Origin of the sequence: Roseivirga seohaensis subsp. aquiponti, assembly GCF_001267955.1 — a bacterium.
Classification (GTDB): Bacteria; Bacteroidota; Bacteroidia; order Cytophagales; family Cyclobacteriaceae; genus Roseivirga; species Roseivirga seohaensis.
The window spans coordinates 346,028-395,322 of record NZ_JSVA01000004.1 but is presented as its reverse complement, the minus strand read 5'-3'; the positions used below and the strand labels follow the sequence as shown (position 1 = coordinate 395,322).

Genomic DNA, 49,295 nt, shown 5'->3' with positions numbered 1-49,295 from the left:
CGAAGCTTCGGAGTGAACCCGCACCACCTATAAGCCTTACGTGTTTATTGGTTCTAATTCCTTAATTCAAATGCTGATTATGATAGGCCTAAAAAACAAAAACCCCACAGTAATGTGAGGTTTTTGTACCAGAGGCGGCTCCGAAGCTTCGGAGTGAACCCGCACGACCAGATGGTCACAAGATTTTAAGTCTTGTTCTTTTCAGTCCCACACAGTCTCATACAGTCCTAAAATGTGTTCTAATGCTGTTTTTAGGACATTAAAGACTGAATGATTTTGGGTAAAACCGAAAAATGTTGTACCTATGTTGTACCTAGATTTTAGGTACAACATCATAACCATGGCATCGATCTGTCTAATACTTCGTAAAAAATCCAATAAACATGGAGAGTTTCCTATTGTTATAAGAATTACAAAGGACAGGAAATCATCTTTTGTCTACACAGGACAATATCTTCACCTAAAGGATTGGGATGAAAAACAAAAGAAAGTCAAAAAGTCGCACCCAAACTCTGTTCGCTTAAACAATCTGCTTCTAAGAAAACTATCCGAGGCAAATGACAATCTTCTGGAGTTAGAGAAGGGGCCAATATACAGTTCGGCAAAAACTATAAGGAAGCAATTGAAAGGAGAGTACGGGAATAAGTCTTTTTTCGTTTTAGCGGAATTATATTTAGATGAACTTGAACAGCAGGGCAAGTACAATAGGTTCTCTGCCGAAAGCCCAATGATTAAGCATTTTTTTGAATTTACTAAGGGAGATATAACATTTCAGGAGATTAGTGAGACACTTCTTAAAAGGTATCAGGCCTACCTTTCTGCCACTAGAAATATAACCAAGCGCACTGTTGTTAATCACCTTGTTCCAATTAGGACCATACTGAATAGAGCTATTCGTGATGGTTTAGTGGATAGAAAGTTCTATCCTTTTGGTAAAGGGAAAATTGTTATCAAGTTCCCGCAGAGCCTGAAGATTGGGTTGACCGAACAGGAAGTAAAGCTATTAGAAACGACCAATCTAAAGATGGAAAGCCCACAATGGCATGCAAGAAATGTTTGGCTCTTTTGTTTTTATCTAGCCGGTATGCGAGTGTCCGATGCCTTGCGGATGAAATGGGGAGACATTGCAAATGGTAGATTATATTATGCCATGGGAAAGAATGACAAAGCTGATTCATTGCTCTTGCCGCAAAAGGTATTGACAATTATTGAGGAATATCGGATCGATGGGTTGACCAGTTCAAATACACTGTTTCCCGAACTTCGAGACACTGATTTCGGAGACAAGGCATCATTGCAAAAGCAGATCAGAAATGCAGATAAAAAGTTTAATAAGCACCTTGGTTTGATTGCTGAACAGATAGGCTTAGAAAAGCCTTTGAAAATGCATATAGCTCGACACACTTTTGGGAATATTTCTGGTGACAGGATTCCGATTCAAATGCTTCAAAAATTATACAGGCATACTGCTGTAACAACTACCATAGGTTATCAGGCCAATTTTATACACAGGGAAACTGATGAGGCTTTAAACCAGGTGATCAATTTTTAGAAAAAATCGTTAGACTCATAACCCAAAGGTCACAGGTTCGAGTCCTGTTCCCGCTACAAAGAAACCCTCTGATTTTCAGAGGGTTTTGTCATTTTAAGCCTTTCCTGATCTACTCATTTCAACTTGTAAAAACAACTGTGGATTTTGAAGGTTATCAGATTTGGTTAAAAATCAGAAGCTTAAATATTCATATGAGTCATGCTCAAAGCTTGGTACCATTTCATCCGAGATTGTCAAGGAGCGATAGAGGATTACAATAAATCGTATGATAACTGGGTTGTGTTAGATGTTGATAGTGCCTTCCCCGACTTAAAGCTAATTCTATTAATAGTTGGTTTCCTTTTGTGAACTAGCTTGGATGGTTATGTGTTCGGTTTAGTATTGAATTAAAGGTTTATGATTAAAGATATTATAGAGTCCTTGACTGATGATAGCCTGTCACTGGTTGGCCCTCTTCTAAAAGTAAAAGTACTTGCATCCAGAATAAAGAACCGTGAGCTTTTGAATTGGGTGTCAAAAGAATTGAATGGATATAATATCAAAGATGAAGACTTGCCAACCTATAGAATTGCCAAGGCATCAGCAATCGGAGACCTTCGCCAAGGTTGGAATGAATCAATAGGGGTTACATTACCAATAATGATCTTTGGAGATAAATTTGCTAAAGCCCTTATTCAAATGCGTCTCTATCAGGGCGTGAAAGCATTAGAGGAAATAGCGAGTGGCAAATTTGGGGACACTATGGCTAAGAGTTACGGTGCTGATTTCTGCGCCTTTCTTACCAGTCAGGCGGCTGAGAATGGTCAGAATATTATAGTCGCTAATGCCAGAACGGTGTGCCAGATTTCAGAGGTAGTTCAATCTCTTTCATCAATTAGAAATCACCTTCTCGACCTCTTGTTAAAGTTGGAAGATGAGTTTCCAAGTTTAGAAGAAGAAATTACATCAAATGAGATTGATAAGTCTCAAGTTAACCAAGTCATTTATAAAGTTATGAACACATTTAACACCTCCGGTGATGGTAACATCATCAACACTGGAGACAAGAACACTATCAACGCAGAAGTCACCGTATATAAGGGAGAAGTAGATCAACTAAAATCTGAGTTGAGAAAGATCAATGTACCAGAAGAAGACATTGAGGAAATTGAGGCTATTGTTTTGTCTGAAGAACCGAATCTTGAAGAAAAAACCTTAGGACCAAAAGCCATAGGCTGGACTCAAAAGATGCTTGGCAAAGCCATGAATAAAACCTGGGATATTGCTACTGGTGTTGCGGCAGGATTGTTGACGCAAGCATTGAATGGTTTTTATGGTATTTAATTGAGTTCCTTTGTTTAAAGGAGGTTCGTATAACATTAAATTCTAAATCAATGGATATATAAATGTGTTGCCCAAAACACTGATTTTGGCATATTCGATTGGCTCTATACTTATATGATCCCTGACTGTATGCCAATTGCTCTCCAATGCCCAAAGTGGATGAGTAGATCTTATTTTGAGTGTTTGATACACTTTACGACATTTTCTTGGAATAGATTTCTCGATGTTTTCTTTAACAAGTAAAGTCAAGCGGAATTGAAGCTCAGTATGCGTTCCTAAACCGAGTCTTAAAGATCAAAAGAGACAGGTTCAAATAGTAGAACTAGAGAAGTTGAAATATTTGATTTTATCTTCCTATTTTACATGTTAATGTTACATCGTATTGTCCTTTTCAATTCGGCAATTTATGCCAAAGCAGATATTCTGATCAGTGATGCAAACTCCGTTCAGATAGTAGGCCCTAACAATATAGGGAAGAGCACCCTGATCTATGCTTTGAATTTCCTCTACATTATTGATGGCAATAAAATGGTATTTAGTGGCAAACGTAAAGGTGACCTCACCACTATTAACCACTACTTTCCTACGCTCAACAAAAGTTTTATTGTCTTCGAAATCTATAAAAGGAAGTATTACTGCATACTTATAAAAAAAAACACTGAGGGGAAGCTTGAATACTACAAGATTGATTCTACTTTTCAAGAAGCGCACTACATCAGGCAGCACGACAGTTCAGATGCTCTACTGAATTTTGATGAGATCATAGCCAATTTTACAACAAGTGGTGTGGACTGGAAAAAGTTTACCCATAAAAGGGAGGTATTCGGTTTTGTTTATCAAAAGGGGAAACGTAATGATGGGGTGGTGTGGATCAACGACCAAGTAACGCAGGATGCCGGTGGGTTGAGCAATAATTTTTCCATGATCTATCGTTACCTGATCAATCCTGAAATGATCGATAATCAAACCTTGAAAGAATCACTGATCATTGCCGACAACAGGGAAAATGAAAAGGTACAGTTTACTAGAAGGAACCAGCAGGACATAAAATACTTACTCAAGATCAACCATGAGCTTAAAGTGATCAAGAGCATAACAGGCGACTTTGAGAGCTTTAAAAAACTGGTAGATAACTACTGGGGTAAACGACAAATTCTGGCTGAGTTGCGATACGCCTTCGAGCAACGTTACATTTTAGATTACAGTCAATTAGAAGAGAAGCGAATAAGGGATAAGCAAGAGCATGAAAGACTAAAAAAGGAATTGACCGAGTATCTGAATCCCACTTTACAGCAGCATAGCAAAGATTTAGGCAAGCTTGAAACTGATTTGGGGTATAAATCAAAGGAACTATTAGAGCTTGAGTCGCAATTAGAGCGGATCAGGCAATATGAAGACAAACCTTTTCTGGAACAGATGCTGGAAAACCTGGATAAACAGCGTAGGGATATTGAGGGCAACATCACCTATTTGGAGAACCGGCAGCTTAAGCCGGAAGACCTGAAACACAAGATTACTAAGGCTGATGAAGAGATTGAGAGGCTATCCGCTCAAATTAACAACTATGCCAACCAACTGATCCATGCATTAGCCGACCAACAAGCAAATAAAGAAAAACTCAATGCCATTCTCTCCGACCGGATTACCGGAGCGTCCAAAGACCTTGTACAGCAAAAGATCACGAAAATAGAAGATGTAATGGCCATGTTTGACGGGAAGATTCGGTTGCCCTCAGATTTAAAGGCCAAACCGATACCTTCTTTAGACGAACTGAAAGCTAGGCACAAGGAGTTGGAGCAAGAACGCAAGACCAACAGGAAATTGCTACCCTTGGCTGAGGATATAGAAACCACGAATAAAAAGCTCAGGCAGATTCTGGATAAAATAGAGGAGGCTAATCGAAAAACTGGGGCTATAGATAAGCTGCCCGAACTCAAGATCCAACAGGAATTACTTCAAAAGCTAATGGACGAACTAAAAACGTCCAAAGAAGAAACGGAAAAAGCCATAAAACTTACTCAAGAAAAGATTGAGAGAGCAAATGATGCGGTGGAACTGTTAGCCGAAACCATTAGCAATACAACCAACCGAATTGGGACTATCCAGAACTGGAAACAGGAAGTGGAAGGTTTGGATACACCAGCCACAGAATACACCTCTGAAGACAATCTGGACACCCTGTACAAAAGAATAAAGACTACCGAAGCCGAACAGAACAAGCTGAGGGAAAGAAAGAACTCACTTTTCGCAGAATTGAAGAATAAAACCGAACGGACTGAAGCTGATGAGCAGGACTTTATACGGTATATGGATTCCGAAATTTTATCATTAAGGGACAAAGAAAAGAGCATTGAAGGATTGCTGAAAAGTATTTCAAACCAGTTTGCAGTACCCTGTAAAACCCTTTATCAACGATTTGAAGAGTTTAAAGCCTTTGTTGTTAATCAGTTCAATTCCAAACTGCGTAAGATTCGCATATCCGACATTGAAGGCTTGCATATTGAAATAACGGACAACGAGCGATTGATCGTAGATGTGATGAAGATCATGCGAATAACAGATATCACCAATGCTACTTTATTTGACGATCAGTCGGAAAACCTGAATACACTCAATGAATATTTGGACACTCAGAAGACCATAGCCTTTCCTGACCTTTTTGATATCAAGTTGCACCTCAATAGCAAAGGAGAGCACAAGGTGGTGGACTTAAAAAGTCAGATCGAATCAGATGGTACCAACCGTATGATCCGGCTGGTCATTATCCTCTCCATAATTAACCGTTTGGTGGTGGATGACGCTGACAACAAGGTTATTTTGTTCATTGACGAAATAGGTACGATTGACGAGGCTAACCGGTATGAAGTATTGAATTTTTGTAAAGAAAACGGTTTTGTCCCGATCTCAGCTGCCCCTTTGCATCCCTACGATGGTTTCGATAGGTATTATCTTATTCGTAATAGCTCTGGAAAACTGGTAGTGAGCGAAAAGAACGGTAATGTGATCACCGCTAAACGTACTTCCGTATGAAAGAAACGGATTATCATACCTATCATCGTCTTCTTATGGGAGAGGCCATATCCCACTCTGTGCTGCCTTCTCGTATAAAACACTCTTCCATTTTTAAGCAATTGCTTGAATCTGGCATTGTGGAAAAGACAAAGGTAGGTCGTGGTTTTTGTTTCATGGTTTCCGATACTATGAACTACCGTGATTTTTTCAGTACCACTTTCCCCGAAAAAGACACTTCTATAAGCAAGTCAGGAAATATTCGCCAATTCCGCGATTCCAAGGCCAGAAAGGTGGCTACAGAAGCGGTTTTCTTTCTAAGGGGATTTAGTGCAATCCGCTTAGAAGATCAAACCCTAGACTTAGGACACTACACTCAAAATTTTGGTTTGTTTGCGGTAAAATCACCCTCCTTAGAAACAAAAAAGATTTGCTTCGTAGAAAACCTGCATCCATTTTTGATGGCGGAAAACTTGTTAGGAAACGACTATGTGTATATCCACAAATATGGACGTATTGGGGCCAAAAGCATCAAGCCGTTTAAGCTAGGAGAAGCCCTGGTATTTGTAGATTATGATTTCAATGGCTTGGACGAATACCTCCGCATTAAATCGGTATTTCCACAAGCCCAGCTGTATATTCCAGAAAATTTTGAGACACTATTCGAGCGCTTCGCGAAAAGCCTGAAAGGGAATAAAGCTGTTGCATCGGCCCAAGTTAAAAGTTCTCTTCTTCCAGAGGTGGTCAAGATCAGGAATCTAGTAGAACGGCATCATCGGTTTTTAGAACAAGAAATCCTCTTCCATGATTAGAGCCGAACCCAAAAGCATCCTTGCCTTTCTGGTCAATCACTTCGACCTGATTGCCGAACTTTTTGATACCCAAATTAAAGACGATATCATTAGCCGGGGCAGTTTGCAAAGCATTCTCGAAAACTACGATAGCGCTATAGAGCCTCAACTTTACGAGTATAAGATACTTAGTGGTAAGGGTGAAGATTATGTGATCCACGATCCCTACTTTAAGCTTTTGGAGTTTGTACTACAACAGTTTAAACCATTGCTTCCCGAACAGATACAAAAGTACTACCACTCCATACGCAATCTCTTTCAAAAACTAAAACAAGATGCTTATACTACAGACAAAGAATTGACCATTGCTCGTATCGAGAAATTGTCAGAAGAGATTACAGCCTTCGTCAACAATGTAGTCTACAATACCCTGAGCCTACTCAAAGAGTCTCGTGCATTGAAGGCTAACACCCTTCAACTGGAATACCATGAGAAAGTGCGTAAAGCCAGATACTGGATCGAAAATTACATTCAACCGCTCAATACCATTCTGGACATCGATCATGCCCAGTCCATTTATAATGAATTGCTGAATATCTCACAGTATGCCAATACCCGAAGGCTCGATTATTCCCATGAAGGTCTTCGCAGGCAGTTTGAGCGCCTGTACCAGCAATTGAACGATGCGGAGAGGCAGATACAAGAAGAATCGATTTTGCTTACCAAAGAGCTTTTACCTCTACTAGACCGTATTAAAACCGAAAGTGAGATATTATCTGGAATGCATCTCTACCTGACCAATGGAGATTGTTATAAGAAGAAATACGACCCACCTCCACTATTCGTCACTGGTCGAGATCAGTTATATAATCCTCACATCCTGATCAAGACCCGTGAGTATTTTGACCTTTTTAAGGGCGAGGAAGAGGTGGTGATAGTGGAAGAAAGCAGCAGCCATACCTTTTGGTTTTTTGATCGGCAGGCCCATAAAGAGCGACTGGATACAGCCTTGCCGGTAATTGATTTTTTCAACTGGTGCCAAACGGCCTTTGAACAAAACCCGGACGACCTTTCCGTAGAAAACTATTTTCAGGTAACAGGACTGCTGTTTGAAGAAGGATACCGGGTAGATGTGCTCGATGCGAAAGCAGAGATACTACAGTTTTCTAATGGCACCAAGCTATCCATGCCACAGCTCAAAATTACTAAAACCAACTAAATGACTTATCCTGACCATCACCGTAAAATTGTTACTGCCTTAATGGAAGGAAAGTTCATCACTTCTTCCGAAACGCGGCTGTTTGATACCTTGCAGGAAGAAAGAGATTTTTACACTTCGTTTTTTGAAACTTCCTTCGGCTATGAGTTGGTCATTACCCAAGATTATGCCCACCTGATCTCTTCAGAAACCAATGAAAATACCTCCAGGGACATCAGTATCTTCTTTTCCATTCTGTGTTTTGAGCTAGACAAACATGGCAAGAATTTCTTGGACGAATTGAGCTACAATACCTTCGGCATGGCAGAAATTGCTGAGTATTTCAGGGATTCTTCTTGGTCGGAAGTAATCAAAGCCAATAAGTCATTAAACTCTGAAGAAAATCTGCAAACGTTTTTTAGAACCCTGGTCAAACGAAATATTGCAGTAAAAGAGTCCAGCGATGAGTATGTTTTCACCAAGGCCTATAAGCTGTTTACTGAGTTTGCGCGAGAGTTGATACAGAGAGAAATAAATGAAAATCAATCTGAGAAGAATAAGGATGAAAGATGAATTTGTAGGGTGTATTTTGAATGGTAATCAAGTCAACCAATGTCGGATATCAAACTGAAAATTTATCCGGCTCAAAACGGAGATAGCTTTTTGCTGAGTGCCGGAAACACTTACCTTCTCATTGATGGAGGATATGTAAACACGTATGAAAACTTTATTCTCCGGGATTTGAAATCTCTGGCTGATGCTGGAGAGGCTTTATCTCATGTAATTGTGACTCATATGGACCAGGATCACATATCCGGTTTACTCAAACTCTTTGAGCAGAATAAGGCAGAGGATTTTATCGGGATCGGAAACGTTTGGCACAATTCCTACCGCCATATAAATCCTGAACAAGAGGAAGAGAAAGCGATAGTGAAAAATGAAGAGCTAGAGGAGATAAAGGGAGGAGCATATCTAAAGAAAGTTTCTAGTGATGAAGAAACGCCTATAGGTGCGATACAAGGTTCTTCTCTGGCCGCATTTTTATTGGAGGGTAAATACCCTTGGAATGCCGAGTTTGGTGGACGGGCTGTAGCCACGGATAATGGGCAGCACATCCTCCTAACTGAGGATATACGTTTAACACTGCTTTCCCCTAATATTGAAAAACTAAGGAAGCTGGAAAGAGCATGGAGAAAAGAACTTATTAAAAAAGGGTATTTGAACGGATTATCAGAAACCGGGTATTATGATGATGCTTTTGAGTTTATGGTAGCCAAACACCGGGAAAGACCACGATACAGGGAGAAAAAAATTGCCAAAGCAACACCTGACATTGCGAACTTAGCCAGTCAATCTTTTTTGGAAGACACCACTGCTGCCAATGGTAGTTCAATGGCTTTCATCATTGAGTATAAAACCATCAAACTATTGTTTTTGGGAGATGCGCACCCGGGAATTGTAGCTGAAAATCTCAAATCACTTTACAAGCCCGAGGATTTTCCGGTAAGATTTGACCTGATCAAGACTTCTCATCACGGCAGTTGGGCTAATAATAGTCCGGAATTGTATAGTCTCATTGATTCACCCTCTTACGTTTTCTCTACAAATGGTCTGGGCCACAACCACCCTGACGATGAAACCATCGCCCATATTGTTTCGAGAAAAAGTGAGTACACCCGTAAACTGTTCTTTAACTATCCACTTGAAAAAGCCAAAGCCTTCGATGAATCCTCTTTAAGGGAGGAGTATAATTATGAAATTATTCAAGCCGATGGGGAAACCCCATTAGAAATAAGTTTTTGATGGAAAGTATAATAAGCACCCAACAATTAGAAAACTGCTCATTTCAAATAATATGCGGCACAGACCAAGGTACTGGTTTTCTGGTAGCAGAGCATCTTCTGTTGACCGCCAGGCACGTCATACTCGATTGTCTTGAGGAAAATGAAAACATAACAATAGGTGATGCGCAATACAGTCGGGATGATATTGTCAAAGAAGACAAGCACCTAGACTTGTGCCTGATTCGGTGGAAGAATAAGGCAGAAAAATATCTGCCCCTAACAAAGGCTAAACTCAGTTTTAATCAACCTTGCGCTCTATTTGGCTTTCCCTATGTAGAAAATAATCATGGGTTTCACCTAGGGACAAGAGTAAATAAAATAACTGTAGAAGCTCACTGGGACTTTTCCGTTAGCGATAGTGCCATCAATGAAGATATGAACTACGAAGGGCTCTCCGGGGGAGCAGTAGTTTCAAATGGCAGGGTCATAGGCATAAGCCTGATGCAACAAGGCAGATCAATTTTGGCCATCAGTGTAAGCAAGGCTTCGGAATGGTTGCAGGAAGCAGGAGTTCAGGTGAGTGACGAAGAGAGTTTAAACAAAGTCCCCGAGTCCTTGAAAGAACAAGTAAACACCTCCACCCCCAACTATGCAGTGATGGAAGCGTTGTCCAACAAACTGGGTAACCAAAGAGGATGGTTCTTGTGCTATGGTTCACCGGGAAGTGGAAAAACCACGCTGGTGGCCGCATTTAATGCAGACAACGATGACATAAAGGTATGCGGTCGATATTTCACGAAGGTGCCACAGGACAAACGGGGATCATTAAGCCGGACATCACAAAAAAGTCTGATCTCATGGATTGAAGATTCCGTTACGGAAGTGCTGGACATGCCGGTAGATGCTCTGGACAAAATTGAAGACCGGGTCGAAAGAATTCCGATCCTGTTAGATCATATATGTCGTCAGAACCCCAATATCAACCATACTTTTTTTATTGATGGATTGGATGAAGTGGACGATTTAGATTCATTCCTGGGAATTTTCCCCAATGACCTACCCCCCAACCTGTCCCTGGTCTTATCCTGTACGGCACAAGACATCCTTCCGAGTAATGTCAAGGAGAAATTATTGGAAGAAACTATTGTTGAGGTAACCCCTTTGGATATAGGTCAATGTGAAGTCTACATCAGGGAAGAGCTGCAAGGGAAGGAACTTACTACGGAAGCGATACAGCAAATAGCTCATAAATCAGAGGGGCATCCTCTCTATTTGCAATACCTGATCAATTTTCTTAAAACCAATCAGATCAATAAGGGTGAACTAGAGCATTGGGTAGAGGAGATCCCGGTCATTGGTGGAGAAATTAATAAATATTATGAAGCCATCTGGCAGAAGTTTTTTCAGGAAGAAGACAAGCTCTGGATTGTCCTGATCTTATCTCAGTTAAGAGGTACTATTGATCAGGAAACCATTACCAATATGCTTCCCGATGAGTATCGTTTGGGCTTTTATTCACACTTCGGGCCCATTAGTTACTTACTTAAGAAAGAGGCCCATTTAGAACTGTATCATGCTTCATTCAAGCAATTCATCACCTCTAAGGTGCCCGCGTTTATTCCATTAGCCAACGACTCAATATCCAGGTTTTGTGAGCAGCAAAAGGATCATCCATACACTGTAGATAACAAGTTGTATCATCTGACTTTGAGTAGTGATAAGCAACAAGCCGTAATACTTTGTGACCAGGAATGGGCTGATTTCAGCGCTACAAAACATGTTCATCCAGACCTCATTGTTCAGGATATAAAAAGGGTGATTACCATAGTGTTGGATCAAAAAAACAGCAATGAACTTATTCGCTTACTCCTGTTATTGCAGCGCATAGAGTTCAGGTACGAAAATGTTTTAGCTGAGAATGCCAAGCCAATGGCTGCTGCCCTGATCGCCATGGAAGAATATGGAGCTGCCATGAAATACCTGGTTCGCGGTAATAACCTCCTGATTGATGATGATGCCGTAATTGACTTCCTTCAGTTACTTTATGAAAATGAGGCGTTTGAAGAAGGAGACGTTTTGTTAAATGCTTTCAATACCCGTTACAGGCATTTTATTCAGGAAGAATTCCGAAACCCTGATGGTTTTTCCCTTGCTCCTTTCTACAAAAAAATATGTGCATCAACCCTTTCCATACTTTCGTTGGGTGAGAGAGGGATACAGGAGGTTGAACATACCTTTCGTTCTCTCAAGGATTTTCAGAACATGGCTGAGAAGCATAAAGAAATGGAAGCTTATCAGGCTCTGTATAGTACAAGAGAAATGGGAACTTCCTGGCACAATGGTTTTGCCATGCGCCTATTTGATGGATATGTGAATGTCAAAGAAAGATCAGAGATATCAGGAGCTGTTTTGGATAATAAATGGGCAAGAATCATTGCCTTATCTCTAATACACTTTGGAGAGCTTAATCGATACAATGTTGCCTATGTTGATCGCACAGACTCTTACTTTAAGAGTATTGAAGATCTGGAGTGGCTCATTGACAATCACGGTTACGATGTTGAGAACAAGACTCACCGTATTTTGATCCAAGCGCTTATGGGTGACAGTAAACGACTTGATATTATTGAACCATTAATTGAAAAGCATCTCCTTTCAGAGGCTTCCCAAACACTTGATATACGAGAGGATAATGGAGTTGATTTGAATTATAAGTCTTTACACTCTTCGTATTTCAATGCCATTTGTAGAGGTTACAATATGGCAATTGACCAATTACCCAAATTGCCGGAGCGCTATTCAAGGCTTTCCAATTGGGAGCAATACTATAAAGAACTAATAGAGCATCTGGGTTTGCTCGAAGGGATGCTAAATAGGAAAAAAGTGTTTGAGGAAGATTATAGTGAGTTATTGGAGCACCTGAGCAATCTGTTAGAACTCAATGAGCTGAAGCTGGAAGAACGATCTCATTTGGAAAGGAGCTATTTGATTCCGGAGGATTTGGTTCCTTTCATTTTCATGAAAATAGCAAAGCTCTTCACCTCATTTTTTCGTGAATCCATTGATACATTAAGCAGTTTTATAGAGCAAGGTAGTAAAGATCAATTAGGCGTATTTACCGAAGGATATAGAGAAACACTTGTTTCGGTCATTGAAGAGTTGATTAAATATGAGGAAGCTGATCCTCAAACGCTTTCACTGATCGAATTACTCGAAGAGCACATCGTAAAGCACGTTCAAAACCGATGGGAAAGAACTCCCGGATTGATCCGGGTGGTAGAGTTCTATGGTTTGATAAATAAAAAAGAGCGAGCTAAGTCCGCTTTTCAGGAGATGCTCAAGACATCTATGGGGCCGTCCTGGTATAAAGAAGCACAGATGCAACTACTCAATGCCACCATGAGACTAAAGTCTGATCAAATCAGTTCTGCTGATTATTCCTGGAAGTTTGCATCCCTGTTGGACTATGCCTCCGGGGAGATGACCTTTCAGCGATCTATTCGCAATGAGAAAGAAAGTTTTGTTGGAGATTTAATTGCCAAAGGCTATCTGGATAAGGCTATTGAATACCTGAAATTTGAAACCATTCCTCCCGCTCCAGTGATCATTCAGAATGCTGAGTACTTTACCGTTGATGCCAAATCCTTAGGGAATGGTTATGCATTGGGGGCAAGAAATATCACCATTCAGAATGCAGTTTTGAAAATACTTAAAGAATGTCAAGATTTGTCACCTTACATCAAAGTTGGTCTATGCAGTATCTTCACGGTCAATGATGATGTTTTTAGGTATGTAGATGATTTTGCCAAATACATTGCAGAAGCTTTAAACCATATTGAAGATCCCGATCACCGTTTGCAGATTTTTGATCTGATTATTGATATCATTGAGGCAGATGAGATGAAGGATGAAAGGGCACGGTATGTTAGTCTGCTGATGTCAAATTTGAAAAGCAATATATATGAGGAGTTAAAGAAGGCTGTAATGGCCAAAAAAAGCTGGGATTTCCCGGATAAAGATGAAGAGCCCGAGCCTGATATTGAAAAAGCAGGAGATCCAAAAACCGACAGCTTTGATGAATTCAACGAACTATGTGAAAGCAATTCAAGAAGAATATCAAAGGATCAATTAATCCAACAAGGTACTGAGGCATTCGCCAAAGAACGTATTAGTATCTGGTACGGAAACTGGTCAAAATCACATACCAGAGCCAAAGAGAACCTAAGAGTATTATTAGAAAACGCGGAAGAAGTAGTGGAAAAACTGGCTACATCCGTTCAAAATACGGGTGTAGAAGCCTGGACAGTAGTGGACGACCTCCTATGGTTCCTGGACGGCAAGATGACCCAGGATCAGGTTGATAAGATTTATGAAGACATTACTGACCATTTTGAGCTACTTATTAGGCCGGAGGATTTTGTTTATCAAAAATACGATTGGATCAAGTCTTATGAGAATGGAGCTTCTACTAACCATCAAGTAATCAGGTTTATCCTTTGGTTGCTTAGTCACCCATTAGATTGGGTCCACAACGGTGCTTCAAAAGCTATTCAGTTTTTGAAGCATTGTATCCCGGATAATATAATAGTTTTGTTAGTGGAGGAGAGTATTTCAAAAAAGCCATCGGCATTATCAGAAAAAAGTGCTGCACTTCTTTTGGATATCGTCCAAAATATACCGAACAAACTTCGGATAGTATTGGAAGACAACCCTGACTGGATCAGCGCAATAGCCGAAGTGCAACACTTCACTATTTTTAAGCATTACCTTGAAATGGGAAAATTATTAAGTGCAGAAGGCTATAATGATCTTGGGGATAAGCTGAACAGTCCATTGCCTGAGTCCATTGCTGGACAGCGTGAGGTAGCGTTCGATGATCAAATGTTGACACCTGTTCAGGAAGAAATTGATGAATTAAATGATATGAAAATCCTCGATCGGGAATTTTGTGAAAGTATGCTGACCTCAATAGAGAAAGCCTGTGGATCAATGCCCTGGCAGGATATATTAAAGGCGGATAAGTACCTAAAGAGGAGCTATCATGAAGCTCAATATACTTATGAGGGCAACTATCATGAATTATTAAAATATGCTTTGAATCAGTCCATAATGCCGCGTGTGGCAAAAAACAACGTAGATCAGATTTTTGAAATTATCAACCCTGCCTGAAAATGTTTGAACCCAAAGGATACCATATCAAAAGCAGAAAAGAGTTTGAAAGAAATTTGAATACTACTGCTGAGCTTTCTCGGAGAGGTAAAGTGCAAATTGGCATTCAGGCCAAAAAATCTGTAGATAGCCTTGTGAAGGTAAGGTCTCTGCCCAATAAGAGAATTGATTTGTCTACTGTAAATGAATTGGTAAGAGCTTTTACAAATTTAATGGTTGGAATGAATAATAGAGCTAATTCAGAAGATGATGAAACCTGAAACAGGTATGCCCACCCCTTCTACCCGAAAGGAGTTTGAACAGAATGTTGGGGTATTGTATGAAGATATGCTAAAGGCCTTTGACTCTAAGAATCGCGATTTGATTCGGAATAAAGTATGGTCAACCGGTCAGCATTTGGAGAAGGTGAAAGTACTTCCAAACGGAAGGCTTCATTTAAGTACAATTGATGAAAGAATCCGGCTTCAATCCAACATGATGGATTGGATGAAACGGATGCCTCCACCGGATATAAGTAGTGAATCTTCGTAAATTCAATAATGATGAAGAATGCACTACTGAGTTATGCTTTCCCCAATTGATGTGCCTTCACTACCGCTTTCTTAAGTCCACCCAAATCCAAATGGGAGTTAGTGTTCTTACGATAGAATTTATAGAAGTGGGTACTGACCAGAAAATGCCTTAAAGAAGGTTTCTCTATTCGTTTTACCGCAGCATAGCCAGTGGAAACCACTAAGGGTTTACCTACATAGGTTTTAAAACCTTCGAAGACACCTGTTTCCTTTTTAACAAATTGCGCAAACTGGTTCAGTACTTTCCGGTCTTTCTCTGTTAGCTGATAGATACTGTTTTCAGAATCTGAACTCTTAACCTAGATCAGCATAATATGCCAGTAACCATTTCTGCGTGCCACCGCCATTACATCGGCCGGGCTTTGACTACCTGGGGAGATAAATGCAGCATAGCTGGGAGTTAAAGCCTCCACTTTTCTTTTAATATATTCTTCAGCCTTATCTCCGTATGTTCTGTTAGCCAGTCCCGCCAAACCATGCTCAGACAAAAGGGTTGTTTTCTCCGCTCTCCATTTGCTTACTATGTGTTTTACAAAGTCTTCGAAATCTTTCATAAAATCTCAAATTGGGATGGTTTTGCCAAATAATACAAAAAAGGCTGTCAAGACTCGATTCTGAACTCTTATTCTACCTAATATAATAATTAATAAGATGGCGCTGCTCATTTGATTCTCAACCAATCGATTATTAGTGGTAAAAATGTTTTATGGCTTTGGATCTTTCAGACATACAACCTTTCGTAGACTGAGCCCCTGTTTTATTAAGGCCAATAAGGTTCAAATGAAATTGCCAAGGTCAAATACCTCTTTTCACATTATATGCCTACATATTGCCTACATCTTCTTCAAATTCATTTTATTTCAATCAGTTATTTCAAGAATCAGTCCAATCCATCATCGGGGCAACGGAAATATGCTTGTGCTTGGAGTTTCCCGCTAAAGCGCTTGAATACTGGGGTTTTTGAGCCATTTTGATCTTATCCGTTTTCATACATTTTCACACATTTTAGTACATTTTCTTGACAATTTGCCTACATATTGCCTACAGTAGGCAATGTAATAACCGCTAATTGAGGAAGGAAAATTAGCTAGTGCCGTACTTTAGTGTTTCTCCTCGAAATGGTAAATATTGTTGTCAGGTTAGATGGATTCAACCCGAAAGTGGTGAGCGTAAATCCAAAAACAAGACCTTCAAAAATAAGGCTTCTGCTAAAGCATGGGGAAAGCTTCAAGAAGATTTGATTGAAAAAAGCATTTCTCAAGGTCAAGACTTCTCAAACATTCACACATCATTATTGCTTCTTAGAGACCTATTGGAAAAATATCTATCTGATGAACACGTAAGTATGGGGCGTTCTAAAAGATACTCTTTGGAAGCAATCAAGGAATTTGATATAGCGAATACAAAGCTCTCTAACCTTAAACCAAAGCATATTGTGGACTTCTGCAAGGAAAGAAAATCGGGTGGTGCATCGCCAGCTACCATTGCTTGCGATATAAGTCATATTAGAGCCGTTTTGAGATCGGCAAAGGCGCTCTATGAAATCGATGTTAATACCTCGTCAATCGTTGAAGCTATGCCAACCTTAAGGATTCTGGGATTGATTGGGAAGTCAAATATAAGAACAAGAAGGCCATCAAATACCGAGCTTCAAAAGCTCAAAAAAGGATTAGTTGAAAGGCAGGATCATACCTATTCAACTATTCCCTTTACTGACATTCTGGACTTCTCCATTCTCTCATGTATGAGAATATCTGAAGTATGTTCGATTGTATGGGAAGACTTGAATGTTGAAGAAAGCTGGGTTTGGGTACGCAATCGAAAAGACCCTAGAAAGAAAATTGGCAATCATATGAAAGTACCACTTTTAGGAGATGCTCTTAAGATCGTGCTGAGACAGAAAAGAAATAAAAAGGATAATAGAATTTTTGCTTATAACCCTCGCTCAGTAACGGCTGGATTTCAGAGAGTTAGGAATGAACTTAAAATCCCAGATTTGCGATACCATGATTTGAGGAGAGAAGGGGCATCAAGACTGTTTGAATTAGGATATTCTGTTGATCAGGTAGCGCAGGTCACTGGTCATAAGGATTTAAACACTTTGTGGCGAATTTATACAGACCTCAATCCAGATCGTTTCATTGAGAAATAGTACCGACCCATTCTCTTTTTGCTTCACTAGAGTTTTTTTCAATAAAGGAAGCCAAGTCTTGGATATTTATCATCCAAGGTAATTTTTGAGATTTACCTAGCCTGAATGCTGGGACGGGCAGGGTTCCGGATTTAGCTTTTTGTTTTGCCGTGTTTTTACTACACCCAAAATACGCCTCGCATATTTTTTCAAGAGGAACAATTGGAGATTCGTACTTCATTAGGAGCATTAATTCTGTCTTGTTCATCTTTTACCCTATCTTAAGTTAGATAGGATCATATTCCTATATAGTCTCTTTGTCAACATATCTGCTGAGACGTTTTTCAAAAAATGAACTCAGTCTTTATTCGATCGACAAGAATTGAGTCTTGTAGGTTTCTTAGAGAGTCTATAAAGACAAGTCACACTTGATTCTTCTGTTTTTCTCGGAACCATAATCCTAGAGGTTTTAATTAATCAAGACTTTGTTCTGTAATTGCTCTACTTCACGCCTATCGTTTCTAAGTCCTAGAAATCTAAGTGACTGCGGTGAAGAATAAGTAGTTTAATAGATAATGTATGCTAAACAAATTGAATTAATAATTATTTTTATTTCAATAAATTATTCTCATTATTAATTCATATGAAATTAACAATAATTAGACCTTCAAGAAGAAAGCAAAGCTCTAAATATATTGTCCGAATAGCGGCTATCATGTTGCTACTTTTCTTTCTATGTATTGGTCTCTGGTGGTTGATTCCAATACAGCTATTAATGTATTTGTTTTGGAGAAAAATTCAAAAAACCGATAAAAGACTCTATTCACTAGCGTTGACTTTATTCTTTTCAATTCTGGCCCTATTAATAAGAATTTTTGCTGTTGGTTTTTATTATGTCCCATCAGCCTCAATGGAAAACGCAATATTGCCAGGTGACATTATTTTGGTTAGTAAACTTAACTACGGCCCTAAATTACCCGATTTTATTCCAGGAGATTATAGATTAAATGGGACTCAAGATATCAAATCTGGAGATATAGTCTCATTACTTGCTCCAAGGGATCAGATTGTTTTAATAAAGCGTTGTATAGGATCTCCTGGGGACACTCTTGAAGTTAAAGGAGGGTATGCATATGTTAATGAGAAATTGACTCCTGAATCATCACTCATCAAGTTGCCATACAGCCTTACATTTAAAACAAAAGATGATGCGAGGACTATAACAGACCAGTATGAATTTCTAAGAGGGGAAACTATAGCATTTAAAAACGAATTATATGTGGTTAAAGCCTTGCTTACAGGAGAACAAGCCGAACAACTGAAGGTTGCTTTTTTACATCGACCAATTGAGCTTCAAAGAGAAATGAGTACTAAAGAAAGCTATAGAATAGCTAGCCCTGACCGAAAATCATGGTCAGAAGACTTCTATGGACCTGTTATTGTACCAAAAAAGGGTATGGAGTTTTTAATTGATAATGATTTCTTTGAGCTATATACCAACCTTCTTAGACAATTTGAAGGAGTTAATTTAATAAAAAGGGATGGCCTCTTTTTTATCGACCATAATGAGACTCTCTCATATTCATTCAAGAACAACTACTTTTTTGTCTTAGGAGACAATAGAAATTTTTCCGAGGATTCTCGTCATTGGGGAATGATACCAGAAAAAAACATTACAGCTAAAGTCATGGTGGTATTATTCAACAGCGATCATAATGCGGATTCAAATCGAATATTTAGGACTGTTCAGTAGTCACATTAATGCCAATCGGAATTCATTATTCGTGTTTTATAGTTATTTGAAATCACAAAATTCAAACTAGTGATCATATTGTATCTATATCTATTAACTATATGTGTTCACTTTAATGAATGGATACTGTTCATCATATAGTTTAATTTTTTATATATAAATTTTTGGTTTTTGATAAAACATAGATAACTTAATGGTGAATTTTAAATTTTTAATCATGAAAAAGAAAAAATTCCTTCTACCAGCTCTCGCATTTTTTGCGATATTGCTTATCAACTTTGGAGCAATAAACTTCAATGGCCAGAATAGTAATGATGGCAACTTGTTTATGGCTAACGCTCATGCGAATGTGAATCCAAAGGATTGTTATGACCAGGTTGAAAGAAACCACGGGGATCCTATAATCGACCCCGTTATTGCTTGTGACTTATCAGGATATCCTTCCTGTCTCACGGTCAATGATGCAACATTTGCAGATGGACTTAATCATTGTTAACTATTATTTACTTTAAAAGACCTTAACAAGCTGATTGTGTTCTACTATTTTAGAAGAATATGTCAGCTTGTTTTAAATACAATTCATTTTTTAATAAGAACTGTCACAATTTTGTAACAAAATCTATATGACAAAAATTGATTTTTTAAGGAAGGCAATTTTTATCCCTTTCTTCATTTTAACATGCTGTCAGGTCTCGAATGAGAATGACGATCTAGGTTTGATAACTGACGAGTCTTTCCCTAAGACTGTTAATTTAATTTCTAATATTGAAGTAGACTCCATAAAAATCCCAACAGATTTATTCAGAGTAAACAGACTGTTATCAACTAAAAAACATGTAATCGCTTATGAAAGCAGTAAAAAGGACACTCTCTTTAGAGTCTTTGACTCGACAACGGGTGAATATTTAGGAGGGTTTGGTTTTTCCGGCCAAGGGCCATTAGACCTCGAGTTTGAACAAATTGTTCAAAGTAGTATCTCCGTACTTGATGATGGCCTTATAGTGGGAGATCTAAAGAAATTAAGAAAATATGAAATATCTGGGGGAAAAAATGATTTTTCAACGAACAATATTAAACTAATGGAAAGTTGGAAAATACCAGGGGGACTACTTCCATATGGAGGAGCAAATGTACTTGGCGATACCTTGTTAATAGGAAGGGTCGCATTTTCTAACAAGCATTTCGTCACATATAATATAAACAATAACCAAATGACAGATGTTCTCGAGTTCCCAAATAATAGGCCTGAAGTCCCAGCAACAGCATCTTCAGCACTTTATCTAAACACCTACAACTCAAACATTGATAGAACCAAAGTGGCTATCGCCTACCGCTATTTCCCCCAGATTAGAATTTACAATTTCAAAGACGAAAAATTCAAGGATATATATTTCAGTCCAAAAAATGAGCAGATTAAGAGCATAGAAGTCGACCAAAAGAAGAGCATAAAAAGTTCATCTTTGTTTAGCTATTATGTGAATATTGAAGTCTCTGATAAAAGTATCTATGCGCTTTATAGTGAAAGAGTCCGTCACTCTAATCAAGGCTCTCCCTCAACAACAGAGTATTTCAATGAGCCTGAAATTCATAGATTTGATTGGAATGGTAAGCCAAAAACGAGAATAATATTACCTCCTAATGCATTTTTATACTTTACTGTCACTCCAGACGATTCGTATCTGTATTTTGTCAAGTTAGAGGTGTCAGATTATATTTTTAGGTATAAAATAAATTGAGTCATATGTTTAATTTAACAAAAAAAAGCATTGGATGGTTCTTGGTCATTGTCTTACTAGTGGCTCTCAATATATACTGGGTATCCAAGTACAAAGTAATTGAGAATAAGTCATCTGAACTTCAAGGTACAGTTATAACACAATCTCAGAGTTATACGAATGAGATAGATTTCCTTAATCGATACATTGAATCAATTACTCTGAAATCAAAACTCTCTCTAGAAACTAAAAGAGAATTGGCAAAAAAGGACATTGAGCTTATCAAGCAAGCAGAAGCCGGGTCTAAACTATTCTTTTTCTACAAAAAAGATGCATGTGGAGCCTGTTTAGCTAAAATCTACCAAGACTTATCGATACTTTCTGATAATATTGGTGCAGATAAAATACTTATTCTTACTACTTTGGATCTAGAAACAAATTTAATTGATCCAAAAAAGGAAGGCTTTGAAGTCTTACCTATTGATACCCTAGGATTGAAGTTTGAAGAGTTCAACCAGCCATTTCTTTTTGTATTGGATGAGAGTTTGGGTGTTCATTTTTTATATGCCCCAGAATTATTTGATAATTTCAGAAATGAATATTTCACGAAAGTTCTACCAGAGTACTTTAATAATATGTGAATCTATTCTTCAGGTCATATGATCGTAATCTGAACGGATTTCTTGGCCAATATTGTCTTCTTCGGCAATCCCTTATAAAAGTAAGAGTATGGGGAGTAAAACAAATATCTAAGCGATTTGATCGCCTTAGACGTGATGTCTGTAAGTAAAATGAAGCGGGATTATATTCCTATCCACAGGTGCAGATTAAGGTCAATAAACTTATGAATTGGAGCATAAATTAAGATCAACCACCTCATGAAGTGAGCTGTAAAAGAACCCTAAATAGAACCACTTGATAACAGTCAATCATCTCTAAATTTCACAACTGTTCTTTGTCAACAAAGGTGTAAAAGTCTAGGCCGAAGGCCTCGGATCTACGGCTTTGGTAAAGGGTTGCTGGGCATGCATAGCTCGGCAAAAGCTTTGTTTGTCCCTGCTAGATTATCACTTCGGAGTGGTTGAAATTTAAGGATGATATGTGAGGCTTATGATCGCAAATTTTATGGATTTTTCGTGAAGAGTTTCCTCTCCCTTGAAACATCATACAGGGCCGTGACTTTGATATGGTAAAGAGCCCCACCTTTCACTGTAGAGGGTGAGTTAAAAATCAATTTGGGGATGTGGTCAAAGTATTGGTCAATTAAGCATTGACCAATACTATTTATGGCATGTGTCCATCGTTCGCCATTGAACAATAGCCTTCATCAGTAATTATAATGTGGTCAGAAACTGTGATATCCAGAAGTTTGCCTGCCTCGGAAAACTTCCTCGTAATCGAGATATCGGCTTGACTTGGTTTTAAATTTCCTGAGGGATGATTGTGCGACAATATAATTGAAGAACACCTTCTTTTAAGTGCCATTGCAAACACAATTTTTGGATCAATAACAGTTCCTGTTGTGCCGCCTTTGGATATTGATGAAATCGACATAAGGCGAAGACGGTTGTCCAAAAAAAGAACTTTTGCTTCTTCAAGTAGAGAGATTTGATCATCGTCCCATGAAGCCCTGAGTATCTCATAGGCTTTGTTTGCATTAGTGATCTGAGGCCTGTCCTCTGCCCTTGTTTTGTTCTTGTAAACAAGACGTACTTCTTCAAATTTATTGACTACATCTTTACATTTCTTCGACATTGTAAACCTCCCAACTTCCGGTGTTCTTGATCTCGGTGTAATTACTGCCGCATAAATTTCTTGCGATCTCTTCTGCTTCTTCCTGTGAATTGGCCTTGATGCTCACCTGTAAGTAGGTGCACATTTCGGCTTTTGCTATATAGGTTTTCATTGTGGCTTCCTTTTGTTGGGTCTAAAAAAGTGTGAGCTGTTCTGTATTTTAGTTGGGTTGTTTTTGAGGCGTTTTATCGAACTCGGGCGTTTCTGGCTTTGGCTTTTGCATTGGGGCTTCGCTCCATATTCGGGACTGCTCCTTTTCGATTGGAAGAATGCCAAGGCCAGATTGATTGATTTGCCAGCCTCCGAACCATTCCATGCTCAGGCTGTTCATCCATGCGACTTCTCCCTTTAGCCCGTTCAGAAAGAAATTGAGGGTTGCCATCTTGGCGCATGTATTACTGCTGTCTGCTCCAAAGAAATAATTCCGTTGGTTGATCTTTGCCGCTCTTAAGAGCATTCGACCAGAGCCACATGCGGGGTCTAAAACCCTTTTGCCATCACTCTCGGCATCTTCAATGTTAATGACCGCCATAAGCTCACAAACGGGCTCAGGCGTGAAATACTGTCCATTCTGGCCTCGTGTGATATGGCACATAAAGAACTCACCAAGAATATCGGAGTAGGGTTCATGGTAGACATTTAACTGTAAGATGCCCAAAGCTTTGCTCAGTTCTCTCAGGTCGTCCTTGGCGTAAGGCTTTATAGTTTCAAAATAGAGGGTCTCGTTTTTCTCGTCCTTTTCCTGTAACAGGCTTTTAATATTGGTGGAGTGAAAGGAACAAATACCCAAGGTCAAAAGATCATTGAAAACCCGAGCAAGGTCATGCCTTCTACCCAATGTATTAAGGTGTTTTGTTAGTTCATTGAAATAGTTTGTCATGGCTGGGGCTCTCCCCTAGCCATTTGATCGAGATAATCAACGGCCTTGGCTGCCTGTGCCGATGCCTTGAAAATAAAAGTCTTGTCGTCCTTCAATGCCCTCAACCAACTCTTGATATAAAGGGCATGATTGAGTGGGCGGCTCTGGGCAATACCATGGTATGCACATAGGAAGGCCGCGCCAAGTTCAGCAACCAATTCCTCAAAGGCATATTTTTCGCGCTCCTTTTGGTTGTGGGCCAAGTCGCGCTCAAGCCTGTGCTTCCCTCCTGTCCAATGGGTCAATTCATGGAGTAAGGTTGAATAGTAATTTTCTGTTGCGGTGGATTGTTCAGTATCTAAGAAAAGCCTCGTTTCAGGCATTTGGATATAATCTTCCATGGGGTCGAAATAAGCTTCATCACCTCCGTGGTGGATGTCTGCTCCTGTTCCCTTGCAAAACTCATCGACCAAGGATATACGCTCCACATTGTCGGTTTGGAGATCTACTGGAGTCGTTTCCGGCTCAAAATTCTCCACTTGGTTTGCATTAAAAACAGTGTAGAGCCTGAGCATCGGAATTTTATGGGTCTCAGTTTCACCCTTGCTGTTTTCTTCTGTTTTGATCAGGCTTTTGTAAAAAATGATCTGTGTGCCTTTCTCGCCTTTCTTGACATTTGCGCCTTTATCTTTCCATTGTTTGAAGCTCGCCCAATGGTTCGAGTTGAACTGCTTGGCTTGCTGGTTAAACCAGAGATTTAGGATGTTGATCCCTTGGTAGTGGTTTCTAGTGGTTGGGTTTACCGGCAGGCCTTTGGCTGCAAGGCTGGCAAATGGCGGCTGGTAATTGTTGAGGTCAACCTGATCGAGCAGGCTTATGATCTGATCTGTGACCTGCTGGTGAATATCTGTTTTGTTCTTTGCATAGGACATGAATGCGCTCCATAAAAAAAGAGGGAAAGCCTATTGAGATGACTTTCCCCTTTAGGTTTAGGCTGGTTGGGGATTTGTTTCTGCGGCTTGGCCTTCATCAAGGACTTGATCGGTCTTTTCTTTCTTCAAGACCACTTTGTAGGCGAATGTGGTGACGGCTGTATCCTTGTAGCCTTCGACCGTGTCGATGGAACGAGAGCTGTCTTCTCCTTTGATATAGACCCAATCTCCTTTCTTGAGGTTCTGGGCTATGGCAAAAGCATCTTTGAGATTGCTTGAGACGATGATGTTGAAATAGTTGGCCATGTTCTGGACCTGACCTTGGGAATCCAGAAATTCCTTGTTGGTGGCAATTCTGAATTTGGCAAATTTTCCATCACCGATCAGTTCGGCATCCTTGACCAGATGGCCTGACTTCATACTGATATTGGTATCAGCAAAAAGGTTTTCTAATGATTGTGTTTCGTTGGTTTCAGTGTTTGACATATTTTATCTCCTTTATGTCGTTGGTAAAAAAATCCCTTTAGAAAAGGGTTATGGGGTCGCCATAACCCCTGCCATGTGGCGAACAGGGGGTGAGCAAAGTGCAAGGTCAAAAAAACAACATGGGGGATCACCCGCTTTGCACAAACGAAGTGCGGAAAAGTGGGGAAATGTTTTTTTTGCTGTTAAGAAAACCTTGCGCTGCGCGAGGAGGAACGCCTAAAGCAATGCCTTGGCCTTTGTCAGTCGTCTGCTCTTGAATGGTCCATGCTGTTGGCGGCCATGGAGATCATATCTGCCATACATGGTATTCGCCCATCGGTCATAGATTTCAGAAGGGTTCTTGAATAATGATCAAGGGCTTGTGACCAGTCGATAAAATGTTCTCCTGACAGATCCTCCAGGCAATCGAATACCCGGCCTGCATCGGCACATACATCACAGATCACGTCTTCCATGGACATGCCATGGTCATTAAGCCAGCTATTGTCGTTTGAATGATGGTTGATTGAATATAGCCTTCCAGCTATACGGGCCACTATCTGGCCATAGTAGAGTGTATTTTTGCTCATCCTTATTGTTCCTTCCACACATGAGTTACACAGTTATTGGTTGTAGGAAAATAATCCTACAGCCAATTGCAATCTGGGGTTGTAACAACATCAATTACTGGAGTCAAGATAAAAGATTCACCCTTTGTTCTAAGGGTGAATCAGCAGGGCAAATAACGGGTAAGTAACTCTGTTGTAGTGAAAGATTGGGCATATGCCATTCAATTATTGACAATATTTGAATAATATTGTAAGTTTAAAGTATAGATAATGAGGTAGGCCATGAACAAATCCCATTCACTGAACATTCCTTTGACCGATGAAATGAAGCAGTTTATTGCTTCTCAATCGGGTAGCGGCACATTGTATTCAACACCAAGTGAGTATGTGCGCGACCTTATTCGCCATGACAGGGAACGGCAGGAGGCCTCTAAGCTCAGGGCTTCAATTGTTGAGGGCTATCAGGACATTGTTCACGGACGGACTAGAAAGTTCTCAGGTGACTTGCGCAAGGATTTGAAAGCTTTCAAAGGTTCAAAATAGAATGGCGCAAATTCATTTAACGGACAGGGCGCTTCTTGACATTGAGGATATCTATGGGTTTTCTGTAGAAAACTGGGGTGAAAAAACGGCTGAACGTTACCTTGATCAGATACAGGACTCATTGCTTTTGCTCGAAGAAAACCCCAAACTGCTTCTTCAGAAACCTGAAATTTCTAATCGTTTTAAGCTTTATCAAACGGGTGCTCACTGGTTGATCTGTGATGTGGTGGACAATGACATTTTCGTTCTCACTATCAAGCATCTGTCCATGAACTTGCTCGATCGTTTGAAAACCTTAGAGCCAACGTTAGAGGAAGAGGTCAGTTTCCTCTACCAAAAAGCCTTAAAGAGCAAAAAATAGGACGTTTCAAAGTCCTTTGAAGAATTCTTCCAAAGTAATTTTGTGAATATTCAGAATGTCTAAAAGGGTATTCAGTCTAATATTCGCACCTTTTTCAACCCTCCAATATTGTTTTCTATCTAGTGAGTTAGCAACAGCAAAATTCTCATAGCTGGTATATCCACCATCAATTCGGAGTTGTTTGATTTTCGCTCCAACCTTTTCTGCCGCTTCATCTAAAGTGTAAGGGTTCATAGGCCTGAATGACCTAATTCTATTTAAACAAATTTACGGCATATTTGCCTCATATTTTTTGATTCACTATATTGAGGCATATTTGCCGCGTTTCTGATTTTAACATTATTTAAATCATAAATAGAAAAACCATGAAAAAAGTAAAATGCACAATGTGTTCGGGGACCGGAAGTGTGATCAGTACCAAAAGTACTGGTATGACAACATGCCCTGATTGCCAAGGCAAAGGATACAATTATATCTAGCCTTTAAAAGTAAAGGAGGGGCACATACACCCCTCCAATCTTTCATATACACACGATTTGTTAAAATATTAACTCAAGTTAAGTATTTGATTGATAAATAAGAACAATTAATGATATAAATAAAAGGTATTAATAGGATAAGACCATGAAACCAGCAAAGAAAATAGCAACAGGTATTGCCGCATTAGGGTTAATTTTCTCCCTGAATTCCAATGCTCAAAACACAGCGAATGACAATCGTGTGGCGTTTAATTACGCTTCTGGTAAGTCCAAGGTTGAAGCCGCCAAAGAACAAATCATAAACTCTCCTGTAATTTTCGCGGGAACTGCCGGAGATGCGGTATTGGCATCAGATAACAAAAGAATGTCAATTCATATCATCGGACGGAATGAAGGTAAAATGTCAGCAGAAGAGTATGCAAAGGTTTTGGCCAATGCTTTTGCTGATCGAAAATTTACGGACAAGCCGATGTATATAACTGTCACTTATGAAAGTGGTGACGTACCTGGCAATACGGTTGCCGCTATATTTATGGATGGCGTTCGCTATAAGACCAAAGAAGGCTACAACCTCTTTACACCAGAGCAAATTGGTGGTGCTGGCGCTATTCAGACATTAGGAAATATCTTTGTTGAAAAGCATGGAGATAAAAACGTTCTTAAAGAAGGCATTAGCCCTACATTGATCGTTGGTTTAGATTAATTAAACGCAGAAGGTGTAATGCCTTTTTGACCAAAAGCACCCAAATCTTCCTCATTCTCTACCCCTTGATCAAATTCAGAAACTGGTTGGGGTGCCGCCTTGTTAAACTCTGCGTTAATATTCAAGGATATTGTAGCGTCATAACTAATAGCACGTAGTCCTTCAAACCCGTTGCCAACTGTTTCTTCTTTCAACATTTCATTAAAATCAAAGCCCAATGCGGCAGCTTGATATTTAAGCCCCGCTAGCTTCTCCATCTCAGCTTCAACAAGCGCAGGGCGTTCCTGACCCAGTTCTTCTGCTCTTTCCTTGTACTCTAGGGCCAATTCTCTGATTTCTGCCCTAAGAACAGCTTGTGTGTCCAATTCACCTTGATTTCGTCTACTGGCCTCATCAAGCAAGTCTTCTCGGCTCATCGCATGAACCTCGTCAGCATCCATGTGATAATCATTGATAAAGATTACTCTCAACGTATCAAAATCCCCATTCTCAACACTGCCATTCATGCGTTTCTGGCGGTCACGGCTCTGCCTGTACTCGTCCATCTTCTCTTTAATGTCACCAAGAATATCCCCCATTTGGTTCTGGAGACCTTGTATATATAGCAAGTCCATCAATTCTTTTTGCTTTTTCTGTTCCTTGCTTTCGGCAAGTGCGGCTTGACCATCCGCGGCAGATCCCACAGACCGAACACCAGCATTGTCAGCCTCCCCTTTCAAGGTAAGGTCAAAGCGGTGCCGGTTATCGTGTTCGGCCTCTAAATGAACTTTGTTAATCTCTTTGTCAGACACGGTTTACCCCTTTAATTGCCCTCAATTGCCTCTTCAGACACAACAAGGATAGCAAAACAGGGTAAATACGGATTTAACTTTAGATAAAATTGTATATAGTTTTCAATGGTTTACAAAAGGTTATTAAAGCAGGGTATTTGTCTAAAATTTTATCTATTGCTCAAATATTGAGGTTTGTAAGCTCATGGATGATCCTGCTATAATTCTTTAATGGTTCTAAACTTATATTGGGATGTGGAATGAGAGAATATACTTCAATTTCAACCGAAGTTCGGGAGTGGATTTTATCCGAGATCAAGCGCACGGGAATAGGGCCGCAAAGGATTTTGAAGGGCAATAAAGAAGCCCGTGAGCTTGGTCTAACTTCTGGAATTATCTATCGGCTCACAGGACAGAACGGAAAGGCCGATACGGCCAGAGAAGAGCATATCAGGTTGGCTTTGAAGCTATGGCAGGATACACCAGATAAGAAGATAAAAGAGGCTAAGCCTAAAAGCTCAGAATTTCAGAAAACAGAACCAAAAGCTCTTTATAAGTCGCCATCATACGGCTATGAACCAATCACAATTGAGTTTTTGGACATTCTGAAAAGGGAAGAGCTGCGAACTGGAGTCAAGACCGAAGATTTGGTCAAAGAAGCTAGAGTTGATGTCAAACCACATGTGGTGAAGGCTTGGAAGAACGGAAAGACGATGAGTGCCGATCCAGAAATCATGAAGGTGGTTTTGGAAGCATTCACGGAAATTGTGGGATGATCATGAAGACCGAACTGACCAAGGGCGTTTCTTTCTAGTCGTTCCTAGCGGAAATAATTCTTAACCCCAAATCCGTTTTGCTCGATAAATATGGTTTTAAAGGCTGCCAGGTTATTTTGTTCATAAAAGAGCAACATGGCCTTTTTGTAATCCAGTGAGTCCACACTACGGTAAGATAGTGGGCAGGCACCATCTGCAATGAGCAGGGCGTTGCTGATCATACGGCCTGTGCGTTTGTTTCCATCCTCAAAAGGCTGTATATAAGAAATCAGGGCAACCGCAAGCAGGGCTTTTTCAAAACCATTGTCTTTGGCATTGATCAGGTCGCACATGAGTTCCAAACATTCCCTGATCTGGTGTTCATTGTCCAAAGGCTTATAGGCTGTTCCGGTGATGCCAACGGTGCGGGAGCGGATGTTGCGCCCCACGTTCAAATCCTTGATCAATAGGGAATGGATTTCCTCCAGTGTGCGCAAATCAAGGGTTTTGGCAAGGCCTTTATGCTCCATGAGGTAGGTAAGGGCATCCTTATGATTGAGCAACATAATGGCTTCCTCCTTGCTTTTGTTGTCGGCCTCCTGCTTTTCCTTAAACAGCCTTTCCGTTTCCAGCAGGGAATAGGTATTTCCCTCAATCTGTGAAGATTTCCAGCTCAATTCTATCGTCAGGCGCTCAAGTTCTTTTTGATAAAGCGTTGGTGAAAGGCTTGTCACATTGGCCCGGTATTCCTCTTTTAGTTTCTGGAGATCAGCCAGTTCCTGGTTTGTGAAAATCGGGATGCCATTTAAAGACTGGAGCAATTCATGGTTGAATGCGGTTTTAGCCCGTCTCTGATCAGGATCGAGATCGAAATAATCCGATGCATCGATCGGAGAAAACAGCTTGTAATATGGCGCTACCATATAGGTAGTGGACCGTCCTGCACCTAGCTTTATCAGGCAGTCTGCCTCAACAAGTCTGGCCATGTCCCTGTTAAGGGTAGGGATACTGGGATCGTTGGCAAGAAGCTCTTTGATTTTCGAGATAGATGCCTCTCCTTGTGCATCTATAATATCAATGATTTCTTTTTGGCGTGGGGTAAGGTTCATCATTACATTTTTTTCCTATCACAAAGCTAGCTTAATCCTATCATGTATGATAGGAAAAATAAAGAATAATGATAGGATTAGTTTTTAGGGAAAACAGGCCAAACGATTGACATGCTTTTACTGTTCGGGCAACGGGAAACCACCTTGAGCGACCGGTTATTCAACCCATGAAATTCACACTCCCCCATTTTCTTTCCTTAGGCCGCCAATTGCTAAGCACAAGAAATAAGCCAAGAGGAAACGGAATAAACATGCATGGCCTTTTTGAGCGTTGGCTTTATGCCGTAGTCTCTTGGTGTTTACTTGGGCGGGGCTAGCTTTGCCTATTCGGAAAGAAATAGGTCTTCATTTTAATGAGGATCGTAAGGACTAATAAATCTTAAAGCCTTAAGATAAAATTTCACTTATTTTTTCTAAATTGTTCTAAACAGAGTATAATTTTGAGAAAAGATGGAAATTATGGGAATTAAGCCAGGTCCAAAGAAAATTGCTAAATCAACAGGAAAACCTGACAGGCGTCAACGAGACAATAAGGATACTCCTGGGAATACACCCTCATTGAAGCCGCATAAGCATAAAAAAGGGGACTAGAAAGAACCATTCTAGAGTTAGTCCTTATATAAATCGAGCGTTAGGGATAGAGCCAGCTACCGTGTAGCGGTGATAGCCCGACCCGAAGGGGAACGCCCAAAAGGGTTTGTTTCTAAGCTTGATTCAACCTTATAACTATGTCGTTTTTACTCCAGAGTTGCCTAGGTATTGATTTTATTACCCTTGTGGGCTGTTCATTCTCCTTATTGAAGAGCGCGAACTGATCCAGATAGCGTAAGAAAATCATCTATTGCTCTTTCCCTTATCATGTTTGGCCTTTTCAAAATTGTGTTTGAATAGACTAGGTTCAGGCTGTTTGGATTCAACAAACTCTTTTAATAAGCTATGATTGGAGTTATAGAATGCCTTTGCTTTGGCCGTAATGTCATCTCTCAATACTTGGTCTTGGTGCTCATAGCTCAACTTGATTTGCTCATACGGAGAGTGCTGTAGGCCATCTTGAATTCCCATTGAATAGTTCAGTCCTGCCGTATTGCGATCCTCTTCGCGCTTTTGAAGTTCTTCGATGTATTCTTTCTCTATTTTTTGAATGCCGAACGATTCATCTGGAGTCCGGCTATATTTTTTGACCAAATCCATTTTGTTGCGCAACTCATGATCGCTCAAACCTGCCTTCTCAATTTCCTTATTGTCATTAAAGGTGGGTATTTGTGTTGGTGCTAGATGATCCTCTTTTTTGTCTTGGTTCTTTTTCATGGTTAGAAGTTAAAGTGATTACTGCATAAGATTTTCTCCTTCGAGCGTGATATTTTCTATATATACCGATGACTCTCCATCATCCTTTCCGCAAGGGTGGATTTTGATGAAGGTTAGTACTTCCTTGGACAAGGCTTCCTCTATGGCGGACAGCCCTCTACCGGAAACTGTGATTTGAACCTCATAGGCTTTAATGATTAGTTCCTGGTTATTCTTCAGGATAAAAATGGGAAGAAGAGAGTAGGGGATACTGTACCTCTCGCCACTTCTCATATGAATATGGAAGCGCTTGACTAACTCGTCAGAATGGGCCACTGCGTAGGGCTGATAATCCTGATATGAAACCGAATGCCCATTATTATTCATGTCCTTTTGGTTTTGGCTGGTTTGGAATACCTGGTGAAGCCCATTGTGTTCTTCTTCTGGTCTGCTCATGTTCCCTTATCTTCTCATTGAGAGAACGATGGTGATTTCTTTGATTTCTCACCAAAGTTTGTTGCTGTTCTCGCTGTGCTATTTCATGTGCGCTTATTCGTTGTTCGCTTTTGGCTATTGCCTTTTTCAATTCTGCCTTATCAGATGTAAAGAGCTTCGCGGAATGCTTTCCTCTGCTGACTGAAACATACAGACCTTCTCTTGATAAATTTCCGTTTGAAGGATCAACCGAAATAAGAACATGGTCGGCATCTTTTCCTTGGCTTGCATGGCTCGTGTCACAGGCAGAATAACGGATATGCCCTATGTCCTTGGATAATGTTTTTCCATTGGAAAGCTTGATATCGCCTGTTTTGGTGAAGCCCGCGACAGAATACGATGTACCGTTCAAGGCCTTCGACCCTTGTTGAGTCCGAGTGTTTATCGTGAGTCTGATCTGGTCATTTTTTGCTAAATGGATTTTTGATTGCTGGTAGACTTCAAACCTATCCGCATGTTCCAAGGGTAATTTCTTGACGGTAGCGGTCTTTCTATCCCTGACCTTTAGTTCATTGGGTTTCTTGCCCGATATGACTTCAAATTCAGCACCGGCACGATAATCCCCCTTACTATTCGAAATAAACCTCAGAACCATTCCCTGCTCGTAATTGGCCTTTTCTTTTTTTTCATCTTCGGTGAAGGATAGGGTCTGTAGTCTGTTGAATTCACGTTCTTTTCCTTTAATGAACCCTTCTTTTTTTAGTTTCTGACGGATGATGTTATTCACCTGATTGACCTCTTTATGAGTTGGGCTGATTACAAGGCAGGATTTCTTGGATTTAATAGTGTCTAGATAAGTTTCTGCCAGCTTATCCAGCCTTTTATCCTTATCAGGCTCTTCAATAATACCTCCCAACTTGTCCAGCTTTTTGAACCCTTCGTAGGTTCTATTCTTGGCGAGGGACTGTACAACCGAGCGATAAGGCTCGTTTTGCTGACGGACAATTTTATTGACCGTAACAGTGTTGACCTTTGCTTTCTCAATCAAATGCCGCATAGCATCGCCATACTGAGCAGGCGGGGCATGCTGGGAAGTATCTCCGGACATGATCAATCTGGCATTCTTTTCTTTGGCTATGGCTAGAATTTGATTGGTGACTTTGGTGCCACACATTCCCGCTTCGTCAACTAGTATTACCTGTCCAAATACTTTCTCTTGAAGAGCTTTGTTCTTGAGGAATCCGGCAATGGTCTCTGCTTCGAAGCCTTTACTTTTAAGTACAGAAACGGCATGTGAGGAGGGGGCAAGACTACATAATTGCTTGCCTTTTAGAGCTACTGCATCCCTTACTTCAGTTAACAATGATGTTTTACCTACACCGGCACTCCCTTTTAAGACGGTTATAAAATCCCTTGAATTGAGGATCTGCTTGATCGCATTAACCTGCTGGTCGTTCAATTGTGATTGTTTGGGTGAGTAGTTCTGAAAGATAGGAGCAAAAGTACCCTTGCCTTCATTGGCCCTTAAGACGAGTTCGGATTCCTGTCTGATCATCTCCTTTGTTGTTAGAAAAGGAACGGTGTCAATTTCAGCTTTGATAATGTCATTTCTTCTCCCTAGAGCTGACTTGACATCTTCGGGCAGTAAAGTGCCGTAGCCCAATTTGAGGGCGTATGTCAGGACATCACTTTGCTTAAAGGCGGAGTTTCTTTCACAATGGTGTTGAACTGATTTTTCAATCGCTAGATCAGATGAAATGCCATCTCTTTTTTCAATTGTCTGATCCTTTAACCTGAAAAGTGCTTCAAATTCCTTCTCGCTCAGTCGGCTCTTCCAATGGTCATATTGTTCTTCTTCTCCGACTACTTTGGCTTTGGCATTTCTGGTTAGTAGTGCGAGTTTGGACTTGTCTGAAATTCCATTTTCCAAAGCAAACTGATCTATAGTCTTGCTTCTATTCGAAAAAAGCATGATCTGTTCGCGAGTGATACCAACAAGTTCGAATCTATCTCGGGTGATCCTGGTCCTAAAACCTAATTTTTCAAGGTTTTTTGCTAAATGTGAGTGGTAGGCCGCTTCGAAATATTTGGCTTGTCGATGGACTGAATTGCCTAGCTCAAGGGCTTGAAACCGATTGTTGATATGGCTAAATGTACAATTCGGAATTAGGCAATGTGTATGTATCTGAGGATCAGATATATACATTGATTTTCCATTCTTTTTGACTTCACAAGGCCTGCTCAAAAAATGGTCAAAATTCGCAATTAGAAGCTCACCGCAGGTCTCCCACCCCCTCTCTGTCGCTGAATTGTGCTGGGTCTGGGCGTTTGCCTCAATCTCGCTTAAAACAGCTTTATAGGCATCAATATGGCATTGATGGATGGCTTCATTCTTGGTTAATCCAAAAAGCAATGATATGCTCTTAGGGGCAGAGAAAGTGAAGTCATAATAGCTTCTAGCATTATCAACCTTTCTTACTTTGAAGCTGATATTTGAATTTGGGACTTGTCCTCTGCCAAAACTTATAAAATCTGATTTTTTGACCTGGACACCGTCATAGCCAATCCGCTTGCTGATTTTTCCAAACCAAGTCGCCTCAACCACATTCTCTAAATAGTAAGCACTTTCATGGGAAAGGTTGATATAGTAATCGGATGCAGATTTCACATCCTTGAAAACATTAATTCCAAGCATCGTTCTTAAGTTTATTTGTAGGGGGTTTTGTACTGAGTCGCTGGATAGAATCCGGCTGTTGATAGATAATTTGTATCTGTTTTTGACTCACACGTCAAGGTTGTAAAATACCTTATGATGCATTCAAATAAGCCTGTCGATTAAGTTGAGCAGTTTTGGATTTGATCTGGGTAAAGAATTCTGCAGAGGACATCAAGAAGCAGAAGAGTCCAAAGGTATGGTCACCAATGACCGACCAAAAGTAGTAACCGATGGATGCAGTAATCCCGCATTCTATGAAACTGTTTACAATGAACTCGTTTGCTTTAAGTTTGAGTTTACCTCCGCTAAGTCTTTTGATTTTTGAATAAAGTTTGTTTAGCCCTAATAAAATCCAGCTTTCACCAGATTTGGCCATATCATCTGGATTGCCTTTTCCGATGTAAATCATGGTTGTGTTCACCAGGCCAGTCAAAAGCATTATACCTGAGTACACAAGAAGTGGCAGACTGCGTATGTCAAGAAAAGCCCACGAATAAAGAGTATCCCAATCATAAAAAAATGGCAGAATTGGCAATATCAGTAGTGAAATGGAGCCTAAGGCCAGATATGAATGTTCCGAGTTTGCGATTAGAGCAAGTCCCACTGAACTGAATGTGAGAATTATGCCTTGGTTCAATAATCCAAATTGATTGCGGTACACGGTGTTTTGGCAATTTGCAAGCGCGGCTGTAGTAAACTCTATCCATTGACCCAATAGTCTTAAAAGAGCTAGGGATGGATTTTTAAAGAGAAGTTTGTAAAACTCAGTCTTCGTAGCACCAAAAATGATTGAACTGTCACCGAAACACTTCTTTCTTGGTTTGATGTCTTGATTTGATTGTTTAGTGATCATAGCTGTTAAGTTTTGAATGTGGAAAGAGCAGAGCATTCCAAGGCAAGGCCTTCACCAAGCCTTGGAAGTCACTTTTGTATAAGAATTTGGGTGGTTTAGTAACTAGATCGTATGGAAACAATCAGGCCATGTTCCTCGTAGAAGCGTTTCCAGAATTTAGCCGCCTCGTAGGTTACCAGGTAATTTTCAGGGCATATTAAGACAATCTCTGTACCCTTGAATTCATCTGGTACAGGTTCTGAGGCAACCAGTAAGCCTTTGAGTTTCTCATAGTCAGTTTGAAGTTTTTCAGGGTGCTTTAAATAGTCACCCATATCCAGAATAACCGATGACTCTAAATAATCTGCCATTACGATCATTTTACGATGTTGAGCAGAATGATCCATTTGGGAGAGTCCATTGAGCATTCCTCTATAGAGGTTACTTATTTGATCATTGGCACTGCGGGATAGTAAATCATTGGTTTGTTGCCTTGATAGGTTGTAAAAAGCATTAACCTCGCTGATTCTATCCTTTCTGGGGTTCAGCATCCATACCTTTGGCTCTAACTCGACTTTACTCACAATGGGTAGATACGACATGCCCATGTAAGAGAAATAAATTCTGACTCCTATGCTGGTTGGTGAATTCTCTTCGATCCCCATTTCTTTCATGAGTACCGAGTGAAGGATATCTCCAGTTAAACCGCTTTTTGAATCTTCGTATGATTTTGATATGTCAACGAGCAGAACATACTCATATCTGGCTCCCATTAATTGCTCTTTGTCTTCACAAGAGGTTGCGGTGGCTAATATTATCAGCATTGCCCCGATCAGGGACAATGCATTGAAGTTATTTGTGTTTAGTAGTTTCATGGTTCTAAAGTTTAAGGGTTGGATGATCAGGCTACTTGAACGTAGTCACTGTAACCCCTTTTGATTTCAGCAATGATCTCTCTTTCGAGATGTTCAATTGATTTCAACTCGGCTTCTTTTTCATTGGTCAGTTTTTCAATCCTGTTGGAGCTGGAGGCCATGCCTTTGTTGAGTGATTCAACTTTGTTGTTCATAATCGCCTGGCCTTTAATTCCCAATTTATCTTGAGCCCTTTTAAGGTCATTTTTCAATTGGACTTTACTCCCTTTGAGCGTGTTGATTTTATTGGTTAGAAAGGCTTTGAGTCTGGGAATTCTGTATTTCTCCTCATCCATTGCATAACCATAGGAGAATAATATACCTACCATAAAGACAAGGAGAATGATCAGTCCAAACCCAAAGTCGACCTGTTTACTCACAAGGTAGAGTACCATGCCTAAGCCAACCATGAACGAAACGATAGCTCTTTTCCATCTTTTGAGCGCCAATGACTTCCCGATGAACTGGGCTAACTTCATTTCGACAATACTCATGCACAAGGATAGGACTAAGCCGAAGAGATAAACTCCTCCTGAAAACTCCTCGAATGTAGGGCGATTTAAGACAGTGCATAAAATCACATACACTATTACAACAAACCAGTATGACTTTCTGTACACACTGCTGTTTCCGGTGGTTTCTAATTCATTAATCATAGTTATATTCGTTTTGAAGGTCTAATAATCTCACTGTAGTATTTTGAAGGTCATCCTGAACCTTAGTTAGCTCGACCATTAGTTTTGTGACATTTTGATGGTCAGCCTCTGGAAGGGTATTGATTGTCATTTGTAGGTATGCTTCAGGATTTTTATTGATTTTTTCCAACTCCTGACTATCTGCTTTAATGGAGTTGGTGTACTCAATAATTTTCTGGTCATAAATTGAAGAAGCCGAGACTTTCAATTCTGACATTGCAGTCTGAGCTTGCGAGATGACTTCTTTGACATCTATACCTCTAAGCGCACTATCAAATGACTTCTTACGCCATTCTCTAATAAATTTGGATTTAGGTTGTCTTTGATACTTTTCCTGTTTTTTGGACTCTTCTACATTACCACCTTGTAGTATGAGAAGTAGCCACTGTTTCAATGTTTGTCTTAGTTTCACAGTTAATGGTTTTTGGTTTTGACAAATATGGTTTGTTCAAAGCAATAAAAACAAGTCTAAACAACTGATTAACAGTGATATATGTGTTTTAAATGGATTTATCGAGTACTATTGGATTTTTAAAATCCAATCTGGATTTTTTGGATTTAATTGGATAGTTTTCGAAAAACTAAGTACACACATATGGAAAATGAGCAGCTGTTAGAATCTATCTTAGAATACAGTGAAATTGTAGGAAAACAGGAAGGTGGATGGTGGAAATACGAAGAATGGTATAGGAAATCTAATTTTAAGTCTTGGTCACGGACTTATTGTTATTATCTCGTCCGAGCAGCACGCTCTCACAAGGGTGAAATATCATTTTCCAAATTAAATGATCGAGAAAAAGGCTTCTATGAGAAGATATCCATAGAGGGGCCGAAATTCATTGAAGTAGCAAAAACATTTATTGCAGAGAGTGGAAGGGATAATTTCGTTGATAAAAAATGGTTTTTTTATTTTCTATCTGTAGCGGAAAGAAAAAGTAAACATCTGAAAATAGCCAGGGCTTTATTGAAAACTTCAATCGGAAATGTGGCAGAGTTGGAAAACGTTGTTGATGGTTTCAGCAAAGACTATTCTGGGACTTATGAAATAATCAAAGGGAATAGGAAGGTTATATATTTTGATTTAAAAGATGATCCAGTTAACACTACACGTGAACTTCATATAAAGGCAGTATATATGGATCCTAATGATGAGATAATGTTAGGGACTTATACAACTTATGATGAACAGTTTGTTTATTCAGGTCTAATAGTACTTCACCAGATTACGAATGAAAAATTTAGTAAAGATGAGATGAAACCAATTCTTTGTTCCTATAGGCTAAACTCAAAGGCGTTTATAGCTATTCCTGAGGCGATCAAACAATATCTCTCATTAAAAAAGAGGAACTATAGGAGTGTTCCAAGAACCGTTCCGAGCCTTGATGAGTTACAAGCATACTTAAATGAATATGTGCCTTTAAAGAATAAGAAAAACCGTTTTCTTGAGCTGGAAATACCAAGAGTATATTTGGCAACACCTCAAGGTTCATCTAAACAAAATGGCAATTCTGAAAAAGTAGGCCAACCCCAAAATGTAGATCAGCTAATTCTGGAAATTGATCTTGCATTGAAAAACGAAGGAGTGAAGCTGATAAGTAAGCAGACTGACTCTAATACGCCAGCAAGTGATTTAAAATCAATCGATAGCCTAAAATTGTTAAAGAGGACAAGGTTTTTCATTTTGGTAATTACTAATGTTAATAAGGCATCGTATTCTCTAATTCAACTAGGTTGGGCGTTGGCACATTGCAAGTATATAATGCTTATATATAATGATTCATGTGTCTCAGACAGGATCAAATCAATAAGTACTAATGTAATCAATAAGCATATCTTTAAGTCTTTGTCTTCCGCGAAAGAAAGAAAAGAAATTGCAAATGCGATTAGAACATTTGTCCACGACAATATGGAAAAATTTGTTGACAGCAATTTGGAAAAGGATTAGACTAAATTTTTAGTAATTATTGGAGCGACTAGATGTTAAAGTTATCAGAGTTATTGAACTCTTTCAGAAATGCTTCTGATAAGAAGGAAGAAGATTTAGACTTAATTTCAATAGCCATTGAAACTTTAGAGCAACATAATTGGGATCCTGATTTGTCAGCAATAAGTTTGATGATCTGCGCAGGTGGTACCGAGTTGAATGATGCTCAAAATCAAGTGTTGCTGGAGTTAATTAAGGAAAAAGCCCATTCTCAATCTCCAAGGGTGAAATTGAATGATTACCAAAAAATTGATACACTCGTTAAGTGTTTAGAAAGGGGTAACCCTGATCAAATTGATTTGAATTACCTCAGAGATTGGCAAATCAGGAATAGTCAACAAGTGCGTGTTCTCGGATAATAGTCCTACTGTTTGAACTCCACTATGGCAAAATTAGAATCCTTATCATCCCATAGCTTTCCTGGTTTGAAGACAAGTGCCTGGACTTTATTGTTGTTTTCTTTTCGGCCTGTTTTTAAGGTGGTAAAATGATCTGGCGTAACCTTGTAGTGAAACTGCATTGATTTGGATTTGGTCAAATCATCATCTTTGCCGTAGCTTGATGAATAAACATCAATCCAATGTTTTCCAACAAGATTGGAAGCCCACTCATTCGTTGTGATATCAGCATTGTTCGCAAAGTACTTGAGGTTCAAATTCCCTAAAAGACTATAGGCTCTAGCTTGAGGCTGACTATCACCCATTACAAAGAAGAGGTTGTTGATGTTCTGTGTGATGTATACGCACGCAACCCAGGAACTTCGTGCTGTTGCCTGAAAGAGACTGTCCGAAACTGGATTGCAAAAACTTTGATATTCATCGATGAATAAACCAATTGGTTTTGGGTCTACCTCAGCTGTCAAATTGCGTCTTTCACAGGCGTTTTGGAATGCAGTTTTATAGATTGTTGCCGCATAAATGGCGCTCAGGCCAAATTCTTTAACAGGGAAGTCAACGATGAGAATCTTCTTCCCTTTAATTATGGATTCAGGTGCTAACTCCTTATTTAACCCTTGTGAGAATTGTTCTTTTAATATTCCATTTCCGATAAAAGCTTCCACACATCCCATGAAACTCTCAATTATAATTGATGTTGTTTTTTCTGAAATGTTGGCAAATTCTTTCAGCCAATAGTCAAGAATAATATCTGTTTCTTCAGAACCGTAATATGGGCCACTAATGATCATATCGATGACCTCGACAAAATAGCTAGATGCCTTCCATTCTGTTAAATCCTGAAAAGCCTGATCCTTTACTCGCTTATCTATCTGTTCATTGCTAAAAGCGAGTTTAGTAAGGTTGAAATATCGTTTAGCATCTTCATCTCGAAAGCAGTTCACAACAATTTTTCGCATGTTGTATATGCTAACCTCTTCATCTGCAAGACGGAGTAGGGCAATTGTCCTGGAAATTAATCTCCTTAATGACTCATCCCAGAAGCGTTCATCTTTGTTTCCCGAATTGCCACTTTGATATATTCGGCTTTGTTCATTGAGATTCATCAAAATGTTCAGGGCATTGAGCACATCGCCAGAACCATCACCAGCTCTCTCTAATTCATATTTAAGAAAGTTGAATTTGAAGCCGCTTGACTTATTAAACAGGATCTTATCTTCAGTGCGGCCACAATCTTCTATGTATGCGTCCCATCTTTCTCTTTCCTCCTTCTTTGCACAGAAAATGACCATACCGAAGCCTTTCTTAAGCATAGCTTGCCCGATATATTTTCCAATTGCAGAAGTTTTACCGCTGCCGGTAGCCCCAGTTATAAGGGTTCCTTCAAGGCAATCAGCCCATGAAATTGAAGTATCTGTAGTTGGAACCCTATATAATTCTTGATCAAGAATTTTCTCAAGATTTGGATGTTCTTTATTTCTCCCAAAAAGCCCCATGGTTGTGTGCTAGTTATTTGTTACGATCATCTTTCGGTTTCTCCTTGGGCTTATCTGTGGCCTGCCTTTCAATGCCATATCGCTGATTCATGCGCTGATATGGATTGTTCTTTATAAGCTCCTGGACTTTTCTGTGTTCGCTTATTCTATCCTCGAACCCTCTCGTATACTCACTTGGCTCTCCTTTTGGACGTTCCATTTTATCTATGAGATTAGGGAATTGATTGATCACCAACTCGGCATCATTATAAGCTCTTTTATATAGGGCAGATAGTTCAAGCTGTTCTTTGTCGTTCTTGTTTTCCTTGTCTCCCATCGTCAAAAAGTTTTGGATTTCTTACTCTCTATGAATTCTTCTATCGAGAACCTGTTATAAAGTATGGTTCGATCATTGATTTTGGAGAATTCGATTTCTCCATTGTCCCTCATTTTTTGAAGGGTACTTTTGGCGGTAATGTGGAGGATTTCCATGGCTTCTTTGCCATCAATCCATTTGTTCAATTCCTTTTCTGTTGGTTGGAGTTTCTCTACTAATTGATTTAGTAGCTCCTCAAAGGCTTTACTTTCTATAACTATAACCTCCATAGTTCCCCCATTGGTATTGTGTTGAAAACCAATTCTAACACTTTTGATTTTCAAATACGAATTTGGAACACATAAATACATTCTAATTTGTAGAATGAGGTTCAATTTTAGTGAGGCTACAATAAGACTTTTTAGATTATATGTAATTCAAGCCATTCCCTAGCTCGCTCTACATCAAAGTAATTCTGGCCGTAACCTATATTGAGCAGAGATTCAGGTATAAAATCATCATACTTTTCAATCCTTTTTTCTCTAACAGACAAAGCAAGATCAGAATTGGTGAGCTGGTTGTTTGAACATAATTCAAAAAGTGAATTTGAAACAGTTTCCAAATTCGTTTTTTCAATTTCGATTATGCCTGAGAATATAGAGACCTTATAATTTAGCTTAATCAACATTGTGGCAATCGTGTTTACAATTTTATCACCCATCCATGAGACTATATATACATAATCGTTGTGTTGAATAATTCTTCTCTCGTGAAGTAATGCTTCCTGGAAGAATTCGAGTCCTTCATTGAAAAGAGACTTAGCGGTTGAGTCTAAGTAATCAACCTCAGAGCTGCCAATTGGAATTTTGTAGCTTCCACTTTTATAGATGTCAAACATTTCTTGTCTGACAGTATCGTGAACAAGCATGCCATTTCCATTGAATTGCGGAGGATCCCCTCCTTTAGAAGGTGATACAATTATGGTTTTATTATCAGTATTTATGCTTTCAACCCTCCATCGTTTACCAGAAAATATGATGTGCTGTCCTTCTAATATCAGTGTATCAACGGGCAAAGTCCCCAACGTCTTATCTCTTGCAATAACTCGAAATTCTTGAGGGGTCTTAAAAACGGTATAGAAATTATAGCTATTGGTTAAATATTCACCTTTAAGCCCTAAAACGAGTTGGCCTCCAGATATTTGTGTAAGCAGGTCTTGCTGTCCCATATGGTGTAGGAGTTCTTTAAACTGCTCGACAGTTACATTATTAAAACATCCCTCTTTACAGAGAGAGTTGTAGATTTGATCAGCTCTAATGCCACCCCATTGGGCAATTAGCGCCAAAACTTGATGCAAGAGTGTAGAAAAATGAAAGCTTCCTAAATCAGCTGGTTCATACCATTTTTTAATAATAAGTAGCCGGGTCATTGCAATTGATTGAAGTAACTCTATTCTCAATTTGTCCCCGATGCTAGAATCTGCATGAAGTTCCTTTTCAGAAATAAGCATTCGGAGCGTAGAGGGGGTGTTTCTTCGTCCAGAACGACCTAACCTTTGACGCAAACTGGCTACAGAATGAGGTGCGGTTACCTGAATAACTGAATCCACTTTTCCTATATCAATCCCAAGTTCTAGAGTCATTGTGCAAACTGCCGTAGTGGGGAGATTATCTTTTTGAAGTCTAGCTTCTAAAGCTTCTCTAAGGCTTTTATCCAGCGATCCGTGATGTGGAAAAAACTCATTAGGAACAACTTCTTGTTCACACATATCACTTAATTGAGCGCTAATACTTTCAGTTCTTTTTCGGCTATTCGCAAATATCAAATGTGAACCTCCTCTACACAGAGAAAAGAGATCAGTACATATTCGATGAAATGCCGGTATCTTCTGGTCGTTGTTTACAGGGTCAATATAGCCTTGTATGCCAAACCTAATCTGAGAGTTGGATTTACTCTCCTTAATTATGGAACAGGGCATTCGGGAGTTTTGCCTTAATACCCCAGGGATTTCATTTAAGTTGCCCAATGTTGCACTTAAAGCTACCCTTGGAATAGGCTCTTCAATCTCTTGGAGTAGGGCTTCTAGTCTATTTAAAAGTGATAAGAGGTGTTGCCCTCGTGCTGTACCGATGAAGGCATGAAATTCATCTATTACAATGTACTTTAAAGATGAAAAAGACCTTTGAACCCAGCCAGAGTTCCTGATCAACAATGATTCCAAAGACTCAGGGGTTATAAGGACTATGCCTGACGGGTTGCGTTTTGATTTGGTCTTTAGGCTTTGTGCTACATCACCGTGCCAGGGAGTTACATTAATGTCTGTTATGACGCTTAGACTTTCAAGCCTTCTATATTGATCATTGATAAGAGCCTTTAATGGGCTAATGTAAAGTATTGAATAACCATCCTTTTCATCTATGGTTGAAGAACAAGCTGGTAGAAAAAATGCCTCAGTTTTACCAGATGCAGTTGAGGCACTGATGATCACATCTTGATTTCCAGCCAGTATAGGAGGGATAGCGTCATTTTGAATCTGTCTCAAATTGGACCAGCCCTGTTTGAATACCCATTTCTGAATACGCCTATCTAAACTATGAAATGGCTCTGTCATAATTTGAAAGAAGCCAACCCATCATCGGAGTTTAATGGCTCATCATCAATATCGCTTGGTGTCTCAATAGCTATTGTTGTGTCCTCAATTAAATTCTGCCAATCTAGTTGAGGGTTTTGTTCTAAGACACTCAATAGGTCGATGAATGCCTTTATTGTGTTTCTTGGTGTCGTGAAATAGGCATTGCCTATGGTTTTATTACAATGATCCAGGAATGATTTTAGGGCACTGTCGTCAATCAGGTATTTTGTTGAATCTCCACCTGCGAAAACATTTCTCAAATTCTTGAGCAAGATGAACAGCTCTTCCGGAGTAAGGCTTGCGAGGTGAAGGGCAGGGGAAGAATAATCAATAACACCTGCTCTATTGGCAAAGCTGTTTTCGGCCAATCTTGTCTGAAGAGCATCGTAACTGTAAAGGCCTTTTCTTGGGTCAAGTAAGAATTCTGGAGTACCACCTAATAGAAACCCAAGGTTCTCAGCACTCCCTTGGAGACAATCATTTAAAATGCGGAGAATTTGTTCATAGTTAGATGTCCTGGCTTGAGTGCTATGAAGTTTATAAAGATTTACCATCTCATCTAAATTAACCAGAAGGCCGTTGTAACCCGCTTGTTGTACAAACAAGCTCATGAGCTTTAAAGCGTCATAGAAGTGATCATCTGAAATAATGGTTCTCACTCCTAAATCATTTTTGGCATCTGTTTTAGTAGTATATTCAGCTCTTAGCCATCTTATAGCATTAGATTTAAGATGTTCATCACCCGCTTCATGTCCTTGCCAGTATGCCTCTATGACTTTTGCAAAATCATACCCACCTACCAATTCAGTTAGTGCCTGAAGTCTTGTTTGGATAGATTCCGTAACATCAATATCTTTTTGATCAGCCTCCTGGCGGGCCAATGTGATAAATTTTTCCACTATTGTCGAGAGTGCATTGCCGTCCGGTTTGGTTCTAGTTGAAATATTCCTCATCAATTCGGAATATAAATTTCGAGCCTGCCCTCCTGAAGCTTGAATTCTTCTATCAGGGGACAAATCTGCATTCACCGTCACAAGCATTTTTTCTAGTGCAATTGATCTCACTACGCTTAAGAAGAATGTTTTACCAGAACCGTAGTCTCCGATAATTAGGCGGAATGCTGAGCCACCACCACAAACCCTCTCAATATCCTTGTGCAGAGCTTGAAGCTCTTTACCCCGACCTACCTGAATATGCTGTATTCCAATCTTAGGAGTAACCCCAGACTTTAAAGACTGAATGATTGCATCTTTTTCCCTTGTTCTAATTTTGATTCCACTCATCATATTTCCTCATATTCTTTTAATTCTTCCGCAATTTCTCGATCGACAATTATATCAATATCCTCTTCAAGTACAGGTGCGTTTACCTTTTCAAAAGCCCATTCATTTATGCTATCAATGGCAGACTGAACGAAAAAACCATATTCAGAGCAAATTCTTTCAAACTCATCTTTTTCTATTCGGTCTCGATCTGAAATAATTTGATAGATAGACAATGCTTTATTTTCAAGTGTTTGTTCTGGAATGGGTTGTGTAATTTCTTCTTCCTCATCGTCATTCCTGAAAATATTATTCAAAATGTTCTGAGCTTGTTTGGTTTCGGTTTCATGAAAATTTAAAACATTCTCATTTAGAGAGAAGGATTGGTTTTCATTAGTTTTTGGAATGGCCTCTTGTCTAGAAGAGACATTTTCGACCTTGCGTGAAGATAGAGCATGTATGTCTGCTGGTACTGCTGATTTATCAAATCCCAGACTGGTATATAGTTTTTCTATTTCTTTGACTTCACTAGGGTCAATTTTGCCATCAGAAAGAGCTACATGAATGATCATTTTCCTCACCAATTCTTTGTTGTGCTCACTGAGTTTTGACAAAGAATTTTTTAGGCCTGAAAAATCCGATGGTGAAATTAACAGCCATTTCAGATAGGCTTCTAGAGACAATTTCTCTTCAGAAGACAGGCTTTCGTTAGAATGGATAAGTTGCTGAAGATAGGTTTTTTCATTACCATGAATATGTAAATCAGCGTTTGCAATAATTGATCCTAACCGCAACTTTATAGCCACTTCACTGAAGATTTCTTGATTCTTAAATTCTATTGGTTCGTTCCTATTATAAACCACAATTGGGTCATCAATATTGAGTTTACTACTATGTAAGTTTAGATCTGGGACGGCTGAATAGCCAATCTTCTCAATGAGGTTGCAGGTTAATTCCTGCTCTTTTTTATTCAGTTTTGAAGGTAGAGGTAGTTTGGTTTGCCGCCAAAAATCTTTAAAATCACAAATACCATCATTGGTAGTTATAATATTTTCGGCCCATACCTTCAGGTCTTTGATCAATTGGATTTCATTAATCAACTCATTCGGTAAAAGGGCAACAGCCTCAATACTTTCCTTATTTGAATTTTTTCTCCCGAGATATCTGCTATAAGCATCTAGGTCATCAACACACTGATAGGCAATCTTAGCTAGTTTATTGGTTGGCCCTGATAGCACTGTTACATCACTCAAGTCATCTGGACCATATCTACTAAAATAACCTAAACTTCTATTTGCGGGACGATAATGGAGCTTGAGCTTTGTTTTGTTAGGTTTAATGACAATGCCATCATTGTAGGCTTCTCTATACCTGTATAAGAACAATGTTTTAAATTCTTCAGGGCATCGTCTAGCAGGAGTTCTGAAGGAGTGTTCTGGATGGTTGGATATCCAGGCAAACGCAAGCTCTGGATTCAAGGGTTCACTTTTTTGAGCAATTCGAGCGAGTTTTACTTTAAATACATTCGAATAAATCGAATTTTCTATTTTCTCATCCAGAATAGAAAGAATATGGGGCAGGGTGATGGAAATGTAATCTAGAAGATTCGAGGAGTAACTATTAAATGAATAGTTATCGCTGAAAACTGATCTGAGACGAATTATTTCATTGCAAATCTGAAGACATTCTTCATCTCCTACCAAGCCGTCTTTATAGTCCGTGATGATGCGCCTTTCCAGTCCGTAAAAATATATGAATAGATATCCGATGGGGGTATCAGGCATATCACGATCACTAGCTAGCCAGTCAATATATGCACCTCTGCAACTGGGTGATAAATCAATAAAACTTGGCCAATATCCAAGGCTACTATCAGTGTAAGTATATTGGCTCTCCTTTATTTGAAGAGTCTCATCGACCAAAGAGCTTTCATTTTCGTTATTATTTTCACCTTTTAGAACTCCACCAAAGTAAAACAGCCCTTTTGTGATGGTTTTGCTTTTTATTGAAACCTCCTCACCGAGCATGATCCATTTGCCTTTTGAGGTATTTTTAGATCTTTCTTTTTCAAAGTAAGAATAAGAGTGGGTATAGTCACTGTCACTACTAAAATTCACTTCTGCACTTCTTGAAGGTACTTTCTTCTCTTTCTTACGAGTGAATGAATACAATACATAAATGATAAAAATGAATATGATCCATCCCATATGTCAACCTTGATTAATTGCTAAAAGAGTGGTGTATCTGCTTATTTAAAATTCTCTTACCGAAATTGATTTTAAGTTAGAGAAAATGGTTGAATTAGAGTATGTGAAGAGCAATTAATTGTCTACAAGATGATTTAATCTATAATTCAAGCACTTCACTTTAGGTTAGTGGTGAGGTGCTTACTAACTTGAAAGTTGGAATACGTTAAGCCTTATCAGTTTAACACTTTCTCTAATGCTTCATCGGCTTCCTTATGAATGAAGTTTGCCTGATAATTTATTGTAGTTTTTAGGTCGGTATGCTGGTACAGCTTGTAGCATTAATGGGTGTATATTATCACCAGCAATATTCCCGAAACTATGACGAGCAATATGATTGGATAAGTTTTATCAATGTCGCACATATCAACTATTCTCTTTAGGTACTTGTTTAGGAGTTTGATTACGTTGTTCATCTCTTCTAGGGGGAGCTTCAAATGTAGTTTTGTTGTACCTATGTTGTACCCAGAGTCCCAGAAACGAAAAAAGCCCCTAAAAAGGGGCTTTAAACGTACCAGAGGCGGGACTTGAACCCGCACGACCAGATGGTCACAAGATTTTAAGTCTTGCGTGTCTACCAGTTCCACCACTCCGGCATCGACTATCAGATAGTCAAGTTTTTTGGTAGTCTTTAAAACCTATTGGCTCTAAAGTAAAAAAGCGCGATCATGATCACGCTTTGATATTATTGAGTGAAAAGACGATCCCGACACTTCGGGACAAATCTTGCGACTCATTGTAAATGACTTGATTAAATATCTGCGTCTTTACATAATGAGCGGGAGACGGGATTCGAACCCGCGACCCCGACCTTGGCAAGGTCGTGCTCTACCAGCTGAGCTACTCTCGCTTATTTCAGTACTTGTTTATCGCTCTTGTAGCGAATTGGAGTGCAAATTTAACTAAGGCCGTTAAATATGCAATGCGTTTGGGTAAAAAAATAATTGTATTTCTTCTTCTGTCTAGCTGTCAGCGGTTTAAGGTCAACAAAATCTTCCATTGTGTGCAACCTAAGTTACTTTTTGGCATCTGTAGAGTAATGAATCACGAATAACCTCGTCTCACTAGTAACTCAAATCAACAAAACCATGGTCAAGAACATTATCACCACTGCGCTGCGTGTCTTTTGGAAAGAGCGCGGCTATTCCCTTTTAAACATTTCGGGGCTAACTGTTGGCATTGCAACAAGCCTAATGCTGTTCCTTTATATCCAAGATGAAAAGTCGGTTAATCTCTTTCATAAAGATGTGGATCGAATTTATCAGGTAATGGAACATCAGCGCTATTCTGGTGGCTATGTACTTACCACTACCGCAAATCCTGGCCCTTTGAAAGATGCTTTTAAGGCCGAAATGCCTGAAGTGGAATATATCGCTCAAGTGAGTTGGGAGGAAGAGCGTCTATTTATTACTGGAGACCAATCCTATAAATCCCAAGGCAGGGTGGCCAGCGAAGACTTCTTTCATGTTTTCGACTTTCCATTTATTGAGGGAAATCAGGAAAATAGTTTAACGACACCGGGAGCGGTCTATATTTCTGAAAGTTTTGCGGAACGAATGTTTAAGACCACTGCGGTTTTGGATAAAACAGTTCAGGTAAATGGCTGGGGTGAATATATAATTGGTGGTGTGTTTAAAGACCCACCTATAAACTCAACCCTTAATTTTGAATTTATATTGCCTATTGAGGGTCCATGGCTTAGAACTCATCAGTGGTTAGAAGATTGGGGAAACAATGGCATTAGAGATTATATTAAACTTCATCAAGGAG

Annotated in this window: 45 protein-coding genes and 2 tRNA genes (1 of these 47 cut by a window edge); 22 read left to right on the top strand and 25 right to left on the bottom strand. The window is 39.5% G+C overall.

Annotated features, from left to right (window positions below; all coding sequences use genetic code 11):
* The first annotated feature begins 340 nt into the window (after nucleotides 1–340).
* The 10 genes from OB69_RS04135 to OB69_RS04090 all read left to right on the top strand — a co-directional run bounded on the left by OB69_RS04135 (nucleotide 341) and on the right by OB69_RS04090 (nucleotide 15,357).
* Entirely contained in the window at nucleotides 341–1,552 is a 1,212-nt protein-coding gene (locus tag OB69_RS04135; protein ID WP_053222442.1) for a site-specific integrase, read from the top strand.
* 396 nt (nucleotides 1,553–1,948) lie between these two features.
* Nucleotides 1,949–2,875 carry an AbiTii domain-containing protein gene (locus OB69_RS04130; RefSeq protein ID WP_053222418.1) on the top strand — a complete coding sequence of 309 codons (927 nt, stop codon included), beginning with the start codon at nucleotides 1,949–1,951 and terminating at the stop codon, nucleotides 2,873–2,875.
* Nucleotides 2,876–3,244: 369 nt separating this feature from the next.
* Nucleotides 3,245–5,905 (top strand): coiled-coil domain-containing protein, encoded by a 2,661-nt coding sequence (locus OB69_RS04125; protein WP_053222417.1) that lies wholly within the window; start codon nucleotides 3,245–3,247, stop codon nucleotides 5,903–5,905.
* Entirely contained in the window at nucleotides 5,902–6,696 is a 795-nt protein-coding gene (locus tag OB69_RS04120; protein ID WP_053222416.1) for a hypothetical protein, read from the top strand. The genes OB69_RS04125 and OB69_RS04120 overlap by 4 nt, the downstream gene beginning before the upstream one ends.
* A complete protein-coding gene (locus OB69_RS04115; RefSeq protein ID WP_053222415.1) occupies nucleotides 6,689–7,894 on the top strand; it encodes a hypothetical protein in 1,206 nt (401 codons plus the stop codon). The genes OB69_RS04120 and OB69_RS04115 overlap by 8 nt, the downstream gene beginning before the upstream one ends.
* Nucleotides 7,895–8,446, top strand: a complete 552-nt coding sequence (locus OB69_RS04110) for a condensin complex protein MksE (protein ID WP_053222414.1) — start codon at nucleotides 7,895–7,897, stop codon at nucleotides 8,444–8,446.
* Nucleotides 8,447–8,485: 39 nt separating this feature from the next.
* Nucleotides 8,486–9,676 carry an AVAST type 1 anti-phage system MBL fold metallo-hydrolase Avs1a gene (gene avs1a / locus OB69_RS04105; RefSeq protein WP_053222413.1) on the top strand — a complete coding sequence of 397 codons (1,191 nt, stop codon included), beginning with the start codon at nucleotides 8,486–8,488 and terminating at the stop codon, nucleotides 9,674–9,676.
* Complete coding sequence (locus OB69_RS04100; protein ID WP_053222412.1) at nucleotides 9,676–14,826, top strand: S1 family peptidase; 5,151 nt, start codon at nucleotides 9,676–9,678, stop codon at nucleotides 14,824–14,826. Before avs1a ends, OB69_RS04100 begins: the two co-directional genes overlap by 1 nt.
* Before the next feature lie 2 nt (nucleotides 14,827–14,828).
* Nucleotides 14,829–15,086 carry an AVAST type 1 anti-phage system protein Avs1c gene (gene avs1c, locus OB69_RS04095; RefSeq protein ID WP_053222411.1) on the top strand — a complete coding sequence of 86 codons (258 nt, stop codon included), beginning with the start codon at nucleotides 14,829–14,831 and terminating at the stop codon, nucleotides 15,084–15,086.
* On the top strand, nucleotides 15,073–15,357 hold the full coding sequence (locus OB69_RS04090) for a hypothetical protein (protein WP_053222410.1): 285 nt from the start codon (nucleotides 15,073–15,075) through the stop codon (nucleotides 15,355–15,357). The genes avs1c and OB69_RS04090 overlap by 14 nt, the downstream gene beginning before the upstream one ends.
* Nucleotides 15,358–15,697: 340 nt before the next feature.
* On the opposite strand, the gene OB69_RS04085 is transcribed toward OB69_RS04090, so the two are convergent.
* Complete coding sequence (locus OB69_RS04085; RefSeq protein WP_053222409.1) at nucleotides 15,698–15,952, bottom strand: hypothetical protein; 255 nt, start codon at nucleotides 15,950–15,952, stop codon at nucleotides 15,698–15,700.
* 536 nt (nucleotides 15,953–16,488) lie between these two features.
* On the opposite strand from OB69_RS04085, the gene OB69_RS04080 reads away from it, so the two are divergent.
* Complete coding sequence (locus tag OB69_RS04080) at nucleotides 16,489–17,550, top strand: tyrosine-type recombinase/integrase (RefSeq protein WP_053222408.1); 1,062 nt, start codon at nucleotides 16,489–16,491, stop codon at nucleotides 17,548–17,550.
* Here the strand turns inward: OB69_RS04080 and OB69_RS04075 are convergent.
* Nucleotides 17,537–17,797: a pyocin activator PrtN family protein gene (locus OB69_RS04075; RefSeq protein ID WP_053222407.1), complete on the bottom strand. Its 261-nt coding sequence runs from the start codon at nucleotides 17,795–17,797 to the stop codon at nucleotides 17,537–17,539. The genes OB69_RS04080 and OB69_RS04075 overlap by 14 nt on opposite strands.
* A gap of 375 nt (nucleotides 17,798–18,172) precedes the next feature.
* Between OB69_RS04075 and lepB the strand changes: the two genes are divergently transcribed.
* From lepB to OB69_RS04055, 4 genes are all read left to right on the top strand, one after another.
* Entirely contained in the window at nucleotides 18,173–19,282 is a 1,110-nt protein-coding gene (lepB, locus tag OB69_RS04070) for a signal peptidase I (RefSeq protein WP_053222406.1), read from the top strand.
* Nucleotides 19,283–19,499: 217 nt separating this feature from the next.
* A complete protein-coding gene (locus tag OB69_RS04065; protein ID WP_157608486.1) occupies nucleotides 19,500–19,778 on the top strand; it encodes a hypothetical protein in 279 nt (92 codons plus the stop codon).
* Nucleotides 19,779–19,905: 127 nt separating this feature from the next.
* Nucleotides 19,906–21,018 carry a BF3164 family lipoprotein gene (locus OB69_RS04060; protein ID WP_053222404.1) on the top strand — a complete coding sequence of 371 codons (1,113 nt, stop codon included), beginning with the start codon at nucleotides 19,906–19,908 and terminating at the stop codon, nucleotides 21,016–21,018.
* A gap of 5 nt (nucleotides 21,019–21,023) precedes the next feature.
* Nucleotides 21,024–21,638, top strand: a complete 615-nt coding sequence (locus OB69_RS04055) for a hypothetical protein (protein WP_053222403.1) — start codon at nucleotides 21,024–21,026, stop codon at nucleotides 21,636–21,638.
* A gap of 643 nt (nucleotides 21,639–22,281) precedes the next feature.
* On the opposite strand, the gene OB69_RS04050 is transcribed toward OB69_RS04055, so the two are convergent.
* Genes OB69_RS04050 through OB69_RS04035 form a run of 5 tightly spaced genes read right to left on the bottom strand, consistent with a single transcriptional unit; the run spans nucleotide 22,282 to nucleotide 25,068 of the window.
* On the bottom strand, nucleotides 22,282–22,752 hold the full coding sequence (locus OB69_RS04050) for a JAB domain-containing protein (RefSeq protein WP_053222402.1): 471 nt from the start codon (nucleotides 22,750–22,752) through the stop codon (nucleotides 22,282–22,284).
* Complete coding sequence (locus OB69_RS18555) at nucleotides 22,736–22,903, bottom strand: hypothetical protein (protein ID WP_157608485.1); 168 nt, start codon at nucleotides 22,901–22,903, stop codon at nucleotides 22,736–22,738. Before OB69_RS18555 ends, OB69_RS04050 begins: the two co-directional genes overlap by 17 nt.
* Before the next feature lie 48 nt (nucleotides 22,904–22,951).
* On the bottom strand, nucleotides 22,952–23,671 hold the full coding sequence (locus tag OB69_RS04045) for an N-6 DNA methylase (protein ID WP_053222401.1): 720 nt from the start codon (nucleotides 23,669–23,671) through the stop codon (nucleotides 22,952–22,954).
* Nucleotides 23,668–24,582: an ArdC family protein gene (locus OB69_RS04040; protein ID WP_053222400.1), complete on the bottom strand. Its 915-nt coding sequence runs from the start codon at nucleotides 24,580–24,582 to the stop codon at nucleotides 23,668–23,670. The genes OB69_RS04045 and OB69_RS04040 overlap by 4 nt, the downstream gene beginning before the upstream one ends.
* A gap of 57 nt (nucleotides 24,583–24,639) precedes the next feature.
* Nucleotides 24,640–25,068, bottom strand: a complete 429-nt coding sequence (locus OB69_RS04035) for a single-stranded DNA-binding protein (RefSeq protein ID WP_053222399.1) — start codon at nucleotides 25,066–25,068, stop codon at nucleotides 24,640–24,642.
* An 830-nt stretch (nucleotides 25,069–25,898) separates the two neighbouring features.
* Between OB69_RS04035 and OB69_RS04025 the strand changes: the two genes are divergently transcribed.
* The gene (locus OB69_RS04025; RefSeq protein ID WP_053222397.1) at nucleotides 25,899–26,159 is read left to right on the top strand and encodes a ribbon-helix-helix domain-containing protein; all 261 of its coding nucleotides are present in this window, start codon (nucleotides 25,899–25,901) and stop codon (nucleotides 26,157–26,159) included.
* Nucleotide 26,160: 1 nt separating this feature from the next.
* Entirely contained in the window at nucleotides 26,161–26,520 is a 360-nt protein-coding gene (locus OB69_RS04020) for a type II toxin-antitoxin system RelE/ParE family toxin (RefSeq protein ID WP_053222396.1), read from the top strand.
* Nucleotides 26,521–26,526: 6 nt separating this feature from the next.
* Here the strand turns inward: OB69_RS04020 and OB69_RS04015 are convergent, their stop codons facing one another.
* Nucleotides 26,527–26,754 carry an XRE family transcriptional regulator gene (locus tag OB69_RS04015; RefSeq protein ID WP_053222395.1) on the bottom strand — a complete coding sequence of 76 codons (228 nt, stop codon included), beginning with the start codon at nucleotides 26,752–26,754 and terminating at the stop codon, nucleotides 26,527–26,529.
* Nucleotides 26,755–27,144: 390 nt separating this feature from the next.
* Between OB69_RS04015 and OB69_RS04010 the strand changes: the two genes are divergently transcribed.
* A complete protein-coding gene (locus OB69_RS04010; protein WP_053222394.1) occupies nucleotides 27,145–27,702 on the top strand; it encodes a hypothetical protein in 558 nt (185 codons plus the stop codon).
* Here OB69_RS04010 and OB69_RS04005 read toward each other — a convergent pair.
* A complete protein-coding gene (locus tag OB69_RS04005) occupies nucleotides 27,699–28,493 on the bottom strand; it encodes a hypothetical protein (protein WP_053222393.1) in 795 nt (264 codons plus the stop codon). The two genes, OB69_RS04010 and OB69_RS04005, sit on opposite strands and share 4 nt — an antisense overlap.
* A gap of 239 nt (nucleotides 28,494–28,732) precedes the next feature.
* Here OB69_RS04005 and OB69_RS04000 point away from each other — a divergent pair, with 239 nt between their 5' ends.
* Complete coding sequence (locus OB69_RS04000; protein WP_053222392.1) at nucleotides 28,733–29,248, top strand: hypothetical protein; 516 nt, start codon at nucleotides 28,733–28,735, stop codon at nucleotides 29,246–29,248.
* A 44-nt stretch (nucleotides 29,249–29,292) separates the two neighbouring features.
* On the opposite strand, the gene OB69_RS03995 is transcribed toward OB69_RS04000, so the two are convergent.
* From OB69_RS03995 to OB69_RS03960, 8 genes are all read right to left on the bottom strand, one after another.
* The gene (locus OB69_RS03995) at nucleotides 29,293–30,339 is read right to left on the bottom strand and encodes a Fic family protein (protein WP_221404850.1); all 1,047 of its coding nucleotides are present in this window, start codon (nucleotides 30,337–30,339) and stop codon (nucleotides 29,293–29,295) included.
* Nucleotides 30,340–31,170: 831 nt separating this feature from the next.
* The gene (locus OB69_RS03990; RefSeq protein WP_053222390.1) at nucleotides 31,171–31,644 is read right to left on the bottom strand and encodes a hypothetical protein; all 474 of its coding nucleotides are present in this window, start codon (nucleotides 31,642–31,644) and stop codon (nucleotides 31,171–31,173) included.
* 18 nt (nucleotides 31,645–31,662) lie between these two features.
* A complete protein-coding gene (locus OB69_RS03985) occupies nucleotides 31,663–32,079 on the bottom strand; it encodes a hypothetical protein (RefSeq protein ID WP_157608484.1) in 417 nt (138 codons plus the stop codon).
* Nucleotides 32,003–34,753, bottom strand: a complete 2,751-nt coding sequence (gene mobF / locus OB69_RS03980) for a MobF family relaxase (RefSeq protein WP_053222388.1) — start codon at nucleotides 34,751–34,753, stop codon at nucleotides 32,003–32,005. Before mobF ends, OB69_RS03985 begins: the two co-directional genes overlap by 77 nt.
* A 112-nt stretch (nucleotides 34,754–34,865) precedes the next feature.
* Nucleotides 34,866–35,627 (bottom strand): hypothetical protein, encoded by a 762-nt coding sequence (locus tag OB69_RS03975; protein WP_053222387.1) that lies wholly within the window; start codon nucleotides 35,625–35,627, stop codon nucleotides 34,866–34,868.
* 95 nt (nucleotides 35,628–35,722) lie between these two features.
* A complete protein-coding gene (locus OB69_RS03970; protein WP_053222386.1) occupies nucleotides 35,723–36,481 on the bottom strand; it encodes a hypothetical protein in 759 nt (252 codons plus the stop codon).
* Between the two features lie 26 nt (nucleotides 36,482–36,507).
* The gene (locus OB69_RS03965; RefSeq protein ID WP_157608483.1) at nucleotides 36,508–37,176 is read right to left on the bottom strand and encodes a hypothetical protein; all 669 of its coding nucleotides are present in this window, start codon (nucleotides 37,174–37,176) and stop codon (nucleotides 36,508–36,510) included.
* Complete coding sequence (locus tag OB69_RS03960) at nucleotides 37,169–37,627, bottom strand: hypothetical protein (protein WP_053222384.1); 459 nt, start codon at nucleotides 37,625–37,627, stop codon at nucleotides 37,169–37,171. The genes OB69_RS03965 and OB69_RS03960 overlap by 8 nt, the downstream gene beginning before the upstream one ends.
* A gap of 183 nt (nucleotides 37,628–37,810) precedes the next feature.
* Here OB69_RS03960 and OB69_RS03955 point away from each other — a divergent pair, with 183 nt between their 5' ends.
* Complete coding sequence (locus OB69_RS03955; protein WP_053222383.1) at nucleotides 37,811–39,160, top strand: hypothetical protein; 1,350 nt, start codon at nucleotides 37,811–37,813, stop codon at nucleotides 39,158–39,160.
* A gap of 32 nt (nucleotides 39,161–39,192) precedes the next feature.
* Nucleotides 39,193–39,558, top strand: a complete 366-nt coding sequence (locus OB69_RS03950) for a hypothetical protein (RefSeq protein WP_053222382.1) — start codon at nucleotides 39,193–39,195, stop codon at nucleotides 39,556–39,558.
* A 5-nt stretch (nucleotides 39,559–39,563) separates the two neighbouring features.
* On the opposite strand, the gene OB69_RS03945 is transcribed toward OB69_RS03950, so the two are convergent.
* The 8 genes from OB69_RS03945 to OB69_RS03910 form a co-directional block, all read right to left on the bottom strand.
* On the bottom strand, nucleotides 39,564–41,090 hold the full coding sequence (locus tag OB69_RS03945; protein WP_053222381.1) for a type IV secretory system conjugative DNA transfer family protein: 1,527 nt from the start codon (nucleotides 41,088–41,090) through the stop codon (nucleotides 39,564–39,566).
* A 13-nt stretch (nucleotides 41,091–41,103) separates the two neighbouring features.
* Entirely contained in the window at nucleotides 41,104–41,406 is a 303-nt protein-coding gene (locus OB69_RS03940) for a hypothetical protein (RefSeq protein ID WP_053222380.1), read from the bottom strand.
* Between the two features lie 2 nt (nucleotides 41,407–41,408).
* Complete coding sequence (locus OB69_RS03935; protein WP_185096857.1) at nucleotides 41,409–41,729, bottom strand: helix-turn-helix domain-containing protein; 321 nt, start codon at nucleotides 41,727–41,729, stop codon at nucleotides 41,409–41,411.
* 77 nt (nucleotides 41,730–41,806) lie between these two features.
* Entirely contained in the window at nucleotides 41,807–43,996 is a 2,190-nt protein-coding gene (locus tag OB69_RS03930; RefSeq protein ID WP_053222378.1) for a DEAD/DEAH box helicase, read from the bottom strand.
* Entirely contained in the window at nucleotides 43,993–45,303 is a 1,311-nt protein-coding gene (locus tag OB69_RS03925; protein WP_221404849.1) for an ATP-binding protein, read from the bottom strand. Before OB69_RS03925 ends, OB69_RS03930 begins: the two co-directional genes overlap by 4 nt.
* Complete coding sequence (locus OB69_RS03920; RefSeq protein WP_053222377.1) at nucleotides 45,300–47,486, bottom strand: tellurite resistance TerB family protein; 2,187 nt, start codon at nucleotides 47,484–47,486, stop codon at nucleotides 45,300–45,302. The genes OB69_RS03925 and OB69_RS03920 overlap by 4 nt, the downstream gene beginning before the upstream one ends.
* Nucleotides 47,487–48,037: 551 nt before the next feature.
* Nucleotides 48,038–48,121: transfer RNA gene (locus OB69_RS03915), tRNA-Leu, on the bottom strand.
* A 181-nt stretch (nucleotides 48,122–48,302) separates the two neighbouring features.
* A tRNA-Gly gene (locus OB69_RS03910) sits at nucleotides 48,303–48,375 on the bottom strand.
* A gap of 238 nt (nucleotides 48,376–48,613) precedes the next feature.
* Between OB69_RS03910 and OB69_RS03905 the strand changes: the two genes are divergently transcribed.
* Nucleotides 48,614–49,295: the beginning of an ABC transporter permease gene (locus tag OB69_RS03905; protein ID WP_053222376.1), read on the top strand. It continues 1,685 nt past the right edge of the window; 682 of the gene's 2,367 nt are visible here — the first part of the coding sequence; it begins with the start codon at nucleotides 48,614–48,616; its stop codon lies off the right edge, out of view.

Bases quoted from the DNA above. Each gene is read 5' to 3' on its own strand.
- OB69_RS03990 (WP_053222390.1), bottom strand. From the start codon at position 31,644: ATGAAAAAGAACCAAGACAAAAAAGAGGATCATCTAGCACCAACACAA.
- OB69_RS04020 (WP_053222396.1), top strand. From the start codon at position 26,161: ATGGCGCAAATTCATTTAACGGACAGGGCGCTTCTTGACATTGAGGAT.
- OB69_RS04100 (WP_053222412.1), top strand. From the start codon at position 9,676: ATGGAAAGTATAATAAGCACCCAACAATTAGAAAACTGCTCATTTCAA.
- OB69_RS04085 (WP_053222409.1), bottom strand. From the start codon at position 15,952: ATGAAAGATTTCGAAGACTTTGTAAAACACATAGTAAGCAAATGGAGA.
- OB69_RS04110 (WP_053222414.1), top strand. From the start codon at position 7,895: ATGACTTATCCTGACCATCACCGTAAAATTGTTACTGCCTTAATGGAA.
- OB69_RS03965 (WP_157608483.1), bottom strand. From the start codon at position 37,176: ATGATTAATGAATTAGAAACCACCGGAAACAGCAGTGTGTACAGAAAG.
- OB69_RS04050 (WP_053222402.1), bottom strand. From the start codon at position 22,752: ATGTCGAAGAAATGTAAAGATGTAGTCAATAAATTTGAAGAAGTACGT.
- OB69_RS04135 (WP_053222442.1), top strand. From the start codon at position 341: ATGGCATCGATCTGTCTAATACTTCGTAAAAAATCCAATAAACATGGA.
- avs1c (WP_053222411.1), top strand. From the start codon at position 14,829: ATGTTTGAACCCAAAGGATACCATATCAAAAGCAGAAAAGAGTTTGAA.
- lepB (WP_053222406.1), top strand. From the start codon at position 18,173: ATGAAATTAACAATAATTAGACCTTCAAGAAGAAAGCAAAGCTCTAAA.
- OB69_RS04035 (WP_053222399.1), bottom strand. From the start codon at position 25,068: ATGTCAAACACTGAAACCAACGAAACACAATCATTAGAAAACCTTTTT.
- OB69_RS04055 (WP_053222403.1), top strand. From the start codon at position 21,024: ATGTTTAATTTAACAAAAAAAAGCATTGGATGGTTCTTGGTCATTGTC.
- OB69_RS04060 (WP_053222404.1), top strand. From the start codon at position 19,906: ATGACAAAAATTGATTTTTTAAGGAAGGCAATTTTTATCCCTTTCTTC.
- OB69_RS04125 (WP_053222417.1), top strand. From the start codon at position 3,245: ATGTTACATCGTATTGTCCTTTTCAATTCGGCAATTTATGCCAAAGCA.
- OB69_RS04075 (WP_053222407.1), bottom strand. From the start codon at position 17,797: ATGAACAAGACAGAATTAATGCTCCTAATGAAGTACGAATCTCCAATT.
- OB69_RS04045 (WP_053222401.1), bottom strand. From the start codon at position 23,671: ATGACAAACTATTTCAATGAACTAACAAAACACCTTAATACATTGGGT.
- OB69_RS04115 (WP_053222415.1), top strand. From the start codon at position 6,689: ATGATTAGAGCCGAACCCAAAAGCATCCTTGCCTTTCTGGTCAATCAC.
- OB69_RS04130 (WP_053222418.1), top strand. From the start codon at position 1,949: ATGATTAAAGATATTATAGAGTCCTTGACTGATGATAGCCTGTCACTG.
- OB69_RS03920 (WP_053222377.1), bottom strand. From the start codon at position 47,486: ATGGGATGGATCATATTCATTTTTATCATTTATGTATTGTATTCATTC.
- OB69_RS04040 (WP_053222400.1), bottom strand. From the start codon at position 24,582: ATGTCCTATGCAAAGAACAAAACAGATATTCACCAGCAGGTCACAGAT.
- OB69_RS04015 (WP_053222395.1), bottom strand. From the start codon at position 26,754: ATGAACCCTTACACTTTAGATGAAGCGGCAGAAAAGGTTGGAGCGAAA.
- OB69_RS04065 (WP_157608486.1), top strand. From the start codon at position 19,500: ATGAAAAAGAAAAAATTCCTTCTACCAGCTCTCGCATTTTTTGCGATA.
- OB69_RS18555 (WP_157608485.1), bottom strand. From the start codon at position 22,903: ATGAAAACCTATATAGCAAAAGCCGAAATGTGCACCTACTTACAGGTG.
- OB69_RS03975 (WP_053222387.1), bottom strand. From the start codon at position 35,627: ATGATCACTAAACAATCAAATCAAGACATCAAACCAAGAAAGAAGTGT.
- OB69_RS03970 (WP_053222386.1), bottom strand. From the start codon at position 36,481: ATGAAACTACTAAACACAAATAACTTCAATGCATTGTCCCTGATCGGG.
- OB69_RS04000 (WP_053222392.1), top strand. From the start codon at position 28,733: ATGAGAGAATATACTTCAATTTCAACCGAAGTTCGGGAGTGGATTTTA.
- avs1a (WP_053222413.1), top strand. From the start codon at position 8,486: ATGTCGGATATCAAACTGAAAATTTATCCGGCTCAAAACGGAGATAGC.
- OB69_RS03940 (WP_053222380.1), bottom strand. From the start codon at position 41,406: ATGGGAGACAAGGAAAACAAGAACGACAAAGAACAGCTTGAACTATCT.
- OB69_RS04010 (WP_053222394.1), top strand. From the start codon at position 27,145: ATGAAACCAGCAAAGAAAATAGCAACAGGTATTGCCGCATTAGGGTTA.
- mobF (WP_053222388.1), bottom strand. From the start codon at position 34,753: ATGCTTGGAATTAATGTTTTCAAGGATGTGAAATCTGCATCCGATTAC.
- OB69_RS03925 (WP_221404849.1), bottom strand. From the start codon at position 45,303: ATGATGAGTGGAATCAAAATTAGAACAAGGGAAAAAGATGCAATCATT.
- OB69_RS03955 (WP_053222383.1), top strand. From the start codon at position 37,811: ATGGAAAATGAGCAGCTGTTAGAATCTATCTTAGAATACAGTGAAATT.
- OB69_RS04120 (WP_053222416.1), top strand. From the start codon at position 5,902: ATGAAAGAAACGGATTATCATACCTATCATCGTCTTCTTATGGGAGAG.
- OB69_RS03945 (WP_053222381.1), bottom strand. From the start codon at position 41,090: ATGGGGCTTTTTGGGAGAAATAAAGAACATCCAAATCTTGAGAAAATT.
- OB69_RS03950 (WP_053222382.1), top strand. From the start codon at position 39,193: ATGTTAAAGTTATCAGAGTTATTGAACTCTTTCAGAAATGCTTCTGAT.
- OB69_RS03930 (WP_053222378.1), bottom strand. From the start codon at position 43,996: ATGACAGAGCCATTTCATAGTTTAGATAGGCGTATTCAGAAATGGGTA.
- OB69_RS03995 (WP_221404850.1), bottom strand. From the start codon at position 30,339: ATGATGAACCTTACCCCACGCCAAAAAGAAATCATTGATATTATAGAT.
- OB69_RS04090 (WP_053222410.1), top strand. From the start codon at position 15,073: ATGATGAAACCTGAAACAGGTATGCCCACCCCTTCTACCCGAAAGGAG.
- OB69_RS04025 (WP_053222397.1), top strand. From the start codon at position 25,899: ATGAACAAATCCCATTCACTGAACATTCCTTTGACCGATGAAATGAAG.
- OB69_RS03985 (WP_157608484.1), bottom strand. From the start codon at position 32,079: ATGAGCAGACCAGAAGAAGAACACAATGGGCTTCACCAGGTATTCCAA.